Source organism: Herbaspirillum sp. CF444 (assembly GCF_000282135.1).
Lineage (GTDB): Bacteria > Pseudomonadota > Gammaproteobacteria > Burkholderiales > Burkholderiaceae_D > Herbaspirillum.
Genome location: NZ_AKJW01000110.1, coordinates 1 through 40,678 on the forward strand (window position 1 = coordinate 1; position 40,678 = coordinate 40,678).

Consider the following 40,678-nt stretch of genomic DNA (forward strand, 5'->3'; position numbering starts at 1 on the left):
GGCGCCTGCCGCTGGTGCTGGGATCGACCTGGCAGGTGTGTTCGTTGAATATCGCGCTGCTGTCGCTGCCGACTTTCTTTTCGATGTTCTGGGCCATGCGCGGGCTGGCGCCGACGCGGCTGGCGCTGACCGGCGCCAGTATCGGGCTGGTGGCCGGCGCGCAGGGCGTGGTGGTCTACACCTTGTATTGCACGGAAATGGCATTGCCGTTCTGGGGCGTCTGGTATGTCATCGGCATGCTGGCGCCGGCCGCGGTCGGCGCCCTGCTCGGCCCGCGCTTATTGCACTGGTGAGGCAACGTGAAGCGCCGTGCACCGCCGATCTCGACGATCTCGCCGACCGCGCGCCGGAGGAGAATTGATGAAGCAAGTTCTGGTATATCATCCCGACACGATCAATCCAATAATCCAATCTGCAGCATTCCTGATGCCTGCGACCGACCATTGCCCTGGCCGCCTGATGAAGCGACTGACCGAGAACGTAGAAAAAACAGAGACCGATGCGGGGACGTCCGTCGAGGAGCGCCTGAAAGCGCTGATCCTGGCCGGGCTGGACGGCAATGAAACAGCCTATCGCGCCTTCCTCGACGAACTCAGCAGTCGCCTGCGCGCTTATGTCAGGAAGCGCCTGTTCCATCTGCACGACGAAGTCGAGGATATCGTCCAGGAAACCCTGCTGGCCGTGCACAACGCGCGCCACACCTACCGCGCGGACGAACCGTTGACCGCCTGGGTATATGCGATTGCGCGTTACAAGCTGATGGACTTTTTGCGCATGCGCTCGCGTCACGATGCCTTCAACGAGCCGCTGGACGACTACGTCGACATCTTTTCCAGCGCCGATGAAGAGCCGGCCAACGATGCCAAGCGCGACATCAACGTACTGCTGGAACAATTGCCGGACAAGCAACGCCTGCCCATCGTTCACGTTAAACTGCAAGGCATGTCGGTGGCCGAAACCGCGCAACTGACGGGCTTGTCCGAATCCGCCGTTAAAATAGGCATACACCGCGGGCTCAAATCCCTCGCGGCCAAAATACGATTGTTTTCATGAAGACCGACGATTTCATTTCCATGCTCGCCACCGGCGTCAAACCGGTGGATCGTCACGTGCAGTTCAAACGCTTCTCGCAAGCCCTTGCCGTCGGCGGCGCCGGCGCCTTCATCCTGATGGTGCTGCTGTTCGGCATCCGTCCGGATATCCGCACCATGCTGGTCACGCCGCTGTTCTGGTTCAAGATGGCCTTCCCGCTGTCGCTGGCGGTCGCTTCGCTGTGGCTGCTGGCGCGCCTGAGCCGCCCCGGCGCGGAGATCGGCCAACGCTGGATCGCGCCGGCCGCGCCGGTGCTGGTGATCTGGATCGCGGCGCTCGCGGTGCTGGCCATTGCGCCGGACGGCGAACGCCTGAATCTGATCATGGGCTTCACCTGGCGCCGCTGTCCGTTCAATATCGCCATGCTGTCGATACCGGCCTGCGTCACGATCACCTGGGCCGTGCGCCAACTGGCGCCGACGCGCCTGCGCCTGGCCGGCGCCATGGCCGGCCTGCTGGCCGGCTCGGTGGCGACCGTCGCCTATTGCCTGCATTGCCCGGAAATGGGCGTGCCCTTCTGGGGGATCTGGTATCTCGGCGGCATGCTGATTCCTGCCGTGCTGGGCTGGCTCTTCGGGCCGGCGCTGTTGCGCTGGTAAGCCGGCGCTCCCGCTCGCCTTGCCGTCTACTCCACAGCGTGGTGCCTGAGATATTCCACGTCCTGTAACGGCGACGCGCCGAACAGGCGGCGGTATTCGCGGCTGAACTGCGACGGGCTTTCATAACCGACTTTATAAGCGACCGTGGCCGCTTCCATGCCGCCGGCCATGAGCATGCGGCGCGCTTCCAGCAAACGCGTCTGCTTCTGGTATTGCAGCGGACTCATCACCGTGGTCGCCTTGAAGCGATGATGCAGGGTCGACACGCTCATGCGGACCTGCTTCGCCAGCTTCTCGATCGACATCGGTTCGGCATAATTCTGCTTGATCCACTGGATGGCGTCGTTGACGCCGCGTTCCTGATAATGCGACAGCACGGTGTGATACAGCACGTCGCCGTTCTGCGCCGAGATCAGGCGGTACATGATTTCCTGCTTGAGGATGCGCGACATCGCGGGGATGTCCTGCGGCTTTTTCAGCAGACGGATCAGGCGCAAGAAAGTCTCCTGCAGCTCGGCATCCGATTCTTCGACATAGGCGCCGACGCGCGTGCTGCGTTTTGGCGGCGCGGGAATGTTGAGTTCGATGATGAAGGCTGCGATCTCTTTCGGATCGAGGTCGATGCGCACGCCGTAATACGGCGCGTCTTCATCCGCTTCCACGATCTGCCCGGACACCGGCAGATCGATCGCCGACAACACATAGCTGCCGCTGCCGTAATGATTGACGGTCTTGCCGATCAGCACCTTCTTGCGGCCTTGCACCACCATGCACATGGACGGTTCCAGCATGCCGCGGCTCAAGTCCGTCGGCTGGCAGATGCGGATGAAGGACAGATAGGGGATCGCCGTCAGCACATCGCGCTGCGAGGCCGGTACGCCGGCGAAATGCGCAGCCACCTCCGCCCGCAACTGCGCGAGCAGGTCGGTGGTAACCGCAGAAGAGTTAGCGTTGGGCGTTTTCATGGACCGGGACATCGTAACCAATGATGGCTTTCGGTTCAACATAAGCTTCCAGGCCGTAAGGCCCGAACTCGCGGCCGATGCCGGATTGCTTGAAGCCGCCGAACGGCGCGCGCGGTTCGTCGTACAGGCCGTTGATGAAGACGCGCCCCGCCACGATCTGCGACGCCACGCGGTTGGCGCGCTCCAGGTCGGCGCCGCTGACGTAGCCGTGCAAGCCGTAGACGGTGTCGTTGGCGATGTCGATGGCTTCTTCCTCCGTGCGATACGTCAGGATGGACAAGACCGGGCCGAAGATTTCCTCGCGGGCGATGCGCATGTCGTTGGTGACGTTGACGAACACCGTCGGCTTGACGAAATAGCCATGCTCCAGCCCCTGGGGATGACCTTCGCCGCCGACCAGCAATTCAGCGCCCTCTTCCACGCCGAGGCGGATGTAGCTCTGCACGCGCTCATATTGCTTTTGCGTGACCAAGGGACCGATCATCGTATCTTCGTCGCCGGGATTGCCGACCTTCATTGCCGCCACGGCTTGCCTGACCAGCGCCTTGACCTCTTCCAGGCGCTGCTCGGGCACGATCAGGCGCGTGCCTGCGAGGCAGGCCTGGCCGTTGTTGAACGCCGCCGCCATCACCGCCTGCGGGATCGCCGTCGCCAGGTCGGCATCGTCGAGCAGGATGTTGGGCGACTTGCCGCCGAGCTCCAGCGTGACGCGCTTCATGGTGTCGACGGCGCCGCGGGCGATCTGCTTGCCGACGGCGGTCGAACCGGTGAAAGATATCTTGGCGATGTCGGGATGGCGCGTGATTTCGGCGCCGACGGTGTCGCCGCGGCCGGTGACGATGTTGAATACGCCCGGCGGCAGGCCGGCCTCATGCAGGCATTGCGTCAGCAGCTGCGTCTGCATGGCGCTCAGCTCGCTGGGCTTGATGACGGCCGTGCTGCCGGCAACCAGCGCGGTCGACAGCTTGCTGCAGATGAAGCCGTAGTTGGCATTCCACGGGGTAATCAGGCCGACTACGCCGAGCGGCTCCATCGTCACGCGCGCCGTGCCGGCCTGGCGCACGAAATCGAAGCTCTTCAGCAACTCGATGGCCAGCAGAAAACTGTTGGCCGAGCGCGCCACGGTGGCGGTGCACACGCGACGCGTGCCGCCGTATTCCGCGATCATGACGTCGATCAGTTCTTGCGAACGACGCTGGATGGCGTCGTGCATGGCTTGCAGATAGCCGATGCGCTCTTCCTTGCTGGTGCGCGAAAATGTTTTGTACGCGGCTTTCGCTGCGGCAATGGCGCGGCGCGCATCTTCTTCGTCGGCCAGGCGGACGGCGGCAATCGTAGTCTTGTTGGCCGGGTTGACCAGTTCCATGATTTCCGTGCCGTGGGGTTGGACGAACTGGCCGTTGATGTAGATTTCGTTGATGTGTCGCATGTCGGTTTCCTTGTGAAGGCGATGAGTGGGCATGCGAAACATGGTAGGTCCCGGGTGCGCGGATGCGGTAGACCGATGCTGCAGCAGGATTGCCTGATCCTGCCGCCGGGCGGATTTTCTTGCCGGCGAGACATGTCGGCTTTCCGGCATGCATCAGGGGCCGCCGTTCGGCCATCTACCCAAAATCGCCCGGTGCAGCGCACCATTTGCGAGCAGCCTTGCACCGCAACACCTCATAACGTGACATATATTTTTGTCGCCACCTCTCCCCCATCATCCCCACTTCCCCTGAAACCCTTCTGCGACAAGGGATTCCGCCTCTCTGGCACAGGCTTTGCATATAGCCGGGTACGGATCAACGACGATCCCCCTCATTCTTAATGCCGATCTAAAGACGGATCTGCAGGACAACGGCGTCCGCTTAGCTTGGCATTCTTGCCTTGTTGAGCGGACGCCTTTTTGTTTTTAACGGGATAAAAATGGCCGTGACTTCAAATATCAGCAACAGCAAGGCAAGCAAGATCCAACTGTTTTCGCTGGCCTCGCCGCAAATGCGCGCCTTCCACCTGACGTGGATGGCGTTCTTCGTCTGCTTCTTCGCCTGGTTCGCCTGCGCGCCCCTGATGCCGGTCATCAAGGGCCAGCTCGGCCTGAGCATCGAGCAGATCGCCAATATCAATATCGCGGCCGTGGCCGTGACGATCCTGGTGCGCCTGATCATCGGTCCGCTGTGCGATCGCTACGGTCCGCGCAAGACCTATACCGGCCTGCTGCTGGCCGGCGCGATCCCCGTGATCGGCGTGAGTTTTTCGCAAAGCTATGAGAGCTTCCTGTTCTTCCGCCTGTGCATCGGCGCGGTCGGCGCCAGTTTCGTGATCACGCAGTACCACACCTCGGTGATGTTCGCGCCCAACGTGGTCGGCACCGCCAATGCGGCGACCGCCGGCTGGGGCAATGCCGGCGGCGGCGTGGCGCAGGGCCTGATGCCGCTGTTGCTGGCCGCCATGCTGATGCTGGGCGTGGGCGAAAGCCTGGGCTGGCGCGTCGCGTTACTGGTGCCGGGCTTGCTGATGCTGGTGATGGCGGCGATGTACTGGCACTTCACCCAGGATTGCCCGCAAGGCAATTTCGATGAATTGCGCGCTGCCGGCATCGCCATCGAAAGCGGTAAAAAAGGCGGCTGGGCCAGCTTCCGCGCCGCCAGCGCCAACTACCGCGTGTGGATGCTGTTCGTCACCTACGGCGCCTGCTTCGGCGTGGAAATCTTCATCCACAACATCGCCGCCATCTATTACGTCGATCACTTCGGCCTGTCCCTGAAAAGCGCCGGTATCGCGGCGGCGAGCTTCGGTCTGCTGGCGCTGTTTGCACGGGCGCTGGGCGGCATCGTCTCCGACAAGGTAGCGCAACGTGGCGGCCTCAATCGCCGCGCCACCCTGCTGTTCGTGATGATGCTGGGCGAAGGCCTCGGCCTGTTGTGGTTTGCCCATGCCGGCAGCGTCGCGCTGGCGGTCGTCGCGATGCTGTGCTTCGGCCTGTTCACCCACATGGCTTGCGGCGCGACCTATGCGCTGGTGCCCTTCATCGATCGCAAGGCGCTGGGCGGCGTGGCCGGCATCATCGGCGCGGGCGGCAACGTCGGCGCGGTGCTGGCGGGCTTCCTGATGAAGAGCCTCGGCAACACGCAACAGACATTGAGCATGCTGGGCGTGCTGGTGACGGTATCGGCGCTGTGCGCCGTCGCCGTGCGCTTCACCAGCGGCGACAAGAGCGACGAGCCTGCCCTTGCCGTTGCCGGCAACAACATTCCAGCCTGAGGAGAACCGGATCATGAACATCATCGTCATTGGCCACGGCATGGTCGGTCACAAGTTCCTGGAATCGCTTGCCGAAAGCGGCGCCTCCAATATCCATGTCACCGTATTGTGCGAAGAACCGCGTCCGGCCTACGACCGCGTGCATCTGTCCGAATTCTTCGCCGGCAAGACCGCCGACGATCTGTCGCTGGTGGCGCCCGGCTTTTTCGACGCCGGCAAGAGCAGCATCCACTTCGACCTCAAGCTCAACGCCAAGGCGCAGGACATCGACATCGCCGCCAGGACCGTGACCGTCAACGTCGGCGGCGTGGTCGAGACCATGTCTTACGACAAGCTCGTGATGGCGACCGGCTCCTACCCTTTCGTCCCGACCGTCGCGGGCAACCAGCGCAAGGATTGCTTCGTCTATCGCACCATCGAAGACCTCGAAGCGATGCTCGAATGCGGCAAGCGCTCCAGGACCGGCGTGGTCATCGGCGGCGGCCTGCTCGGCCTGGAATGCGCCAAGGCCTTGCGCGACATGAACCTGGAAACCCATGTGGTCGAATTCGCCCCGCGCCTGATGGCGGTGCAGGTCGACGAGAGCGGCGGTCGCATCCTGCGCCAGAAGATCCAGGACCTCGGCGTCACCGCCCACACGCAAAAGAACACGCTGGAAATCGTCGACGGCAAGACCGGCACGCATCGCATGAACTTCGAGGACGGCACCCACCTCGACACCGACATGATCGTGTTCTCGGCCGGCATCCGTCCGCGCGACGAACTGGCGCGCGAAGCCGGCCTGAAGGTCGGCGACCGCGGCGGCATCGTCATCGACAACAGCTGCATCACTTCCGATCCCCACGTCTACGCCATCGGCGAATGCGCACTGTGGAACGGCAAGATCTTCGGCCTGGTCGCGCCCGGCTACGACATGGCGCGCATCGCCGCCAAGCACGTGCTGGCGCATCTGAACGACGACGCCGGCAATGCCCCGCAATTCAACGGCGCCGACATGAGCACCAAGTTGAAGCTCATGGGCGTGGACGTCGCCAGCATCGGCGACCCGCACGGCAAGGAAGCCGGCAGCCGCTCGTTCCAGTTCACCGATGAACGCAAGCAGATCTACAAGAAGATCGTCGTCTCCGAATCCGGCAAGCACCTGCTCGGCGCGGTGATGGTCGGCGACGCCGCCGAATACGGCACGTTGTTGCAGATGATGCTCAACCGCATCGAATTGCCGGAGTCGCCCGAGTTCCTGATCCTGCCGCAAGCCGACGGCAAGGCCAGGGTCGGCCTCGGCGTCGATGCCCTGCCCGACTCCGCGCAAATCTGCTCCTGCAACAATGTCTCCAAGGCGGACCTGTGCGCGGCGGTGGCCTCGGGCGTGACCAACATCGGCGACCTCAAGACCTGCACCAAGGCCGGCACTTCGTGCGGCGGCTGCGTGCCGCTGGTCACCCAGGTGATGAAGGCCGAGATGAAGAAGCAAGGCCTGGCCGTCAACAACCATGTCTGCGAACACTTCGCCTATTCGCGCCAGGAGCTGCACCACCTGGTGCGCGTGAACAAGATCAGGAGCTTCGGCGAGCTGCTGGCGCAACACGGCAAGGGCCTCGGCTGCGATATCTGCAAGCCGGTCGCCGCCAACATCCTGGCCTCGTGCTGGAATGACTTCGTGCTCAAGAAGGAACACGCCAGCCTGCAGGATTCGAACGATTACTTCCTCGGCAACATCCAGAAGGACGGCACCTATTCGGTGGTGCCGCGCATGGCCGGAGGCGAAGTCACGCCGGACGGCCTGATCGCGGTCGGCCAGATCGCCAAGAAGTACGGCCTCTACACCAAGATCACCGGCGGCCAGCGCGTCGACCTGTTCGGCGCCCGCGTCGAGCAATTGCCGGACATCTGGGAAGAACTGATCGCCGCCGGTTTCGAAACCGGCCACGCCTACGGCAAGTCGCTGCGCACGGTCAAATCCTGCGTCGGCTCGACCTGGTGCCGCTACGGCGTGGATGACAGCGTCGGCCTCGCCATCGAACTGGAGAATCGCTACAAGGGCCTGCGCTCGCCGCACAAGATCAAGTTCGGCGTCTCCGGCTGCACCCGCGAATGCGCGGAAGCGCAAGGCAAGGACGTCGGCATCATCGCCACCGAAAAAGGCTGGAACCTGTACGTCTGCGGCAACGGCGGCATGAAGCCGCGCCACGCCGAGCTGATCGCCTCCGATCTCGACAAGGCGTCGCTGGTGCGCTACATCGACCGCTTCCTGATGTTTTACGTGCGCACCGCGGATCGCCTGCAACGCACCAGCACCTGGCGCGACAACCTTGAAGGCGGCCTCGATTATCTGAAGAGCGTGGTGATCGACGACAAGCTCGGCATCGCCGCCGAACTGGAAGCCGACATGCAGCACGTGGTCGACACCTATGAATGCGAATGGAAGAAAGCCGTCAACGATCCGGAGACGCGCAAGCGCTTCCGCCACTTCGTCAACAGCAAGGAAGCCGACAACAACGTCAAGTTCGTCGACGAGCGCGGTCAGATCCGTCCGGCCACGGTGGCCGAGCGCAAGCTGATCGATATTCCGGTGGTGGCGGAGGCGGTATAAAAGTAACTTGTCGTTCTGACGAAAGTCAGAACCCAGCGGCGTTGAATACACGCAATGCAGGTTGATCGAAGACACGGCACTGGGTCCTGACTTTCGTCAGGACGACGGGGATGATGAGTAAATGAAGGAGAAACACATGCACAGCGACCGACAAATTGAACACTGGATCGAAGTCTGCGACATCAACGACATCGTGCCCAATACCGGCGTCTGCGCGCTGATCAACGGCGAACAGGTGGCGGTGTTCCACGTGATCGACGGCAACCGGGAGGAGACCCGCGTCTTCGCCATCGGCAACTACGATCCCAATGCCGACGCTTCGGTGCTGTCGCGCGGCCTGGTCGGCAGCATCGGCGAACGCATCGTGGTGGCCTCGCCGATCTACAAGCAGCACTTTGACCTGCAGACCGGCGAATGCCTGGAAGCGCCGGAACATTCGGTCAGCGCTTATCCCGCACGCATCGATCACGGCAAGGTGTGGGTGGGCGCATGACAGTCGTTCCGGCATCCGCTGAGTCTTCAAACGCTTCTTCGCAGAAACCGTCGCTGGTGGTGATCGGCAACGGCATGGCCGGCATGCGCACGGTCGAAGAATTGCTCAAGCTGGCGCCGGACCTGTACGACATCACCGTGTTCGGCGCCGAGCCGCACGGCAATTACAATCGCATCCTGTTGTCGCCGGTGCTGGCGGGCGACAAGAGCATGGAAGACATCATGCTCAACACGCGCGAGTGGTACGAACAAAACAACATCACGCTGCACGCCGGCGACCCGGTCGAAAAAATCGACCGCCGTCGCCGCACCGTGCGCTCGCAAGCCGGCGTGGAGATCCAATACGACCGCCTGCTGCTGGCGACCGGCTCCAAGCCTTTCATCATCCCGGTGCCGGGCCACGAGCTGCCGGGCGTGATCGCGTTCCGCGACATCCAGGACGTCAACACCATGCTCGACGCCGCGCGCAGCCATCGCCATGCGGTGGTGATCGGCGGCGGCCTGCTCGGTCTGGAAGCCGCCAACGGCTTGCTGCGGCAAGGCATGGACGTGACCGTGGTGCACGTCACCGACAGCCTGATGAACCAGCAACTGGACAAACCTGCGGCGGCGCTGCTGAAGAAGGCCTTGGAGATGAAAGGCCTGCGCTTCCTGCTGAACGCGCAGACGGAATCCATCGTCGGCGCCGATCGCGTCACGGCGGTGCGCTTCAAGGATGGTTCCGAAATCCCGGCCGACCTGGTCGTCATGACCGCCGGCGTGCGCCCCAACATCGCGCTGGCGAAAGACGCCGGCCTGCACTGCGACCGCGCCATCGTGGTCGACGACACGCTGCAAACCTACGATCCGCGCATCTACGCCGTCGGCGAATGCGTGCAGCACCGCAAGGCCACCTTCGGACTGGTCGCGCCGATCTGGGATCAGGCGCGCGTGTGCGGCGCCCACCTGGCCGGCGCCGGTCATCGCCGCTACGTGCAACAAGCCACCGCCACCAAGCTCAAAGTCACCGGCGTCGATCTGTATTCGGCGGGCGACTTCATCGCGGCGGAAGACACCGAAGACCTGGTCCTGCGCGACCCGCGCCGCGGCATCTACAAACGGCTGGTGCTCAAGGGCAGCAAACTGATCGGCGCCGTACTCTACGGCGACGTCAAGGACGGCCCGTGGTACTTCGATCTGATCCAGAAAGGCGGCGACATCTCCGCCATCCGTCATCAACTGCTGTTCGGTCAGGCCATCTGCGGCCAGACTCAAGGCAACAAGGCAGCCTGATCAGGAAACCATCGTGAATCTCACCAACATCCCGCTTTCGACCGTCGGCACCAAGACCACCTGCCCGTATTGCGGCGTCGGGTGCGGCGTGCGCGCGTCCATGCAGAACGACGGCGCGATCGCGATTGCCGGCGACGAACTGCATCCGGCCAACAAGGGCCGCCTGTGCGTCAAAGGCTCGGCGCTCGGCGAAACGGTCGACCTCGACGGACGCCTGTTGCATCCGAAGATGCGCGACGACAATGGCGACATGCAACGCGTGAGCTGGGATGCGGCGCTCGACAAGGTCGCGGGCGGCCTGCGCGGCATCATCGACCGGCATGGTCCTGATTCGGTTGCGCTGTACGTCTCCGGCCAGTTGCTGACGGAAGACTATTACATCGCCAACAAGCTCATGAAGGGCTATATCGGCAGCGCCAACATCGACACCAATTCACGCCTGTGCATGTCGTCGGCCGTGGCCGGCCACAAGCGCGCGTTCGGCGAAGACCTGGTGCCGGTCTGCTATGAAGATCTTGAGTTGGCCGACATGGTCGTGCTGGTCGGCTCGAACACGGCGTGGTGCCACCCTATCCTCTTTCAACGTATTGCCAAGGCCAAGGAAAACCGTCCCGACATGAAACTGGTCGTCATCGACCCGCGCCGCACCGCGACCTGCGAACTGTCCGACATGCATCTGCCGGTCAAGGCCGGCACCGACGTCTGGCTGTTCAACGGCCTGATGAGTTACCTGGCGCATCGCGGCGCGCGCGACAACGCCTTTGTCGACGCCCACACCACCGGTCTCGGCGAAGCACTGGCGATTGCCGACGCCGATTGCGCCGATCCGCATGAAGTCGCGCGCATCTGCAAGGTCGACGTCAACGACTTGCTGGCGTTCTATGAATCCTTCGCCAATACCGAGAAAGTCATCACGGCGTTTTCGATGGGCGTCAACCAATCCTCCGCCGGCACCGACAAGGTCAACAGCATCATCAACTGCCACCTGATCAGCGGCCGCATCGGCAAGCCGGGCATGGGACCGTTTTCGATCACCGGCCAGCCCAACGCCATGGGCGGACGCGAAGTCGGCGGCCTGGCCAACATGCTGGCCGCGCACATGGACCTGGACAACGCGCTGCATCGCGACACCGTGCAAACCTTCTGGGGTTCGCCGCGCATGGCCGACAAGCCGGGACTCAAAGCGGTCGATCTGTTCAACGCCATCGAAGCCGGCCGTATCAAGGCCGTGTGGATCATGGCGACCAACCCCATGGTGAGCATGCCGGACGCCAACGTGGTCGAGCGCGCGCTGTCGAAGTGCGAACTGGTAGTCTCCTCCGACATCATGGAAAAAACCGACACCAATGCCTTCGCCCATATTCTGCTGCCGGCGCTGGGCTGGGGCGAAAAGGACGGCACGGTCACCAATTCGGAACGCCGCATCTCGCGCCAGCGCAGCTTTCTGTCCGCGCCCGGCGAAGCACGTCCGGACTGGCAGGTGATCTGCGACGTCGCCAGACGCATGGGTTACCGCGGCTTCGACTTTGCCGGTGCGCATGCCATCTTCGACGAACACGCGCGCCTGAGCAGCTATCGCAACGGTTCGCCGCAGATCGCCGGGCACAGCCACCGACTGTTCAACCTGGACGGGCTGACCGGCATGGACAAAAAACAGTTCGACGAACTGCAACCGGTACAGTGGCCGGTGGTGCAAGCCGACAAAACCGGTACAGCGCGACTGTTCGGCGATCACCGTTATTCCCACCCCGACGGCAAGGCGCGCTTCGTCGCCACGCCGCCGCGCGGCCCGGCGCATTTGCCGGACGAAGAGTTTCCGCTCACGCTCAACACCGGCCGCGTGCGCGATCAGTGGCACACCATGACGCGCACCGGCAAGTCGGCGCGGCTGGCCGATCACGTGCCGGAATCCTTCGTCGACATGCATCCGCAGGACGCCTTGCGCTACGGCGTGCGCGAAGGCGGCTTGGCGCGCATCAGCTCGCGCTGGGGCGCCATGGTGGCGCGCGTGCAGCACAGCGGCGGCATCGCGCGCGGCAGCATCTTCATCCCCATCCACTGGAACAGCCAGACCGCCTCCGACGCACGCGTCGGCGCGCTGGTCAATCCGGTGGTCGATCCGGTCTCGGGCGAACCGGAGTTCAAACACACGCCGGTGAACATCGAAGAATTCGGCGTGTCCTGGCATGGCTTCATCCTCAGCCGCAAGGCGCTGGCGCTGGACGAAATCACGCACTGGACACGCATCCAGGGCCGCGATTTTGCGCGCTACGAACTGGCCGGACGCAAGCTCATTGCCGACCACAGCGCATGGGCGCGCACGCTGCTCGGCGTGCATGACGTCGAGGCCGACTGGCTTGAATACGAAGACAGCACCGCCGGCGTCTATCGCGCCGTGCACGTCGACAACGATCGCATCGATATGTGCATCTTCCTGTCGAAGCGCCCCGACCTGCCCTCACGCGCGTGGCTGGCGAGCCTGTTCGACAAGGCGCAACTGGAAGAAGCCGACCGCGTCGGCCTGCTGATCGGCCAGCCCATCGAAAAAGGCGCCGACACCGGCCCGACGGTCTGCTCCTGCTTCGGCGTGGGCCGCAACACCATCTGCAATGCGGTGCGTGAAAAAGGCCTGAAGACCGTCGCCGAAGTCACCTCCTGCCTCAAGGCCGGCGGCAACTGCGGCTCCTGCGTGCCGGAGATCAAGAAGCTCCTGGTGGAGACGCATGCGGCGGAGACTGCCTGAATCCATGTGGGTTGCACTGGCTTCGTCCTGTAAGACCGTAGTAGTTCTTGCGCCGTCTCGATCTATCACCTTCATGCCGGCGCTGGATCAGGCGCCCCTGGCCACGGTCGCCCGCGCAATCATGCAGCACGCTGCGCGAAACCCCTGCGACGCCCTTGCCTGGCTTCTTTCCGGGAACCACGCATCGCTCGTCTATTGATGAAATGAATTCCGGCAGTTCCTCTGGCCGCATCATTGATGCGGCTTTTTTTTCGCTGAACAACACTTCCGCGGTTGCCCCCCCTATTGGGCAAGCTTATGCTCTTGCCCGCTTTTGCAACGTTAATGCAACAGCAGTCTGACGCGCATCCGGCGCAAGCAGCCTGACTGCTGTAGCGACACCCGCAATCCAATGCCGAACACCAGCATCAGCAACGGTAAACCGGCGCAGATCAAACTGTCCCCCTCCAGCTTCAAACCACTCCCATCAATTACATCAGCCAATGCTGCCGGCACCAATCCGGAAAACCTACTAACGTCCGGGCTCTGATGCCCTCCTCAAAAAACTACTGCGCATCCGGATAATTTTCAGCCGTCACGGTGCATTCGCACATATTGGGGACACCAATACAAAGATACCCGATAGCACGGCGGTGCATGCCGCCTGCCCTCTGTGAAACACAGCGACGTCTGAGAACATGCAAGCCGAATTTTGTCTTTGCATCTGCACCGTCACGCATGACAAACCGCGCTTATGGCTCTTCTTCACTTCACACATGTCCCGCCTATTTCGTCTTCTCACTGCAAGCAGAAGCAGCGTTGGTTGAAACAAGAGACATTTGCGAACTACTCAGAAGGTGACTCAGTTCTATCAAATTGATCTTCATCGTCATCATCGACGCATCTTTCGACCCGGGATTCAAAACGACCACACGTTGGCCGCGCCATTCCTTGGATCACAACTCAAAGAACATATCGAAGGAAGAACCGTGGAGATAAAGGATCGTACTGCCTTGAATTATCTTGAGGCGACAAAAGACGATATCGGATACGCAGCGAATCAATCGGATCAGGAATTGTTGGAAGCCTTTGCCCAGGGAAGCAGCGCCGCTCTGTGCCATCTGATAGCAAACTATCAGGCCTTTCTGCTTTCGCACTGCCGCAGGATAACAAGAGGCAATCTTCACGATGCGAAAGACCTGCACGGGCTCGTGATCCTGAAATTCTGCTCGGAGCAGCCTGAACAAATCAGAAAAATTCGTAATCTTGGCGGTTGGCTGTGCAAGGTCGCCCGCAATCTATATATCGATCAACATCGGTCTCATCAGGCAGAAGAGCGACGCAATGACAACCTGACGCATATCTATGAAATCACCAATATGCGGCATACGTCGCCGGAGGACCATGTCCTGAACGGAGAATTGCTGGCAAAAATCGAAACCGCCTTCGAAGAATTGCCTCCCCGCCTGCGCACCATCGCTGAACTCCGGTTCGTGGAAGAAGCGTCTTACGACATCATTTCGGATCGTTTGGGAATTTCGCTGTTGAATGCGCGCAAACGCGTCCAGGAAGCACGCCACATCATGACGTCCTCTCTGCTCAAGTATGTCGCCGGCACCGGGTTGAGTCGCAAAGCCGGCTCACGCCGCACGCACTGAGCAAGCTCATCCATCTCTTCTGCACTTTTCATTTCACATCTTCGGCCCCGCCTTCGTCCTACCAGTGTGGCGCGTGACGCTCGCCGATGCAGGCGGATTGTTCGACTGCAAGCCGATGGATGTTTGTGCATTTTTCTCACTGCACAAACGGAATCACCGGTATCGGCTGGAATCACGAACGCCACAAAACATTGAAACAGGTTTGTTCATTCATCCACTCACAGGAGTAATCATGGCTATCACCACAACGTTCTCCGTTACCAACAACCTCACCATCCCAACCACCAACCATATTCTGGTATTCCTGAAACCCGTCAGGGCATTGCCCAATTACCAGTATCTGGCATGGCAAGACCTCAATCCGCCCCAAGGCGGCAACCAGCCGTTCGACTTCGTCATCGACCTCGGCGTGCAGGTGACCGATGCGGCGAGCGGCAATCCTCCCGGCCCGAGCTCGAAAATCTATTCCATCAATCCCGGGGATCTGTTTGCGGTGACCAACCCGAACAGCCAGGGACCGATCGTGACACCCGTGAACATCAACCAAGGCGATGTCTCGTCTGCCCAGGCCGGCGTCGTGAACAACTGCAACTCGCCGGTCACCAGCCTCGCGATTTCATGGACCAATGCAGGCACACCGATCGTCAATGTCGGCGTTGCGCCTAACGACATCATCAACCAAGGAAAGACAGTGACCCTGGAACTAGAGCCGACCCTGTATTTCATGGCTGCGGATCCGACCCTGCATGGCCCCAACTTCACGTTGCAAGACTATTCCGCCATGACGCCATACAAGCTGGTGGCGGGGACCACGAGCGTTGCAGTGTCGTGGACACGTGATTTGAATGGCCTGGGTCCGGACGTATTTTCGTTCACTTGATGTCCTGCGCGATGTCCGTAGCACATCCGCATGCCGGACATCGCCGCACGCCAACCGCAGTTCCCTGATGCGCCCCGTGCAAACCAATCTCACCCGTTCCAAAGGATAGTGAAATGAAACCAAACATTACGCTTTCGCAGCTCAGTCATCTTGGCATCACCCCAAGCGAACTGGACGACGTACTGAGTGACCACGAAATATTGGTCACTACCCACATGACAAACGCTGCCAGAAAAACCACCGGCAATGTACTGGGCGTCGGCATCACAGCGCTGACCAATCCCGGCAACAACACCGACAAGCTGGCATTCCTGTTGCTAGTCGACAGGCTTGACTATGCCAACCAGACCCTGCCTACCTTCAGTAAATCCGGTTATCAAGTCTTGCTGGAAGAAGTCGGCAGTATCCGTGCGCAAAGCCGTCAGGATGGCGACGCCGCATTCGCGGAAGACGAGCTGGAATCGACTCAGGGATTTCAAGCCAAATATCGCCCGGTCACCTGCGGCGTGTCGATCGCACCGGGCACAAAAGCCTATTCAGGCACGCTGGGCTGCCAGGTGATGGTGAACAATGTCAAATACATGCTAAGCAACAATCATGTACTCGCCGATTGCAATTCGGTAGCTCCCGGCACGGTGATCACGCAGCCGTCCATCGAAGATCATGGCAATGATCCTGCTGACGTGATTGGCGCGCTATCGTATTTTGTGCCACTGGCGGCACCGGGCGGGACTTCTCCCGTGGATGCCGCCATTGCCGCATTTGACGACACCAAAAACGACCCACGCATGGAGCGCGGCGAAAACAAGGTGGAAAAAATGGTCGCTCCCGTCACTGCGCCATACGTGGGCATGGAGGTTCAGAAAAGCGGCCGTACGACCGGCGTCACGAAAGGAAAAGTGACGGCCATCGCTCTCACGATTGCGACGGATTATGCCGGCTATGGCGTCGTCACCATTCAAAACACATTTTCGGTCAAACATGTATCCGGATATTTTTCTCTTCCAGGAGACAGTGGTTCCGTGATCACCACTGCATCCCAAAATAATCCGGTAGGACTGTTGTTTGCTGGTGATCAAGGCACAAAAACCACTTATGCCAATACCATGCAGGCAGTCCTCAAGCAATTGACGGATCTGACCGGGCACGAGGCCAGCATCGTCTACTGAAAAACGATGCCTCATCGTGCCGGCGCGCTGAATGTTGAACGTCTCGTCTGGCGGGGCAATATTCAACGCGCCACGATTGACTAAATAGGAGCCTTTTTTGGATCACACGTCAGACTTCGCGGGAAAATCGCCATCCTATTTGCAAAATGCATAGAGCTTGCAAGGGAAGAGTTCAACAGGAACCACGTTTTCTGGATCGGTTGTATTGAGAAACTGCGTCTTACATTGGGACGCACTCCAAAATTCCGTCGACTTGATGGCTGAGACGACAAGCAAATAGGTATTGTCGGGCTTGGGTTTAAAGATAGCCTCAAAATGACAAGCCTCTCTCTTGGTCACCATCCAGTCAGCATTGAGCAACATTGCACGCCCTGGCGTGGGCGCAGGCATTTTTCTGCCAGAATTTTGCTTGCCACTCCCCTTAGTGAATCCCTTTGAGCGATCACAATCATTGATGAACGATATCCCGCAATCGGTAAAACCCAACGTCGTGTAGACGCCGTACGAATCAGGATCCGATATCTGCAAGGTGGCTGCCGGGCCGACAACCGGTTTTTGGCCCCCCGAGGCGCAGGCAGTACAGATAACAACGCAGATAGTGATCAGTAAGTATTTCAGAATTTTCATGTGGATTTAATTTGGATGATCAACGCAGTCACTGATCTATTGAAAAAATTTATCGATCCGTTTTTCGCCGACCGCGCGCTTCAAATACTAGAAAATCGTAGCCTATAGAAGCCAAATTACCTTGGCGCATGCCAGAAGAATTCAAAACCTTGTTTGTTACGAATAGCGTAGACCTCTTCAGATTGAAACGATAAAACAAACTGCATGGGTGAGATGGTTGCCAATTTTTCTAGAAATGCATACACATCTTCTACAAACTCAGTGTAGTGCGCATTATTGATGCGGAAAACAATTACATATTGCACTTTAAAATTACACCCATGTCGTCCTTCCGCATAGAGTTCCCCCAACTCAACGCGTTTATACAAATAAAAATGAGATCGAGATTTTGAAAAGAATCCATCAAATTTTTCTTCTTTAGCAACGTATTTAGCTAAAAAATCATTCTCGTTCCTTTTTTTCATCGTGTTTTCAAAGTCCTCTACTCCGACCGCTCTTACCGCGTCCTCAAGCGCTACCCAATCAGGAGAATTTCCCTCAAGTTCCAAACTCATATCCAAAGACATTTTTACCTCCCAATTACGACTACTTTACTGTCTTTGATTAAGATCAGTTGTCTTAATCCTGGTACAGGATTCCGTTGAAAATATTGCGCAACTTCACTGGTGCTCAGAGGTGAGCGCCGCAAAGTTACCGTATTACTTTGGCATATTCCAAAAGAATTCAAATCCTACTTTGTTGCGAATAGCTCTTACTTCTTCATATTGAAACGACAGTACGAATTGCATGGATGATAGTCCTGCCAATGTTCGCAAAAAATTATGAATGTCTTTTACGAATTCATCGTAGTAGGCATTGTTCACACGAAAGACAATGGTGTACTGCACTTTGAAATCGCAGTTGTGGTTTCCTTCGGAAATAATATCGTGTGAATTTTCAGATTTGCAAACGTAAAAAAGACTATGTGATTTTGCAAAATCACCTCGAAATTTCACTTCTTTAATTAGGTGCTTAGATAAAAATTTATTTTCTTCCTTTATCGCCATCGTGTTTTCGAAATTTTCTACTCCTGTCGAGATCATTGCATTTTCCAATGCATTCCAATCTGGATTGCATCCCTCAATTTCTAGAAACATATCTAAAGCCATTCTTATCTCCCCAGAACAGTGACCTTACCGTCTTTGATTAATACTAACTGCTTCAGGCCTGGCACTGGATTTCGCTGAAAATACTGAGCTACTTCGCTGGCATTTAACGATGAGTCTGTCAAATTCACCACAACATTCGATGCCTGTTGATTTAGCGGATCTGTCTTCTTTTCAACAGCTTGCCACACCGACTGCACATTTTTACTAATTGGAGCGTACACATCCGCTACTTCTCCGTTGATTTTTAAATCAGGTTGCTTTTGATTCGTACGTCCCTGATTGTTTGGTAATTGCTCAACATTTAGCCCATGCTCTGACAAAATTACAGCCGTTTCATTTTGCCGATTAATGCCACGAATATCTTCTTTTGATGCGTTCGTTCTCGGCGCTTCCGCCTCACCAATCAACGTTCCTTTAGCCAGAGCCAAAGTGCGTTCACCATTATTAAATGTCGAACTATCTGGACTAACTTCGCCCCCGTCATAGGAACCTGTCCGAACAGGTGGCTTTCCTTCAGTTGCCACCTCACCATTCAATGGCTTAACACTATTTTTTAACGCTGTTCCCGCAGCCCCCGCCATGACCGCCGGAATTGCCCCTGTCGCCAACTGCTTGGCCGCATTGGCCAACCGAATTTTCTCACGTTCGTTATAGGTAGCCAGCTCTTGCGCCGTTGGATTATCCGGTTTCAGATTATCCCCCATCGTGTTCCAATAGAAGTCACGATAGGCCTGATCGTTGCGATACTGACTGTAGACGCTGCTGTTGTTGAAGTCATTACCTGTGGCTTTGAACAGCGTCTGCTGTTGTCCACGATCATCAGTGAAAGTATCTTTCGCGTTCTGCGCAATGTATTGCTTTGCAGCGTTGTAGAGCAAGCGCTCTTCACTTGTCTGTAAGCCAAGCTGATTACCATTGGTCGTTTGATTGGTGCGATCTACGTCGCCTTCACCGGCCATGGTCAGATAACGTAACGCTTCCTGATCGCTGACAGGACGTCCTAGTTTGTCACTCAGGACTTGTGCAGCAGTTTTCTTATTTTTCTCAAGCCAAGAAATTTCTCTTGGATGCAACTGTCTGTTATACCGCTCCGCATCCAATGCCGTCGCACCACCAGCAAGCGCCGCATTGCCATCCCCGCCAACAACACCGCCAATGACAGCTCCCGTAATCAATGAAGCCCACTGCTGAATCACCTTGCGCTGGTTCGCGCGCTTGGTATCTTCAATCTCGTCGCCTGTCGGTTGCAAGCCGGGTTGAGTTGCGAGGTAATTTGCAATCTGCGTACCTATCCATTCCGTCCCTGCTGCTGCCGCAGCGCCGGCAAGGGGGCTGCCGCCGGCGAGTCCGGCCTGCAAGGCGCCCAACGCACCATGCAACGCCATCTTTTCCGGACTGCCGTCTTTCAGGTTCAACGCCTGGCTCAGGTCGCCGATGGCGCGGTTGCCGACTTCTCCTAACACGCGCCCCATCTCTTGCTGTTCTGCGACCTTCTTCGCATCGAAGATGCGGTCCAGCGATTGATTGGCGTTGGCGGTATCCCGGCTGAGTCCTTGCGTACTATCTTGCCCAGTGACCTGATCGTTCTTGACGGTGATGGTACCGGCGGCAACGGCGCTCTTCGTCGTGCTGTCCTTGCTCTCGCTGGTAGGGACACCGACACCCGGCAATATGCTCGTCGGCAGTGTCGGCCCCATGCCGCTGACCCCGCTGCTGCCTCCGCCACCAAAACTCACGCTGGCGGAAATGGCGTTGTAGCTCGCTTCGTTCTTGAGGTCGGTGTGACCCAGGGTATTGGTGGTGAGTTGGTTCTTGTCCACACTGGCCTGGCTGTCGATCTTGGCGCCGTTCAATTGCGTGTGGTTGCCGACGCTGATGTCGAAGCCGCCTTGTCCGGCATTGAGTCCGGTTTGCTCTTGCACGCTCTTGTAGTCGCTGCTGGTCCGGCTGTAGTTCAGGCTGCCGGAAACGCCGCTGTCGTTGCCGAAGGCATAGCGGCCTTCGATCTGACCGCCGATTTGTTTTTGGCGGTAGCTATCCGTGTCCTGCTCGCTGGTCAGCGTGAGGTTGCGGCCTATCGCGGCCTTGATCTGGTCGGCGGTGGCGATGGTGCCTGTCAGCGTGGCATCGCGACCGGTCTTGATGGTGAGCGCCTTGTTGGCGTCGATGGTCGTTTCTACGTGCGTGACATTGGCCAGCTCGGTCGAGCTTTGCCGATAGTCGAGGGAACCATAGATGCCCAGGCCGCCTTTGGCGCCGCCGTTGCCTCCCATCGAACCGCCTGCATACAAACCGACTTCGGCATCCAGTCGCCGATAGCTATCTTCGGTATGGCTGACGGCCTGCTGGCTTTCAGAGACAAGGTCACGCTTGGCATCGAGGGTGATGTTGTCGCCGGCGAGCGAGCTGCCTTTGAGATGGATGTCTCCCTGATCCGGCGTTGCGTCACCGCGGGCGGTGATGGTCAGATCGCCGCCGGCGGCGACCTGGCTCTTTTGCACCGTGTCGACGTGCGTCACGCTGAGGCTTTCTTCACGCGTGGTGCCGATGCCGATTGAAACGCGTCCGGACAAGCCGCCGCTTCCGGATTGAGATTTCTGCGCTGTTTCGATGATTTGCGCGAGGTCTCTGGCTGCATAAGCCGCCTTTGCCGCATACAGGGCTTTCAGGCGCGGGTCGTTGACTTGCTGCCCTCTGCTGGTGGCCGCACGCAAGGCCATCGCAGCATCCGTGACATTGCTCTTGGCGCCAAGGCGAATGCCGGTCGACTCGGTGTACGTCAGCGTGCGGGTGTCCAGCGTATCGACCACCGCTTTGACGTCGACATTGCGACCGGAAATGCTGACGTTTTTATCTGCTTGCAATTGTGTGCCGACCAGGCCGACGTCTCTTCCGGCCTGGATGGTGACGCTGCCTGTTTGGCTGCCAATTGTGGACAGATTATGGACCACGGACGTTTCAGTCTGCTCCAGGCCTTTGGTCTGCTTGCCGACGCTGATGCTGTTGTTGCCGCTCATCAGGCCGGACTTGGTTTCGATGCTCTTGAAATAGCGCTGGTCGACGTCTTGTGACGCAGTGATGTTGATGTCATTGGCTGCTGTCAGCGTAACGTCTTTGGCGCCGACAATATTGCTGCCCACGACGTTGAGATTATTGCCGACCTGTACTTTGACGCTATCGCCGGACAAGGTGCTGCCGACATTGCTCGTGCTGTCGTTATTTCTTTGCGAACGACTGGTGTACGACGCCATGAATCCCTTGGAGGTGGTGTAAATCGCCTGGTCGATGCTGCGTTCTTCTTGCGCAGTCCCAAGATTGAGATCTCGACCCGCTACCACTTGCAATGCGCCACCGGCATTGGCATAGGCCGCCTGGGCATTCACATCCTGCATCGCTGCAAGCGTCAATGCCCCGCCTGTGCCGATGGCGGTCCCGGACACCTGCGTGGAGGTTGTATTCAAATGATTGTCCGCGTTGAAAGTAACGTTGTAGCTGTCTTGCGTCTTGACCGTAGTCAGATTCAGGTCGCGCCCGGCGACAATGCCGGCGTCGCCGGTGGTGTTGAGGGCTGCCGCGATCAGGTTTGCGTCACGCCCTGCCTGTACTGTCAGTTGTCCGGCATTGATGTTGCTGACCCGATCAATCTTGGTGTTGAGCCCATCGGTCGCCATATTCGACGCCGTCGTGGTTTCCAGTGTTACGTCGCGCCCTGCAAGGATGCCGACGCGATTGCCATTGATGCTGCCGCTGCTGACGACATCATTGGTGGCACTCAACGATACCGTTCCCGCTGCATCCGAACTCTGGATACTGCCGGTATTCCTGATATCGGTGGCCTGCACGATCATGCTGTTCGATGCCAGCAACGTACCACCGTTATTCAGCGTGCCGTTGACGGTCAGGTTGATGTCCTTGGCAGAGACCAGGCCACCGGTGGGAGCGATGTCTTCCGTATTCACCCGGCTCAGATAGACCACGGGCACCAATGCCGAAGTTTGCGTTCCGTCCGGCAGCGTTACTTGCTGCGCCACCAGCCAGACGATGTCGGAGGTCAACGCCGCCATCTGCGTGTCCGTCAGCGCGATACCGGGGGTAAGCTGGAAGCGCGCCGCACTGGCCACGCCGGCATCCATCAAGGCTTTGTATTGATCTTCGGCCGTGGCGTAGGCCGCCAACGTGCGCTTGCCGGTCAGCTCGGTGATCTGGTCGCCGATCACTTTCTGCTCATAGAAGCCGTCGCCGAGACGTTTTTGTATGGTCTGCGGGTCAAGCGCCAGGCGACTTAGCATGTAGTCGCTGGAGATGAAGGTTTTATAGTCGGTGAACCTGGGATCGGTCTCGATTACGTAGGTTTGCCCCGGGCGGAACAAGCCGTTGCTGGGGATCACCAGATGCGGCAAGGGCGCGGCGGTCATGCCGCTGCCGGCATTTGGCGTGCCAGCGATGACGGCGGCATTAGCGATGCCTGCCGGCGCAGTGTTCTGCTGCACGCTCGCCACCGATAGGTCCATCGTTGTCGATGCCTGCACATTATCGTAAGCAGCGCCGCCTTGATTGTAAGTGTAGTAGTTGGTATGCGGATGGCCGCTGACCCAGTGATAGTAGTTTTCCCCGGCGGTCATGTGCCAGACGGTGGTCTCGGTGCCCGTGGCGCCGATATTATTAATTGCGCCCACCGACCCGCTCAGGGTGCCGCCTGCGACCATCATGCTCTTGTCGTTCGTCACGTTACCCGACAACAGCATGTTGCCGCCGGAGCTGATGCGTCCGGGATCGCTGCTCAGCACGACTGTTTTCTGAACAACCTCTGTGTAATCACGTTTGTAGAATTGCTCAAACCGATTGCCGTCCGGTATGACCAGAACAATACCGCCGCCACCGCTATCGCTCCAGCTGACTTGATCCGCGTTATACCAGGTATCGGGCGCCGCCCAATTCGCGTACTGCGTGACATGCCTGGTCAGCGCCGGATCATCCTGCACCGTCGTGCTGAAATGATTGTTTCGGTTGATCAACGAAACCGTTTGCAGGCTCAAGCTGCCGCCGGCATCGATGGTTGCCGACTCATTGATGATGCTTGATGCACTGCCTGTAGCCTGATTGTTGCTATCCAATGCACCGGCAATGGTCATGTCGCCCAGGCTTTGCAGCAATGCGTGTTCGCTATTGGTTACCTGTGCTGCGCCGATCTGCATGCTGTTGCGAGACGCCACCACGCCGGCAATATTGGTCGCGGGGTCGACATTGTTGGTAAACGTCTGCGCGCCCAGTACCACGTCTTCGCCGTAGATCCGCCCGGTATTGTTGAGCGTCGCAGTGGCGCGCACCATCGTCGTCGCGCCACTGTTGATCAGGCCCTGATTGTTGACACTGTCGGCTGTCAGACTCAGATTGCGCACGGCATTGAGCGTGCCGGTACCGGCGTTGGCGAAGCCGTTGGTCACCGCAATGTTCAGGTCGCGGGTGGCGCTGATGTCGCCGGTGTTGCTCAGCGTCGCAAACTGCAAGGAAAGATCGGTGCCGACGTTGATCTGCCCGCCGAGGTTGTTGTTCATCGCCAGCGCGCGCAACTGCACGTTGCCGTTGCCGCCGATCACGCCGCCGTTCGTCACCCGGGCTGCATTGGCATTGACGATCTGCGCACCGCCGTCAATCTGCGTCAGGCCGGTTCCGCTATTGGCGATGCGGCCGCTGGTGTTGTCGAGGCTTGCCGCCGCCAGCATCAATACCGCAGTGCTGCCGCCGGCTTCGATGCGTCCGCCGACATTCGTCAGCGCGCCAGTGGCGGCAACGTCAACACTGTTGCCGCTGCTGATCACGCCATTGGCGTTGGTCAGGTCGGCGCCTGCACGCACCGTCAGCGTGTCTTGGGCGTAGAGATTGCCGCCGGTGTTGTCTATGCCTGCCGTCGCCGTCAGGCTCAGGTTGCCGTTGGCGGCAGCGTTGCCGGACGCATCCACGCCGGCTGCGATCGAATTGGAAGAAGCTATGTCGTGCGCCTGCACCGTGACATCCGTCTGCGCAGCCAGTACCCCTGTGTTGCTGACGCTGCCCGCCGCATTAAGCTGCACCGCCTGCTGTGCATACAGGTTGCCGCCGTTGCTGACATCACCCTGGCTGTTGATCGCAATGTTGCCGCTTGCGGTGGTGCTGCCGTTAAGCGTGACTTTGCCGCTGTTGTCGATGCTGATGTCGCCGGCTTGCGCGGCGATCGTGCCGAGGCTGCGCACGCCGACGCCGGCTTCCGTGCCGACCAGGCGGATCTTGTTGGCGTACATCCCGCCCAGTTGCGCCAGGTCGATGCTGACCGTCGGCGCACTGCCTTGTCCCTGGATCACTTGCACGCCGAGGTTGGCGTAGTTCACCAGATTGGCGCCTGTCACGACGTTGAGTTGATCGCCCCACAACTGGCCGTTGACTTGCACGCTGCGTGCAATCAGGTCGACACGATCAATTCCCGCGCCATTTAAACCGCTGCCGTCGATCGTGATATCGCCGCGTGTCACGCGCAGATTCGACAGGCTGCCGTCTGCGGCGAATTCCGGCGTACCGGTGGTCAGCACCCCGCGACTGGTATTGATAAAGCCGCAACCGCTGCAGGAGATCCCGTTGGGGTTGGCAACAATGACTTCGGCTCTTTGACCGGCTACTTCAATATAGCCATTGAGCTGGCTTCGGGACGCGCCGGTCACTTCGTTGAGGATCATCCGCGCGCTACCATTGACTAGCGCTGGGTTACCGGCGATGTAACCGGCCTGCTGCGTCTGCGTCAAGGTACTTGCATTATTAAGAATCGCGCCGCCCTGGCCGACGTTGAACTGGTCGTAGCGATTGTGCGAAACACCTGCCGCGTTGGGCGTCACAATTTGGACCACTGGCTTGCCGTTGGCCGATTGATCAACGACGGGACGGCTGGCGGCGTTGCGATCGGCAACGATCTGCCCATGCACCACTGTCACGCCGCCGAACAAGACGGCAATCATCACGCCCAGTTGCGCAAACCGCATCCAGCCGCTTTTTACTGAAGACGCCAAAGGACCCGCACCGGTGCTTTCCGATGTGCTCTTGCCTTGGCTGGAGACGTTCTCTGCGACTGCCATGAGTACGCCGCGACGGACGTTGAAGATGATGCGGTAGGCTTGCTTGTTCATGTTGTTTTTCGTCTTGCTTGATAATCAATACTGGTAACTCACGCTGAAACCGGCTGCGGGCGTGGCGGTCTTGAGTCCGTCCGGTTTCACCAACGCCCAGCTGAGAAATGCGTCGTAACGCAGGCCGGCGACGCCGCCGCGCACACCTGCCGCGGCGCCGACCATCTTGTTGCCCAGCAGGTATTGGGCGCTGGGTCCGAATACGCGTCCGGCGTCGAGTCCGACATACACGGCCTGCTTGCTTTGCGCCAACGGCATTTCAAGCTCGTTTCTCATGTAAAAACCGCGCTCGGCCGCCAACGTCTGCTCGCCGTCGAAACCGCGCACGGTGTAGCGATTGCCGATGGAAAATTGTTCCGATTGAAACAACGCCGAGCGTGTCGCTTGCGCCCGCAAAGCGCCGATGTAGTTGAACGCTTGGCCGAACAGCTTGAACGGTGCATAGAGGCTGGCGTCGATCGTCTGCAAGGTGTAGCGGTAGGTCGGCGCATCGGGAGTGCGCGGTTCCAGATCCGGCTGGCCGTTGAACCACGACACGCCCCAGCGATTGGCCAGCGTCAGATTGAGCTGCGCGTCGCCGATATAGCGCGTGTGCACCCAGGCCAGTTCCGCAAAGGTCGTATTGCGTCGCTGCACTTCAAGTTCGGTGTCGTCGACGTAGGAATGGCTCCAGCGCTTCCCTACTTTGAATTGCCAGCTGTGCTTTTGGTATTGGTCGCGATAGAACAACTGCTGCGTCGTGAATTCGAGGTTGCGCGACTTGCCGCTCGAAACGAAAGTCTGAAAGAGACCGGCGATTTGCTGGTGGTAGTCGTAGCTGCTGGCGTAGACCGAGAAAGTCCAGTAGCCGTAGGGAATGGCGTAATAGAGATTGCCGCCGGTGGTGCCGCGTTGTCCGCCCTTGCGGTCCGCATCGGTGTTGACGCCGACATTGAAGAGGTCGTTGGCGCCGAGCGCGTTGTCCAGCGCGGCATTCACGCCCGTCTGCAATTTTCCTGTTCCTTTGGCGCCGCTGTCATCCAGGGAAACCGTCACCTTCCACGGCTTGACGCGCTTGACGGTGATCACAACGTCGCTCTCGCCGGGCAAGGCGCCGGGGATGATCTGCATGTCGACGTCCTGGCTCGGCACCCGCTTCATCTGCTCAAGGCCTTGCTCGATGTCGTGCAGGTTGAGCAACTGACCGGGGCCGGTCGGGAAGGCGTTTTTCCACGTACCGGACAACGACGGATCGGCAAAACGAATGGCGTGGATGACGCCCGGCACAAGGGTCAATATCAGCGTGCCGCTGGACAAGTCCTGCGCCGGAATCCCCAGGCGGGTCGTGCTATAGCCCTTGGAGAGAATCAGCGCGGTCAGGCGCTTGACGATGAGATTGAGGCCTTCTTTTCCGACGCAGGCGCCTGTGTACTTCTCCAGATATTCCTGAGCGAAGCGGAAAGAATCCTGCGGCAGTGCGCTGGCTCCCAATGCGCGCATGGCGGCAGGCAGTTGCTCAGGAACATGCAAAGAGAAATTGCTGATGGCAAAACAAGGAGATTCGGTCGGAAGGAACAAGGAATCCGGAGCAGCGCCGGCTGTTTGCAACTCAACTTTGGGTGCATGCGCCAGCCGCTCACGCTCGGCGGCCTCTGCGCGGGCGCGCCGACGTTGCTCTTCGCTCTCGGATGTCTGAACAGTCTGGGCGACAGCACCGAAGTGCATTGTGCCCATAAGTAAAAAGCTCGCGAAACACTTGCCACACCACAATTTTCTATTCTGGTAATACAAAACCACACCCCGGAAATTCTTATTTGTTCTTGGAATTTGTTGCCGGGCGGGATTTTATCCGCAGATCACATTCTTGATTTGCGGGAATGTTAGTTTTTGTGAAGAAGCATTAAAAATACAACAGCTCGCATTATTTTTACGGCTATTTAATTACTCCAATTCGGCAGAAAATTGAAAAAATATGCGATAGATGTATTTATACCAACAAAAACAATATACTAATCAGTATGCATCTTGGTTAAAAACAGGAATAAAAATGATGGCGGAAGCGGCATCAACGGCGAAACTTCAATCACTTACTCGCATTCAGGAAGTAAAGAAGCTGCTGGTGGAGACGCATGCGGCGGAGACTGCCTGATCCGAAGCGGTCACAGCAAGGCAGCTCCTGATCGGCCATAATTCATGTTCGTGAATGAACTGCGGAAACATCAGATGAACGAACAAATGGACGAACATATCTCCCCGGTTGCGTTGGAAAAGGCGTATCGACTGCTCAATCACGGCCCGACGGTATTGGTCTCGGCCGAGCATGACGGCGTCGACAACGTGATGGCGGCGGCATGGGCCTGCGCCCTGGATTTTTCACCGCCGAAGATTACGGTGGTGCTGGACAAGCAAACCAGGACGCGCGAGCTTGTCGAAAAAAGCCATCGTTTCGTGATTCAGATTCCCAATGCCGCCCAATTGGAATTGACCCAGGCGGTAGGATCGGCCAGCTTGTCGGACGAGCCTGAGAAGCTGCTGAACAGCGGCGTTGAACTGTTTCGCTTTGACGGGCACGAGATGCCGTTCGTCGCCGGCTGCTCTGCCTGGCTCGCCTGCAAGCTCATTGCGGAACCGCACAATCAAAACACCTACGACCTGTTCATCGGCGAAGTCGTGGCTGCATGGGCGGATGACCGCGTCTTTCAAAACGGCCACTGGAATTTCGAAAACGCAGATCCAAAATGGCGCAGCCTTCACTACATCGCAGGCGGTCACTATTACGCCATCGGCGAAGCGCTGGTTGCTGCGAACGGCGACGAACACTGACGCACCGGATTCTTCATCGCGCCGGATGCTCCCGGCGCGGCGAAGAGTTGTTTTTCTCGTCCTTCCCCCCCTTCCCCCCTTGTTTCGTACTGCCGTACACAGCCGAATGATGCGCTGAGGCCGGACGTCGTCCGACCAGTCGTCATTCCTCATGCAAATCACAAAAATCTGCATTCAATGTTCGCCGTTAATTTGGTTGCATTTTAAAACCAGTATTGATATAAATCATCTGGTTTTAAAATAAAACTAGAAAAGACACGCACTCAATCTCACATTCCCATAAGGAGCACACGTCTCATGATTCCCGCCAATGCCACGTTCAACAACAGCTTCCCGTTCACGCCGCATTTCAGCGACGCCTCCGGTTTCGCGATGCATTACGTCGATGAGGGCCCCCGTACGGCTGAAGTGGTGCTCTGCCTGCATGGCGAGCCGACCTGGGGATATCTGTTCCGCCATCTGATCTCTGCGCTGCGCGGCACGCATCGCGTGATCGTCCCGGACCACATGGGCTTCGGCAAAAGCGCCACGCCGCCCGACCGCAGCTATTGGCTGCAGGATCACATCGACAATCTGGAACGTTTCGTCCTGGCGCTGGATCTGCGCGACATCACGCTGGTGCTGCACGACTTCGGCGGCCCGCTCGGCATGGGGCTGGCGGCGCGGCATCCGGATCGCATTGCGCGCATCGTGTCAGCCAACGGGCCGACGCCTTTCGGCGTGCCTGGCGAGGTTGACCGCTTGCTTGCCAACGCCGCCGACGCGCCATGGTTCCAATGGATTGTCAAAGCTGCCGGAGATGGCAGCCTGGAAACGGTGCTGGGTCAACTCGGTTTCAATATCCTGAGCACGCTGAAGTTGAACGGCTTCGAAAACAATGCCGTCATCAATGACGCCTGGCTGTCGGCCTATGGCAGTCATTTCGCCAGCCCTGCCGATTGTCTCGGCGCCATCGGATGGCCCAAGGGCTTTACCTTGCAAGCACATCAATTCGAAGCGCCAGGTGCAGCCGCCCAAGAGGCGATACGCGCGAAACCGGCACTGGCGATCTGGGGAGATGCAGACCGGACATTGCAGGCAAAGCATTTCCTGCCGATCTTCAGCGCGTTGTTCCCGGCTGCGCCCATCCATCGCTTGCCGGGCGTCGGTCATTACTGCTTTGAGGATGCGCCGGAACGGATTTCGCAGTTGATTGCAGCGTTCCTGCAGCAGACACGCACTGCCGCAGCCTGACGCTGCAAGACGAAGTCAGCGCAGAGAGTCGGCCGAAAAAAATCGCCGCGCGCAAAGTTTTACGCGCGGCGATTTTGCGGGGACAGGGACGAGGACTGGGATGGCGAAGCGCCGAACCTGAGAGCGCCCTCCGGGACTATTCCGCCGGACGCACCGTCACGATGATCGGCGCCGTATTGTCGCCATTGCCTTGCTCCAGCGACTGGCGATAACGTTCGGATCGTTCCATGTTGATCTGATACTGTTCTTCCGCATGACGGTAAGCCAATTGTTCTGCGGGAGACCGGCTGCAGCCGCAGACTGCAAGAACGCAAACGACGAGAACCATGGACCGCCACATACCGCCTCCTGATTAATTATTTCTTTTCGGCAATCATATACCCAATATATCCGCGAGGCAATTTCTACGATAATCTCTTTCGGCCTGAAGCCGCGCCGGCGTTGACTTTCCATCAACACTGGCGAGATTCCCCGTTCTTCGGCATGCTCCAGTCTGTTCATCCCTCCCGAAAGGAAACGCCTTGTCCGCCCTGTCCTTCTTATTGAAAAAATTTGCCTGCGCGCTGCTGACCGGCGGCATGTTGCTGGCCGTAACCGGCGCCGCGCATGCGGAGCAGAAACGCTGCCTCAGCGAATGCAGGCCGCGCATCGGCATCGTCTCGGCTTTCGGCGCCGAGGCCGACATCCTGCTCGAACAGACGCAAAAGAAGCGCGACTGGCGCATCAACGGCAATCGCTTCACCACCGGCATCTTGCGCGGCAACCCCGTGGTGATCGTGCTCAGCGGCGTGAGCATGGTCAACGCCACGATGGTCACGCAACTGATGCTGGATCATTTCCATGTGGAGCGCCTGCTCATGAGCGGCATCGCCGGCGGCGTCAACCCGGCCAATCACGTCGGCGACGTGGTCGTGCCGGAAAGCTGGGCCATGCCGATGGAGGTGTATTGGAACGGCGACGGCAGCCTGCCCGCAGCTTGCGGCAATGCGGGCGACATCAGTTGCCTGGGATTGAAGCTGGCGACGGAAAACGGCAAGGCGCGTCCCGACTTCCGGTTCGATACACCTGGCGGCAAGCTCAGCAGCGGCCTGTTCATGCGCGACAGTTTTGTGATGAATGCGGCCAACGCACCGCAGGGCGAGTTCCGGTTCGAGTTCCAGGCCGATGCGCAGATGCTGGCCGTGGCGCGCGCTTTGCAGCCGGCGCTGGCGACGTGCGGGCCGAAGAATCCGTCGCTGTGCGTTGCCGTACAGCCGATGCTGAAAGTGGGCGGACGCGGCATTTCCGGTTCGGCGTTTCTGGCCAATGCCGGCTATCGCGCTTATCTGTACGATACGCTGCAGGCGCAACTGGTGGACATGGAGACCGCCGCTTTTGCGCAGGTCGCGTATGCCAACGGCGTCCCCTTCATCGCGTTTCGCAGCGTATCGGATCTGGCCGGCGGCAACGACTTCAAGGATGTCGGCGCCTTCTTCGGCAGCGGTCTGGCGGAGACCAACGAGGCGAACGTGACGCTGGCTTTCCTGGAGGCGTGGAAGCGGCGTACCGGCAAACCATGAGATTGGATTCACGGAAAACTTCGATGTAAAAAAGCGAAAGATGACTTCCAATGTCATTCAGTCAAGCTTAAAAATCCCAACTCACCATGACTGTCGTCCTGACGAAAGTCAGGACCCAGCGGCGTATCGACCGTCTTCACGACACTGGATCCCAGCGTTCGCCGGGACGACTGCTTGAGGAAAATAAGCTTAAATGAACGGCATTAGAAGATGACTTCCACTTTTTAAACACCATGATTCGAGGCTGTGTTCAGAACCTCGGCTTGACCGTCTTCCAGTCCGGCTTGTACTTGCGCATCTGGCGTACGTCGTCGCGTGAACGAATGCCGCAGCCGAGATACAAGTCGTGCAGTTTGGCCAGTTGATCGCGGTCCAGTTCCACCCCCAAACCCGGCGCGCGCGTGATGCTGACGCAGCCGTTGCGAATCGGCAGCTTGCCGCCCTTGATGACTTCTTCGTCGGCTTCCTGCCACGGATAATGCGTGTCGCAGGCGTAGGAAAGATTCGGCACCGCCGCTGCCACATGCGACATCGCCATCAGGCTGATGCCCAGATGCGAATTGGAGTGCATCGACACGCCCAGGCCGAAGGTATCGCACATCAGCGACAGCGTCTGCGTGTCGCGCAAGCCGCCCCAATAGTGATGATCGGCCAGCACGATCTGCACGCTGTTCAAGGCGACGCTGCGGCGGAATTCATCGAAATCGGTGACGACCATGTTGGTCGCCAGCGGCAGGCCGGTACGGCGATGCAGTTCGGCCATGCCTTCCAGTCCCGGCGTCGGGTCTTCGTAATATTGCAGATCGTCGCCCAGCAATTCCGCCATGCGCACGGCGGTGTCCAGCGACCAGTTGGCGTTGGGGTCGATGCGTAGCGGCGCGTTGGGGAAGGCTTTTTTCAGCGCCTTGATGCAGGCGACCTCATGCTCCGGATCGAGGGCGCCGGCCTTGAGCTTGATGCTCTGGAAACCGTTCTCGTTGATCATGCGGCGCGCCTGCGCGACGATCTGTTCTTCGCTCAGCGCTTCACCCCAGGCATCGGGCCGGTACGGGCTGTCGACGTGTTCCGCGTATTTGAAAAACAGATAGGCGCTGAACGGGATCTCGGTACGCACGGCGCCGCCGAGCAAGTCGACCAGCGGCACGTTCAGGTAGCGCGCCTGCACGTCGAGCAAGGCGACTTCGAACGCCGAATAGGCATTGCTGACGGCTTTGCCGGCGTGCGAACCGGGGGCCAGCTCGGCGCCCGCGTTACTTGCCGGCGACATGCCCGCCACGGTGGCTTTGACGATGGCGCGCAAGCCGTTGAGGTTGAACGGATCGAGGCCGATCATCTGCGTCTTGACCTTGTCCAGCACGGCCAGCGCGGGTGCGTCGCCATAGCTTTCGCCGAGGCCGACATGGCCGTTGTCGGTTTCGACTTCGATGATGGAACGCAAGGCGTACGGCTCATGGATGCCGCTGGCATTGAGCAAAGGGGCATCCTTGAATGCGATCGGGGTGACGGTGACGCGTGTGATCTTCATGTGTTGGTTCCGTGTTTGTGTGTCTGTCGGTGCCTGTCAATAACAAATCATTTCTTGCCGGCCTGCGCCGTGGTGCGCGCGAAAAACACCACGATCGCCGCGACCACCGAAGTCGCCGCCAGCGCGTACAAGCCGCCTTCGATGGAGCCGGTCTTTTGTTCAAGAAAGCCGAAGGTGGTCGGCGCGACGAAGCCGCCCAGATTGCCCAGCGAGTTGATCAGCGCGATCACGGCGGCGGCGATGCGCGCATCGAGGTAAGACTGTGGAATCGGCCAGAACAGCGAGGATGCAGCCTTGAACCCGACCGCGGCAAAGCAGATCGAGACGAAGGCGAACACCGGTCCGCCGAAGGTCGACACATACATGCCGATCGCCGCAATGATCAGTGCCGCCGCGGCCCAGGCCTGCTGGAACTTGAAGCGCGCGGCCAGGCTGGCGAACAGATACATGGCGACGATGGAAATGATCCAGGGAATCGAATTGAACAGTCCGACCTGGAAGTCCGAATACGTGCCCATCTTGCGGATGATGCTGGGCAGCCAGAAGGTCGCGCCGTAAATCGTCAGCGAGATCGAGAAGTAGATGAAGCAGAAGATGACGATCTGGCTGTCGCGCAGCAGCGTCCATGCCGAGATGTGCGCCGGCTTGGTCTTCTCGCGTTCGGCCTGCTCGGCGGCGATCGTGCCGGTGATCAGGTCGCGCTCGCCCGGCGTCAACCATTTGGCGTCGGCCGGTCGCGAATCGAGCCAGAACCAGACGAAGCCGCACAGCACGACGGAAGCCAGGCCTTCGATGATGAACATCCATTGCCAGCCGTGCAGGCCGCCGCCTTCGATCTGCAGCAAGCCTCCGGAGATCGGCCCCGACAGGATAGACGCCAGCGCCGAGCCGCTGAGGAAGATCGCCATGGCCTTGCCGCGCTCGCCGTTGGGCAGCCATTGCGTGAAGTAATAGATCACGCCGGGAAAGAAACCCGCCTCCGCCACGCCGAGCAAGAAACGCAGCGCATAGAACGACATCTCGCCCTGCACGAAGGCCATCGCGGTGGCGGCGATGCCCCAGGTGAACATGATGCGGGTCAGCCAGGCCTTGGCGCCGAATTTCTGCAGCAGCATGTTGGACGGCACTTCGAAAATGGCATAGCCGACGAAGAACAAGCCGGCGCCCAGACCGTAGGCCGCCGTGCCGATGCCGATGTCGGCAGCCAGATGCGTGCGCACGAAACCGATGTTGACGCGGTCGATGTAATTGACGATGAACATGATGACAAACAGCGGCAAGACGCGCTGCTTGATCCTGGATACCGCCTGGTCGAGCGGCGACGCCGCCTGCCCTGCAATGCTTGCTGCCTGCGCTGTATTCACTGCCTGTCTCCTGCGTTTTTTGTATGAGAAAAGGCTGCTGCCTTTTGATTTAAAACATTAAAACACTAATATATTAGTGTGTCAATGCAAGTGAATTGCTTTATCATGCCGATAACAAAGAGGATCAGGTCGGCATCGTGCGGCATTTCACGAAATGGATACGATATCTCCCCTGTATCTCGACCGCATCGCCGTCTTTTTGCTTTAATGTCTGTATTGTCGTTGCCGGACCGGATTCACCATTTACGCTCATCCATGAATAGCCCTCTGCCCCAACCTCAGCTTCAGCGCCAGCATCAACTGGATCGCTCGCGCCACGCGGCGCCGCAGGTGTTCGAGCGCCTGCGCGAAGCCATCATCACGATGCAACTGACGCCCGGCACCGTCCTGTCGCGCGCCGAACTGGCCTTGCAATTCGGCCTCAGCCAGACGCCGATACGAGACGCCCTGATGAAGCTGGGGGAAGAAGGCCTGGTGGATATTTTTCCGCAGCACGCGACCGTGGTGTGCGCGGTGGATATTGCGATGGCGCGGCAGGCGCATTTCCTGCGCCGTTCGATCGAACTGGAAATCGTGCATACGCTGGCCTCGTCGCCCAATGGAGCGCTGGTGACGCGCCTGAAGAGCAGTATCGCCAACCAGGCGGCACTGGCCGAGAGCGGCGATTACAGCGAGTTTGTCGAGGCCGACCAAACCTTCCACCGGCAGATGTACGAGGCGGCGAACATTCCCGACCTGTGGACGATGGTGCGCCGACACAGCGGCCACCTGGATCGCCTGCGCGCACTGCACGTGCCTATCCCCGGCAAGGCGCATGCGGTGCTGCGCGACCATGCCGCCATCGTCGAGGCGATTGCCGCGGGCGATCCGGCGGCGGCGCAGGAAGCCCTGCGCGCGCACCTGTCCGGGACGCTGTCGCATCTGGACGATATCCGCGCGCGCTTTCCGCACTACTTGAAAGATTGAAGAAAGATCAGGGCCTGTGCACATTAAATCTGCGAGATGCGTTGCTGCGCCTAGGCAGTCAACGCCTGCCGCGCGTTCGCACTCGCAGATTTAATGTGAACAAGCCCTCGGGCCGATCAGACCGCCGCCGAAAACTTGCGGCCTTCGGTCAGCATGAGGTGGAAGTCGGCGGCAGGCACCGGACGCGAGAACAGATAGCCTTGCAATTCGTCGCAACCGGCTTCGCGCAGGAAGTCGAATTGCGCCATGCTTTCCACGCCTTCGGCGATGACCTTGTGGCGCAGCTGCTTGGCGATGCTGATGATGGCGCTGGCGATCGCGCAATCGTTGGTGTCTTCGGGAATGCCGGTGGTGAAGGAACGATCGATCTTGAGCGTGTTGATCGGGAAGCGCTTCAGGTAGGACAGGCTGGAATAGCCGGTGCCGAAGTCGTCCAGCGAGATCGCCACCCCCAGCAGGCAGACTTTTTCCATGATGGAGATCACGCGGTCGGTGCTGTGCATCAGCATGCTCTCGGTGATTTCCAGCTCCAGCCATTCGCCGGTCAGCTGATGACGGCTTAGCGCCGCCCTCACCCGATCCGGCAAGGAGCGCGTGAATTCGCGCGCGGTCACGTTGATGGCGATGCGGATCGGTTCCATGCCGGCATCTTTCCACTGGCGCGCCTGTGCGCAGGCCGCTTCCAGCACCCAGTCGCTGAGCTGGACGATGAGCCCGGTCTCTTCCGCGATAGGGATGAAGTCGCCCGGCAACAGCAAGCCGCGTTCCGGATGCTGCCAGCGCACCAGCGCTTCGGCGCCGGTGATCTGGCCGCCGACCAGATTGATCTTCGGCTGGTAGTACAGCAGCAGCTCGTCGTATTCAAAAGCGTGCAGCAGGCCGGTTTCAATACGCAGCAGGTCGAGCGTATTGCGGTTCATCTCTTCGCTGTAATACGCGTAGCCGCCTTCATTGTTCTCGCCGCCCTGCTTGGCCCGGTACATGGCGATGTCGGCCAGGCGCAGCAAGGTTTCGGTATCGGAGGCGTCTTGCGGGTACATGCTGATGCCGATGCTGGCGCCGACGCGCAGTTCGTGGCCGTCGATGAAGAACGGCTCGTCGAACAGCGCGATCAGTTTTTGCGCCACGAAACCGGCGTGGTAATCCTTGTCGATATCGAACAGCGCGATCGCAAATTCATCGGCGCCCAGGCGCGCCACCACGTCTTCGTCGCGCAAAGCCTTGCGCAGGCGGATCGCCACTTCCACCAGCAGCATGTCGCCGGCAACGTGGCCGAGCGTGTCGTTGATCGGCTTGAAGCGGTTCAGGTCGATGAACATGATGCAGCCGTAGACATTGTCCTGTTGCGCCGCCACCAGCGCCTGGTCGACCGTGCGCGTGAGCAGCGTGCGGTTGGGCAAACCGGTCAGTGAATCGTAATAGGCCAGGTGGTGGATCAGCTTTTCGGCGTTCTTGCGTTCGGTGATGTCGTTGATGTAACCGATCATGCCGATCGGCTGGCCGTGCTGGTCGCGCATGACCGACAGCGACAGGCTGGCCCAGAAGGCCTCGCCCGACTTCTTGCGGCGACGCACTTCCATCTCGCGGCCGCCTTGCGACAGGAACATGTCGTTGAGCGAGGTATCGTCTTCGTCCTCGTTCTCGTAGAGGAACAGGACATTGCGTCCGATGGCTTCGATCGCGGTGTAGCCGAACAGTTGTTCCGCGCCGCGGTTCCAGCTGGTGATGAAGCCGGCCTGGTCCATCGTGATGACGGATTCGTGCATCTGGTTGAGGATCTGCGCCTGCTGCTCCAGCTTGGATTCGATCTGGTCCAGCACGCGGCTGCGCTTTTCGGTGTCGGCGCGGTTTTGCAGCAGACGGCCGGTCAAGGCGGCGAAGGACGCCAGGCGGGCGATCTCCGTATCGCCGAACGCCATATCGGCCGCCGGGAAAGCATAGTGGCCATACAGCAAGCCGTCATGCGCGACGATTTGCGCCAACTGCGCATTCTCCAGCGGCGCTTCGGAAAAATAGCGACCGCCTGCCCGGCCGAGAAAAACCGAGACAATTTCGCTCAACGCATCATGCAATGCCAGGCCTTCCAGGCCCAGCACTGCATCAAGCAGGGCCGAGCAGCAGGCGAGATCATTGCTGCTGAGCATGGCGATCATCGTATCAGGCCTCGTGACTGACTTTGGATGCCCAACGATAGGCTTGTATCAAACTGCGGCAGTATCCTTCCGGCGTCACGCCGGCCGCAACCAGGTCGGCGTGGCGCAACGGGATGCGGCCGTACTCGGCGCGCTCCACCACGTCCAGCAAGCGTCCCAGCCGTCCACGCCGTTGCATCAGGGCGTCGAGGGTGTCCTGCGGCAGTTTGAGCGGCTCGATGATCAGTCGCAGCGGCATCGCCAGCAACACATCCAGCAGCGAGAACATGCCGACGATGAAGGCGCGGTCCTGTTCGTCGCGATCGCCGCCCATTTGCTGGCACATGGCTTCCATCATGGCGGCCCGTGCCGCGGCGCGCGGCAGCAGCGGATTGGCCGACTCGTCGCCGGGGAAACGCGCATACAGCAACAATTGCAGCCAACGCTGCAACTGGCGACGGCCCAGCAAATTGATGGCTTGCGTGAAATTGGTGATGTGCGCGGAAAAACCGAAAGCGGCCGAACTCACCAGTTTGAACAACTGGTAGGACAAGGCCGGGTCCTGCTTGAGCAAGGCTTCCAGCTCGGGCGCGTCGGCGTCGTGCGAGACCAGTTCGAGCAACTTCAGCAGGCGGCCGCGCGAAATCGCGTCCTTTTGCGTGACGGCGGAAGACGGCAACAAGGGATATTCGCCGCTGAACCAGCGGAAACCTTCGGCGCGGCAGGCGTCGAACAGCACCGGATCGGGTACGTTTTCGGCAATATGCGGACCGCGCAGGCTGGTGAGCCAAGTGCCGGCTTCCGGCTGAATGCCGGCGCTGCAATCCAGCGAGATCGACTCCACGTATTCGGAAAACAGCGCCATGCGCGACGGCAGGCCGTCGGCGATCAGGCCGTAGCCCAACTTGTTCAGGCGTTCCAGCAAAGGATGACGCGCCGCATCGACGCAGTACTCCACTGGAATGCGCAGGATCAGGTTGGTGTCTTTGGGCGGTGCGCCGAACTCGCCGGCAAACCGCTCGGGATTGGGGACGGTAAGAATGCAGGCAAGCCCATTAAGGGCCTCGCCGAGGCCAAATTCGTTGAAAAGCCGGGAAAAGAGATCACATCCGTTCTCATCGAACGGGGAAACATGAAGCGACAGAGCCGTCCATAGATAATGAACGTCTGCGACAGGCTGTAAAAATACGAGAGGAAAAGGAATGCTTTTATCCTGGACAGCCATTTTTGTATAGATGTCGCGGTGAGCAGCCGCAACATTTTTAATTAATTATTAACGATAAATAAGATTGTTTCCAAAAAGAATTCTTATCTAAATTCAAATATTTTCCTAATATACCCGATAAATCCCGACTTGCCTAAGCGATCATCCAACTAAAAACATCTCTTGCAAATCGTTCAGAAACCGGCGCCCCAGCTCGGTTGGCCGGATGTTCATGTGGTCGCGATACAGCAGGCCTTTTTTCTCGGCTTCGTTAAGTGCGGCGTCGATATTGTTGATGCCCATGCCGGTGCGTTCAGCGAACAGATTCGCAGGAAAACCGTCTTGCAGGCGCAACGCATTCAGCATGAACTCAAAGCCCAGCGCGTCGCGACCGATCTCCCCCTCCTCCTGAATGGCATTGCCGCTTCGCATCTTCTCCAGATAGGTTTGCGGATGCTTGTGACGCATTTGCCGCACGATGCGATGCGGAAACGACAATTTGGAATGGGCGCCGGCGCCGATGCCGAGGTAGTCGCCGAACTGCCAGTAATTCAGATTGTGACGCGCCTGGTGTTTGGGCCTGGCGTAGGCCGAGACTTCGTAATGCTGGTAACCGGCTGCGGTGGTCAGTGCAGTGATCATGTCCTGCATGTCGGCGCTGGCGTCTTCGTCGGGCACCGCCGGCGGATATTTGGCGAACAGCGTGTTCGGCTCCAGCGTCAGGTGGTACAGCGACAGATGCGGCGGCGCGCAATCGATGGCGGTGCGGATATCGCGGCGCGCCTCTTCGACGCTTTGCGACGGCAAGGCGTACATCAGGTCGAGATTGAAGTTGTCGAAGTTGGCATGGGCGATCTCGACCGCCTTGCGCGCCTGGTCGCCGTCATGGATACGACCGAGTGCCGCCAGGTGCGTGGAGTTGAAACTCTGGATGCCGATCGACAGGCGGTTGATGCCGCTGGCGCGGTAAGACTTGAATTTCTCCGCCTCGAAGGTGCCGGGATTGGCCTCCATCGTGATCTCGATGTCGACGTCCATGGGCAGCAAGGTACGGATGTCCGACAGCAGGCGATCGAGACCGGCCGCCGACAACAGGCTGGGCGTGCCGCCACCGATGAAGACGGAGTAAATCTTGCGGCCCCAGATCAGCGGCAGCGCCGATTCGAGGTCGGCGCGCAAGGCGTCGAGATAGGCGTCTTCCGGGAAGCTGCCCTTCACTTCATGCGAATTGAAATCGCAATACGGGCACTTCTTCACGCACCACGGGAAATGCACATACAGCGACAGCGGCGGCAAGGCCGTCAGTTGCAGGCTGCCGGGCTTCAAAAACGCCAGCGCGGCTTGCGCCGGACCGGGTTGATTGGACTGGCCGGCGGTCGACGACAAATCGACGCCGACTGGCTTGATCGGAATAATCATCGCAGCTTCTCTACCAGCGCGCGCAACGCCTGGCCTCGGTGCGAATGGGCGTTCTTCTCCGCAGCAGTCAGTTGCGCGGCGGTTTTGCCCAGCGCCGGCAGCAGGAAATACGGATCGTAGCCGAACCCGCCCTCGCCGCGCGCATCCGCCACGATTTCGCCGTGCCAGGAACCGTCGGCGATCACCGGCTGCGGATCGTCGGCGTGGCGCACGTAGACCAGCACGCAATAATAGTAGGCGGACTTGTCGGCATGCGCCGCCAGATCGGCGATCAGCCTGGCGCTGTTGGCGGCGTCCGACTTCGGTTCGCCGGCATAGCGCGCCGACCAGACACCTGGCGCACCGCCCAGGGCATTGACGCACACGCCGGAATCGTCGGCCAGCGCCGGCAAACCGGTCAGGCGCGAGGCATGGCGCGCCTTGGTCAGCGCGTTTTCGACGAAGGTGGCGAACGGCTCTTCTGCCTCGGGAACGTTGAACTCGCCTTGTGGACGCACGTCCAGGCCGATTTCGCCGAGCAAGGCGCCGAATTCTTTGAGTTTTCCCTGATTATTGGAGGCGAGAACGATTTTTTGTGTCATGACGGATAAAGCGCAAATTGCTGCGGATGGATGGCAAACGTAAAAACGCCATGTCCGCGGATAACGGACATGGCATGTCGGGATTGTAAAAGGATTCCGGCCAAGCTGCTGAGACTCTGCTTATACCGGACATTTCACTTCAGGCCTGTTTTTGTACCAGGGCCTGTTAACAATCAATTTGCGAATGCGAACGCGCGGCAGGCGTTGACTGCCTAGGCGCAGCGACGCGTCGTAGCGGTGCTACCGAAGTTGCAACCCCTGGAGCTGCAACAACGGCAGGCG

30 protein-coding genes are annotated in these 40,678 nt (G+C 59.2%); 16 read left to right on the forward strand and 14 right to left on the reverse strand.

Annotated elements, in window-relative coordinates:
• The 3 genes from PMI16_RS22540 to PMI16_RS22550 form a co-directional block, all read left to right on the forward strand.
• Positions 1–293, forward strand: a 293-nt coding sequence (locus tag PMI16_RS22540) for a DUF1109 domain-containing protein (protein WP_007883952.1), incomplete at its 5' end; no start/stop codon positions are given.
• 166 nt (positions 294–459) lie between these two features.
• Positions 460–1,053: a sigma-70 family RNA polymerase sigma factor gene (locus PMI16_RS22545; RefSeq protein WP_034381919.1), complete on the forward strand. Its 594-nt coding sequence runs from the start codon at positions 460–462 to the stop codon at positions 1,051–1,053.
• A complete protein-coding gene (locus PMI16_RS22550) occupies positions 1,050–1,691 on the forward strand; it encodes a DUF1109 domain-containing protein (RefSeq protein ID WP_007883956.1) in 642 nt (213 codons plus the stop codon). The genes PMI16_RS22545 and PMI16_RS22550 overlap by 4 nt, the downstream gene beginning before the upstream one ends.
• A 26-nt stretch (positions 1,692–1,717) precedes the next feature.
• Here PMI16_RS22550 and PMI16_RS22555 read toward each other — a convergent pair whose 3' ends face one another.
• Positions 1,718–2,656, reverse strand: coding sequence for an AraC family transcriptional regulator (locus tag PMI16_RS22555; RefSeq protein ID WP_007883962.1), 939 nt, complete (start codon positions 2,654–2,656; stop codon positions 1,718–1,720).
• Entirely contained in the window at positions 2,637–4,085 is a 1,449-nt protein-coding gene (locus PMI16_RS22560) for an aldehyde dehydrogenase family protein (RefSeq protein ID WP_007883963.1), read from the reverse strand. The genes PMI16_RS22555 and PMI16_RS22560 overlap by 20 nt, the downstream gene beginning before the upstream one ends.
• Positions 4,086–4,564: 479 nt before the next feature.
• On the opposite strand from PMI16_RS22560, the gene PMI16_RS22565 reads away from it, so the two are divergent.
• From PMI16_RS22565 to PMI16_RS22605, 8 genes are all read left to right on the forward strand, one after another.
• Complete coding sequence (locus tag PMI16_RS22565) at positions 4,565–5,902, forward strand: MFS transporter (RefSeq protein ID WP_007883964.1); 1,338 nt, start codon at positions 4,565–4,567, stop codon at positions 5,900–5,902.
• A 13-nt stretch (positions 5,903–5,915) separates the two neighbouring features.
• Positions 5,916–8,492 carry a nitrite reductase large subunit NirB gene (gene nirB / locus PMI16_RS22570; protein WP_007883965.1) on the forward strand — a complete coding sequence of 859 codons (2,577 nt, stop codon included), beginning with the start codon at positions 5,916–5,918 and terminating at the stop codon, positions 8,490–8,492.
• Positions 8,493–8,628: 136 nt separating this feature from the next.
• On the forward strand, positions 8,629–8,985 hold the full coding sequence (nirD, locus tag PMI16_RS22575; protein WP_007883966.1) for a nitrite reductase small subunit NirD: 357 nt from the start codon (positions 8,629–8,631) through the stop codon (positions 8,983–8,985).
• Positions 8,982–10,256, forward strand: coding sequence for an NAD(P)/FAD-dependent oxidoreductase (locus PMI16_RS22580; protein ID WP_007883967.1), 1,275 nt, complete (start codon positions 8,982–8,984; stop codon positions 10,254–10,256). The genes nirD and PMI16_RS22580 overlap by 4 nt, the downstream gene beginning before the upstream one ends.
• Positions 10,257–10,269: 13 nt before the next feature.
• Positions 10,270–12,999, forward strand: coding sequence for a nitrate reductase (locus PMI16_RS22585; RefSeq protein WP_007883968.1), 2,730 nt, complete (start codon positions 10,270–10,272; stop codon positions 12,997–12,999).
• A gap of 836 nt (positions 13,000–13,835) precedes the next feature.
• Complete coding sequence (locus PMI16_RS25520) at positions 13,836–14,636, forward strand: RNA polymerase sigma factor (RefSeq protein ID WP_157212763.1); 801 nt, start codon at positions 13,836–13,838, stop codon at positions 14,634–14,636.
• A gap of 232 nt (positions 14,637–14,868) precedes the next feature.
• Positions 14,869–15,516 (forward strand): hypothetical protein, encoded by a 648-nt coding sequence (locus PMI16_RS22600; RefSeq protein ID WP_007883970.1) that lies wholly within the window; start codon positions 14,869–14,871, stop codon positions 15,514–15,516.
• Between the two features lie 113 nt (positions 15,517–15,629).
• Complete coding sequence (locus PMI16_RS22605) at positions 15,630–16,685, forward strand: hypothetical protein (protein WP_007883973.1); 1,056 nt, start codon at positions 15,630–15,632, stop codon at positions 16,683–16,685.
• A gap of 135 nt (positions 16,686–16,820) precedes the next feature.
• Here the strand turns inward: PMI16_RS22605 and PMI16_RS22610 are convergent, their stop codons facing one another.
• The 5 genes from PMI16_RS22610 to PMI16_RS22630 form a co-directional block, all read right to left on the reverse strand.
• Positions 16,821–17,312, reverse strand: a complete 492-nt coding sequence (locus PMI16_RS22610) for a hypothetical protein (protein WP_034381918.1) — start codon at positions 17,310–17,312, stop codon at positions 16,821–16,823.
• Between the two features lie 116 nt (positions 17,313–17,428).
• Positions 17,429–17,878 carry a hypothetical protein gene (locus PMI16_RS22615; protein ID WP_007883975.1) on the reverse strand — a complete coding sequence of 150 codons (450 nt, stop codon included), beginning with the start codon at positions 17,876–17,878 and terminating at the stop codon, positions 17,429–17,431.
• Between the two features lie 132 nt (positions 17,879–18,010).
• Positions 18,011–18,460 carry a hypothetical protein gene (locus PMI16_RS22620; RefSeq protein ID WP_007883976.1) on the reverse strand — a complete coding sequence of 150 codons (450 nt, stop codon included), beginning with the start codon at positions 18,458–18,460 and terminating at the stop codon, positions 18,011–18,013.
• A gap of 2 nt (positions 18,461–18,462) precedes the next feature.
• Complete coding sequence (locus PMI16_RS22625; RefSeq protein ID WP_007883977.1) at positions 18,463–25,611, reverse strand: two-partner secretion domain-containing protein; 7,149 nt, start codon at positions 25,609–25,611, stop codon at positions 18,463–18,465.
• Between the two features lie 24 nt (positions 25,612–25,635).
• Complete coding sequence (locus PMI16_RS22630) at positions 25,636–27,324, reverse strand: ShlB/FhaC/HecB family hemolysin secretion/activation protein (RefSeq protein ID WP_007883978.1); 1,689 nt, start codon at positions 27,322–27,324, stop codon at positions 25,636–25,638.
• A gap of 247 nt (positions 27,325–27,571) precedes the next feature.
• Between PMI16_RS22630 and PMI16_RS26120 the strand changes: the two genes are divergently transcribed.
• From PMI16_RS26120 to PMI16_RS22640, 3 genes are all read left to right on the forward strand, one after another.
• Positions 27,572–27,739 carry a hypothetical protein gene (locus PMI16_RS26120; protein WP_157212764.1) on the forward strand — a complete coding sequence of 56 codons (168 nt, stop codon included), beginning with the start codon at positions 27,572–27,574 and terminating at the stop codon, positions 27,737–27,739.
• A gap of 86 nt (positions 27,740–27,825) precedes the next feature.
• A complete protein-coding gene (locus PMI16_RS22635) occupies positions 27,826–28,413 on the forward strand; it encodes a flavin reductase family protein (RefSeq protein WP_034381928.1) in 588 nt (195 codons plus the stop codon).
• A 297-nt stretch (positions 28,414–28,710) separates the two neighbouring features.
• On the forward strand, positions 28,711–29,646 hold the full coding sequence (locus PMI16_RS22640; RefSeq protein WP_007883981.1) for an alpha/beta fold hydrolase: 936 nt from the start codon (positions 28,711–28,713) through the stop codon (positions 29,644–29,646).
• Between the two features lie 136 nt (positions 29,647–29,782).
• On the opposite strand, the gene PMI16_RS26725 is transcribed toward PMI16_RS22640, so the two are convergent.
• Entirely contained in the window at positions 29,783–29,914 is a 132-nt protein-coding gene (locus PMI16_RS26725) for a hypothetical protein (RefSeq protein WP_272942505.1), read from the reverse strand.
• 253 nt (positions 29,915–30,167) lie between these two features.
• Between PMI16_RS26725 and PMI16_RS22650 the strand changes: the two genes are divergently transcribed.
• The gene (locus tag PMI16_RS22650; RefSeq protein WP_007883983.1) at positions 30,168–31,205 is read left to right on the forward strand and encodes a 5'-methylthioadenosine/S-adenosylhomocysteine nucleosidase family protein; all 1,038 of its coding nucleotides are present in this window, start codon (positions 30,168–30,170) and stop codon (positions 31,203–31,205) included.
• Positions 31,206–31,455: 250 nt separating this feature from the next.
• Here the strand turns inward: PMI16_RS22650 and PMI16_RS22655 are convergent, their stop codons facing one another.
• A complete protein-coding gene (locus PMI16_RS22655; RefSeq protein ID WP_007883984.1) occupies positions 31,456–32,730 on the reverse strand; it encodes a glucarate dehydratase family protein in 1,275 nt (424 codons plus the stop codon).
• Between the two features lie 47 nt (positions 32,731–32,777).
• Entirely contained in the window at positions 32,778–34,094 is a 1,317-nt protein-coding gene (locus PMI16_RS22660) for an MFS transporter (RefSeq protein WP_007883985.1), read from the reverse strand.
• A 255-nt stretch (positions 34,095–34,349) separates the two neighbouring features.
• Between PMI16_RS22660 and PMI16_RS22665 the strand changes: the two genes are divergently transcribed.
• Positions 34,350–35,060, forward strand: coding sequence for a GntR family transcriptional regulator (locus PMI16_RS22665; RefSeq protein ID WP_007883986.1), 711 nt, complete (start codon positions 34,350–34,352; stop codon positions 35,058–35,060).
• Positions 35,061–35,176: 116 nt separating this feature from the next.
• Here the strand turns inward: PMI16_RS22665 and PMI16_RS22670 are convergent, their stop codons facing one another.
• The 4 genes from PMI16_RS22670 to rdgB all read right to left on the reverse strand — a co-directional run bounded on the left by PMI16_RS22670 (position 35,177) and on the right by rdgB (position 40,396).
• On the reverse strand, positions 35,177–37,213 hold the full coding sequence (locus PMI16_RS22670; RefSeq protein ID WP_007883987.1) for a putative bifunctional diguanylate cyclase/phosphodiesterase: 2,037 nt from the start codon (positions 37,211–37,213) through the stop codon (positions 35,177–35,179).
• Positions 37,214–37,217: 4 nt separating this feature from the next.
• Positions 37,218–38,150: an HDOD domain-containing protein gene (locus PMI16_RS22675; protein WP_237719927.1), complete on the reverse strand. Its 933-nt coding sequence runs from the start codon at positions 38,148–38,150 to the stop codon at positions 37,218–37,220.
• A gap of 408 nt (positions 38,151–38,558) precedes the next feature.
• Positions 38,559–39,812, reverse strand: a complete 1,254-nt coding sequence (hemW, locus tag PMI16_RS22680; RefSeq protein ID WP_034381930.1) for a radical SAM family heme chaperone HemW — start codon at positions 39,810–39,812, stop codon at positions 38,559–38,561.
• On the reverse strand, positions 39,812–40,396 hold the full coding sequence (gene rdgB / locus PMI16_RS22685; RefSeq protein WP_007883990.1) for an RdgB/HAM1 family non-canonical purine NTP pyrophosphatase: 585 nt from the start codon (positions 40,394–40,396) through the stop codon (positions 39,812–39,814). Before rdgB ends, hemW begins: the two co-directional genes overlap by 1 nt.
• Between the last annotated feature and the right edge of the window lie 282 nt (positions 40,397–40,678).

What these genes read in the sequence shown, in the direction of transcription:
- PMI16_RS22615 (WP_007883975.1), bottom strand. Translation starts at nt 17,878, where the DNA reads ATGTCTTTGGATATGAGTTTGGAACTTGAGGGAAATTCTCCTGATTGG.
- PMI16_RS22625 (WP_007883977.1), bottom strand. Translation starts at nt 25,611, where the DNA reads ATGAACAAGCAAGCCTACCGCATCATCTTCAACGTCCGTCGCGGCGTA.
- PMI16_RS22610 (WP_034381918.1), bottom strand. Translation starts at nt 17,312, where the DNA reads ATGAAAATTCTGAAATACTTACTGATCACTATCTGCGTTGTTATCTGT.
- PMI16_RS22565 (WP_007883964.1), top strand. Translation starts at nt 4,565, where the DNA reads ATGGCCGTGACTTCAAATATCAGCAACAGCAAGGCAAGCAAGATCCAA.
- PMI16_RS22600 (WP_007883970.1), top strand. Translation starts at nt 14,869, where the DNA reads ATGGCTATCACCACAACGTTCTCCGTTACCAACAACCTCACCATCCCA.
- PMI16_RS22665 (WP_007883986.1), top strand. Translation starts at nt 34,350, where the DNA reads ATGAATAGCCCTCTGCCCCAACCTCAGCTTCAGCGCCAGCATCAACTG.
- nirB (WP_007883965.1), top strand. Translation starts at nt 5,916, where the DNA reads ATGAACATCATCGTCATTGGCCACGGCATGGTCGGTCACAAGTTCCTG.
- PMI16_RS22640 (WP_007883981.1), top strand. Translation starts at nt 28,711, where the DNA reads ATGATTCCCGCCAATGCCACGTTCAACAACAGCTTCCCGTTCACGCCG.
- rdgB (WP_007883990.1), bottom strand. Translation starts at nt 40,396, where the DNA reads ATGACACAAAAAATCGTTCTCGCCTCCAATAATCAGGGAAAACTCAAA.
- PMI16_RS22635 (WP_034381928.1), top strand. Translation starts at nt 27,826, where the DNA reads ATGGACGAACATATCTCCCCGGTTGCGTTGGAAAAGGCGTATCGACTG.
- PMI16_RS22620 (WP_007883976.1), bottom strand. Translation starts at nt 18,460, where the DNA reads ATGGCTTTAGATATGTTTCTAGAAATTGAGGGATGCAATCCAGATTGG.
- PMI16_RS22550 (WP_007883956.1), top strand. Translation starts at nt 1,050, where the DNA reads ATGAAGACCGACGATTTCATTTCCATGCTCGCCACCGGCGTCAAACCG.
- PMI16_RS22630 (WP_007883978.1), bottom strand. Translation starts at nt 27,324, where the DNA reads ATGGGCACAATGCACTTCGGTGCTGTCGCCCAGACTGTTCAGACATCC.
- PMI16_RS22545 (WP_034381919.1), top strand. Translation starts at nt 460, where the DNA reads ATGAAGCGACTGACCGAGAACGTAGAAAAAACAGAGACCGATGCGGGG.
- PMI16_RS22555 (WP_007883962.1), bottom strand. Translation starts at nt 2,656, where the DNA reads ATGAAAACGCCCAACGCTAACTCTTCTGCGGTTACCACCGACCTGCTC.
- PMI16_RS22670 (WP_007883987.1), bottom strand. Translation starts at nt 37,213, where the DNA reads ATGATCGCCATGCTCAGCAGCAATGATCTCGCCTGCTGCTCGGCCCTG.
- PMI16_RS26120 (WP_157212764.1), top strand. Translation starts at nt 27,572, where the DNA reads ATGTATTTATACCAACAAAAACAATATACTAATCAGTATGCATCTTGG.
- PMI16_RS22580 (WP_007883967.1), top strand. Translation starts at nt 8,982, where the DNA reads ATGACAGTCGTTCCGGCATCCGCTGAGTCTTCAAACGCTTCTTCGCAG.
- PMI16_RS22560 (WP_007883963.1), bottom strand. Translation starts at nt 4,085, where the DNA reads ATGCGACACATCAACGAAATCTACATCAACGGCCAGTTCGTCCAACCC.
- PMI16_RS22605 (WP_007883973.1), top strand. Translation starts at nt 15,630, where the DNA reads ATGAAACCAAACATTACGCTTTCGCAGCTCAGTCATCTTGGCATCACC.
- nirD (WP_007883966.1), top strand. Translation starts at nt 8,629, where the DNA reads ATGCACAGCGACCGACAAATTGAACACTGGATCGAAGTCTGCGACATC.
- PMI16_RS22655 (WP_007883984.1), bottom strand. Translation starts at nt 32,730, where the DNA reads ATGAAGATCACACGCGTCACCGTCACCCCGATCGCATTCAAGGATGCC.